Here is a 57053-nt window from a genome sequence, read left to right on the forward strand (position 1 = left end):
ACTTGTTTGACTTCTTCATGGCTCAATCCTCTCAGAGAAAAGAGCCTCCTCAAAACCCGGGGCGATTCATGGCCGGCGCCTGGGTCGAGTTGACCACTGCAGAGGGACAAAGCAGTGATGTGGGCATACAGACCTCGCGCTGGTTGATTGAGCACCTGCTGCAGGCAGAGCACGCACAGCGGGCCTTTGCCTCGGTGCGCCACCAGATGAAGGCGGCCAAGTTCCCGCTACACCGGGACCTGGCAGGCTTTGACTTCGAGGCCTCCAAGATAGACCACAAGTTGGTCAAGCAACTGAGTACGCTGGAGTTCACCGAGACGGCACAGAACGTGGTGCTCATTGGTGGGCCGGGCACGGGCAAGACGCACCTGGCCACAGCCATCGGAGTGGCGGGCATTGCAGCCAAGGGCAAGCGGGTGCGCTTCTATTCCACGGTGGATCTGGTCAACGAACTGGAGAAGGAGAAGCGCGAGGGCAAGGCTGGGCGCATCGCACTGGCGCTGTCGCGCCTGGACCTGGTGATTCTGGATGAGCTGGGGTACCTGCCCTTCAGCCAGGCCGGTGGCGCCCTGCTGTTCCATCTGCTCTCCAAGCTGTACGAGCACACCAGCGTGGTGATCACGACCAACCTGAGCTTCTCGGAATGGTCGGCGGTGTTCGGGGACGCCAAGATGACCACAGCGCTCCTGGACCGTTTGACCCATCACTGCCATATCGTGGAGACCGGAAATGAGTCCCACCGCTTCCGCCACAGCACCCTGGCGGCGAAGTCACGCATCAAGGCCAGAGAGAGTGCACGCAAAGGCAGCATAACTGCACCGGCATCAGCAGAGCCAGACGAACCGTTCTAAACGGGCTACTGGCTACACTTATCCACAGTTGCTGATTCCAAATTCAGCAATCCGCCCTGGGTCAATATTGGATCGGCAGGGTGGGTCAGAATTCAAGTGGCGCCAACACATAACGACTCAAAACGGTCGCTCAAACGAATAAAAATTCAGGGGACTTCTCGGTCAGATTTCCGCAGATTGCCGCCGAAACACCGTTGCACCTGCCAATGGGCTTCGGTTCGAGGCTCGACGGCGTCTAGATCAACCGGGTCGATTCACCATAGAGCGTAGGGCGGCACTTCAATGTCAATATCTTGTTGAGTGCCACGCGACCCCGTTTTCGTCCATCGTGACTTCTATGGTGGCCTGTGCGATGAGAAAGTTTATGCAAGCAACTGCCTCACCTGTTGCCAGGCTCAGTTGCTGCGCATCCTGTTCTCCGATGGAGCGATGAAAGAGTGCAGCGAACGTATCGATGATCCGTTGAGGCCCGGTAGTCAATGTCTGACGTAACCGATTCAGTGCACTATTTTGGCCTGACCTGAGCGAGTCAAGGCGTTCATGCAGTCCATAAAAGGGCTCGTTGTGAGAGGGGAGTACCAACACATCGTTGGGAACATCCCTCATTAGTTTGTCGAGCCCTTCGTACCACTCCTTCAGCGGATTGGCCTGTGGCTCGCTGGCGAACACCGAAACATTCGACGAAATCTTCGGTAGCACCTGGTCGCCGGAGATCAGCAGTTTCAAGTCGGGGCAGTACAGAGAGGCATGTTCTGGTGAGTGGCCGCCGGTGGTGATGATCCGCCAGCCATATTTACCCAACTGGACGTGGTCGCCGTCCTGCAACCGTCGGTAGCTGTCAGGCAGAGCGTGGATATGTTTACCAAAGCTGCCGAAGCGACTGCGGTAGCTTTCAATGGCTGCCTCCGACCAGCCGGCGCATCTATTGAAGAGCACGCCGTCGGGCGGGGCTTCGCGGTTCGTGTCGGCATGCATCACGCGGCAGGTCAGGTACTCCAGCCGGCTCATGTGCAGCGGCACACCAAAGCGACGCGTGAACCAACCAGCCAAGCCGATGTGGTCTGGGTGCATGTGTGTGGCGAAAACGCCTTGGAGTGGCCGTGCCAGCGGCCCGTGCGCCATGAGGGCCAGCCAGTCGGCCACGGTGTCGGGGTTATTCAGGCCGGTATCTACCAGCACCCAGCCATCATGGGTATCTATGGCCCATACATTGATGTGGTCGAGTCGGAATGGCATCGACAGTCGGATCCAGCGTACGCCCGGGGCGATCTCGACCCAGTGTCGTGACGATGGTGGCTTGAATGGATAAATAAGTGGATTGGCTGCGAGTTCAATCATTGCTATCGTTTCATGAGGTAAGCGACGGTATAGCCACTAGGTGCATCAGACCAATGGCTTTTTAGAATTTCACTGCTTGTTGTCAACCAGCAAGGGTGCGTCAATGGGCATATCTTCTTGGATTACCCACTCGACTGAGTCGAGCCTCAGGCGGGTCAATTGCCTGAACACTTCGATCAAATCGCTTTGCGTGGCGTAGTGAGAAGCCCCTGGCGTTAGCACCGCGCGCAAGGTTGCAGTTTCCCGATGCTGCTTTTTTTCAACGATGATCTGGGCACGTTCTATAGCCGGGATCCGGATGATCAGCTCTTCCACGTTGCGTGGATAGATGAAAATTTCGCGTACTTTGACACCTTGGCCCACTCGGCCTTGCAACAAACTGATTCGTTCGACGAGACCATCCGGGGAATGGGCCAGCGCTTGCGCCACATCGCCTGTGCCAAAGCGGACCAGAGGCCAACCGCTGTCCAGCGTGGTGACCACTATCTGGCCGGGTTCGCCCGGCGGAAGGGGTGCGCCGGTGTGCGGGTCGCAGATCTGGACGAGCCGGTCAGGCTGGACCGTGTAGCCCAGTTGTCCTAGTTCCTCGTAAGCAATCAGCCCGAAGTCGCCGGTGGCATAAGCCGAGAACGTGCGGATTGCGTATTTCTGCTCCAATGCGCGGCGCTTGCCCATCCAGTCACCCAGTTCGCCGCCCAGCATTGCGGAGCGGACCTTCCATTGAGAAGGCAGGTCGTAGCCCATGCGCTCAAGCGTTTCGACCAAGGTCACGAAGAAGGAGGTGGAGGAGCAAATGCAGGTGATGCCCAGTTCCATGATGAGCTGCGCTTGTTGCTCGGCGCCGCCGGGCCCGCAGGGAATGAGCGTCGCCCCGGTGGCAGCAATGCCCGCATCTAGCAATAGGCCGGCTGGAACAAGATGGTAGGACCAGGTGTTGAGTACACGGTCACCGGGGCCGATTCCCGCCTGCCTGAACACATGCGAGAAGCCCTTGCCAGTGTCTTCGTCGAAAGAATGGGGTTCATAGACGGGGCCTGGGGAGACATAAATGCGGCGGATAGATGTGTCGTCGGCAGCGAGAAACCCACCGAATGGCGGTGACTGGCGCTGCTTATCAAGCAGTGAATCCTTACTTGTGACGGCGAGCCGTGCAAGGTCGGCAGGGCCTTGGAGATCCTGCGGCGTCATCATTGCAAGCTGATAGACCGCGCGGATGGCCGGGGCGCGGTCGTAGGCGAATTGCTGCGAAGCACGCAGTAGTCTGAATCGATCGGTGGTGGGTAACGTATGCATGGCGTTGCCGTCCTAGTGGCCCGTGAAGCGCGGGGTGCGTTTTTCGTTGAATGCGGCCAGGCCTTCGTGGAGATCGGCGCTGTGGGAATGCACTTCAGAGGCCAGAAGCTCCAATCGCAGGGCGGTGTCTAGAGGCTGTTGCAAACCATCGTCGACCAGCGTTTTCATGCGGCGCAGGCCAAGGGGGCTCTTCGTGGCAATTTTGTCGGCCACGGCTTGTGCAACGCTTTCGAGCTGGTCGTCGTCCACCACTTGGTTGACGAGGCCCGCTTCCACAAGATCTGCCGCGTCCACGAAGTCACCCGTGAAGAGAAGGTACTTGGCGCGTGTGGGGCCAATGACCCGCGGCAGGCGCACCGACCCCCCCCCTCCGGGGATCAGGCCGTAGTTGGCATGTGCGTCGCCAATTTTGGCGCTCCTTGCCGCCAGCACTAGATCACAGCACAGCACCAGTTCGAGCCCGCCCGCCAGAGTTATGCCGTTCAGGGCGGCGATCACGGGTTTTGGAAAGCGGTCAATCCGGTTCATGGTGGACAGTACGCTGTCCAGAAAGCCACTGGTGCCACTTTCGCCCGCTTGCGTCTTGACGTACTTGAGGTCGGCGCCCGCGCAGAAGGCCCGTCCAGTGCCCGTCAATACGACGGATATCACGTCTCCGCGGCTCTGTGCTTCGTTGAGTGCGTGGTCTATTCCCCGAAGCACCGCCGGGGTCAGCGAGTTCATTGCATCAGGTCGGTTCAGGCGAATCCACATGGTGCCTTTTCGTACGTCTGTAATCACAACCGGTGTCGACATCAGGGGTTCCTTGCTGGCTTGCGTGTTCATGGATCGATTCTGCTTTTGCCTCTGTTTTGAGGGACATGGGGTTTTCCATTACCCATAAGTTAAAAATTCTACCCTAAAGTAAAACAATTAAACAAATGGAGTTCTTCATGCGAAGTAAGAGCAGCCCGCTCATGTTCCCGCTATCGGGTATCAAGATCGTCGAGTTCGAGGGGATCGGCCCAGGGCCCTTAGCTGGGTTCATGTTGATGCAGATGGGCGCTGACGTTACTGTGGTCGGGCGGCCAGGTGCGAGCGCATTGCCTGATGAGCTCACTCCGAAGGACGGGGCGCTCTTGTCGCGCGGCAAACGACGCGTCACATTGAATCTCAAGAACGACGAGGACAAGGCGCGGGCGCTGGACATGGTCGCGCAAAGCGACGGGTTGATTGAGGGCAACCGCCCGGGTGTGATGGAGCGCCTGGGTTTGGGTCCCGATGTATGTGGTGAATACAACCCGCGGCTTGTGTATGGGCGCATGACGGGCTGGGGGCAGGATGGGCCGCTGGCTCAGGCCGCCGGGCACGACATGAACTATGTCGCTCTCACTGGGCTCATGTCGATCACCGAGCAACCGGGACACCCTCCCATGCTTCCACCCACAGTGGTTGGGGATGCTGCCGGCGCCCTCGGGTTTGCATTTGGCATGGTGTCGGCGTTGCTAGGCGCGCGGGATAAGGGCCAGGGCTGCGTGGTTGACGGCGCCATCATTGATGTGTTGGCAATGCTGTCGCCGCTCGTGCAACTGATTCGTCAAGGTGGCGGATTGGAAGGCAGCGAACCCAGTGTCTTCCATGACTCACCCTTCTACGACCGCTATCTGTGCAGCGATGGGCGATACATCACGGTCGGTGCAATCGAGCCACAGTTCTATGCATTGCTGTTGACGCAATTGCAGCTGACGGATGTCGACCCCGCACGGCAAATGGACAAGACTTTGTGGCCGTCTCTCAAGGCGCGGATTGCGCAGCGCTTTGCTTCCCAACCTAGTACGTACTGGAATGCACTGATGGAAGGCACTGACAGTTGCTTTGCGCCGGTGCTCACCATGGCCGAAGCCGCCGCTCATCCCCACAACGTGGCTCGTGGTTTGTACAGCGTGACTGAGCAGGGCGATATTGAGACTGCGCGGGGCATGCGATTCCTGCCGCTTTGCTGAGCCGCGAATGTGATACCAAGGGTAATCCCTGGCAAGCAGTTGAGAATTTTACTATACAGTAAAAACATCTTACGCAAAGTAATTTATTTGACTTTCATGGATCAAGAAGATCCGCCACGGAGAAATGCGATGGAAGATATCTATGTGGTTGGTGTGGGGATGACGCCATTCGGACGGCATCTGGACAAAGACATCAAGGCGCTCACACGCGAGGCCACGGCGGCTGCTTTGGCGGACGCGGGATTGGAAAAAGAAGACTTGGAAGCGGCCTTTTTTGGGAACACTTCCCAGGGGCATATGGATGGCCAGCACATGATTCGTGGGCAAATTGCGCTGCGGGCCATGGGGATTGGGCGCATTCCGGTGGCGAACGTCGAAAACGCTTGTGCAAGCGGCTCGTCGGCGTTCGTTCTAGCCTGCAATCACCTCAAGTCGGGTGCTGGCGATGTCGCTTTGGCTGTTGGTGCAGAGAAGATGTTCTCATCCGACAAGCTCAAGATGTTCTCGGTGTTTGACAGTGCCTGGGATCTCTCGCGTGCAGAAGAGATTCGTGGGGAGTTGATGAAGATGGGGCGCGACGTGGCGGTGCCCGAGGGGAGTACCTCACCCAGGCCGTACAGCGTTTTCATGGACGTGTATGCGGCGTTTGCACGATCGCACATGCGCACTTTCGGGACGACGCAGCGCCAGTTAGCCGCCGTTTCATCCAAGAACCACGCGCACTCCATGCACAACCCGCTGTCGCAGTACCGGATGGCTTACAGCATCGAAGAGGTGCTCGCCGCGCCGCCGATCACCTACCCATTGACTCTGCCCATGTGCTCCCCGGTGTCTGATGGCGCAGCAGCAGCCATCATTTGCACACGCTCGGCGCTTATGCGCTTGAACATCGATGAAAAGCGTGCCATCAAGGTGTTGGCGGCAGTAGTGCAAAGCGGTTCCGACCGGAGCGAAGACGACTACACCAACCACTGCACAGCACTGGCTTCGCGCAGGGCATATGAACTGGCAGGTGTTGGCCCAGCAGATATCTCGGTGGCCGAGGTGCACGATGCCACGGCCATGGGTGAAATCATTCAGACAGAAAACCTCGGTTTCTGTGAGTTCGGCATGGGCGGTGTGATTGCCGAGCGGGGTGATACCCGGATTGGTGGCCGCATTCCCGTTAATCCGTCCGGCGGCCTGGAGTCTAAGGGGCACCCTGTTGGGGCCACCGGTATTGCCCAAGTCCATGAGTTGGTAACTCAGCTTCGCGGGGAAGCCGGACTGCGGCAGGTGACTGACGCAAGGATTGCGCTGGCAGAAAACGGTGGCGGTCTTGAGGGCATTGAAGAAGCTGTTGCCTGTATCACCATCTTGGCGCGCTGAGCGCTGCACTCAATAAGAGACAAGAGAAACAGTATGGATGTCAAAAATACCATTGCCTTCGTCACAGGAGCTGCTTCAGGCCTGGGGCTCGCCACTTGCAAGGCATTGCTTGCGGCCGGAGCGAGCGTCATGGCGGTTGATCTGGACGAAGAGCGCCTTGCGAGCGAGGTGCTGCCGATGGGCGAGCGCGTGCGAATCCAGAAGGTTGATGTTTCGGACGAGGCCAGTGTGAAGGCTGGCGTAGACGCGGCAGTGGCGGAATTTGGTGCGCTGCATGTGGCGGTAAATTGCGCGGGAATTCTGGGTCCCTGCAAGACGCTTTCAAAGGGCGAGTTATTCCCGATGGATCTTTGGAACCGGGTGATCGCCATCAACCTGACCGGGACATTCAACGTGGTGCGCTATGCGTCGTTGGCCATGTCGCAGAACGAGCCCAATGTCGACGGTGAACGGGGGGTCATCGTGAACACGTCATCTGGTGCTGCGTGGCAGGGTCAAGTGGGCCAGGCCGCATATAGCGCCAGCAAAGCGGCGGTCATTGGAATGACGCTTCCGGTGGCGCGGGATCTTGCGCAACACGGAATCCGAGTGGTGGCCGTGGCGCCTGGTCTGTTTGAGACCGCCATGTCTGCAGGCATGCCAACGAAGGTGTCGCAAAACATTATTGACAACGTCATCCTCTTTCCTCATCGCATGGGGCAGGCACAAGAGTTCGGTGGACTGGTTCGGCACGTTGTGGAAAACGCCTATTTGAATGCCACCACGATCAGCCTGGATGCGGGTGTCCGTTGTTAGTCGTGGTCCATTGATCGCTGCGAGCATTCCCGCAAATGGATGCGTAGACCCTGCAAAGGTCTTATGAAGGAAATTCGATGGACAAAGCCAAGAATTCAGAGTGGAGGTACCAATGAATGCAGCCATTCAAAGCCAGCGGGAAGGCGTGGTGCTGACAGCCCAGAATCTGCTGCTGCAGTTCGGTGGAGTTGTGGCGCTGAATGATGTTTCGATTGATGTGCGCAAGGACGAGCTGCTGGCAATCATCGGGCCGAACGGAGCGGGAAAGTCTTCTCTGATGAACTGCCTGAGCGGGTTCTACCGCCCCAAGAAAGGCGAGATATCCCTGGCCGGGCACAACGTGCGCGACATGGCGGTTCACGACGTGGCGGCACAGGGCCTAGCGCGCACCTTTCAAGGTACGCACATTTTTTCGGGCATGACCGTTATCGAGAACCTGATGGTGGGGCGCCACATGCACATGCGGGCCAATCTCGTGCAGTCATTTTTCCATTTCGGCCCGGCAAAACGGGAAGAAGTTTTGCATCGGGAGGTGGTGGAAGAAATCATTGAATTTCTTGAAATTGAATCCATCCGGCATGCGCCGGTGGGCAGCCTCGGTTATGGGCTTCGCAAGCGCGTGGACTTGGGGCGCGCACTGGCCCAAGACCCGAAGATTCTGTTGATGGATGAGCCTATGGCCGGTATGAATACTGAAGAGAAAGAAGACTTGGCACGTTTCATTCTGGATGTGCGCGAGGCAAAGCGCATTCCTATTGTTTTGGTGGAGCACGACATGGGTGTGGTGATGGACCTGGCTGACCGCATCGCTGTGCTGGACTTTGGACGCAAGATCGCCGATGGAACGCCCAAGGAGATCCAGGCTAATCCCGCAGTGCTTAAAGCCTATCTTGGGGAGGGCGTCCAATGAAACTCGAAATCGCGACCCTTCCCCAGTTGCTGCGCAAGCATGCGCATGCTAACCCCAACCGTCTTTCCCAGCGCCATAAGCAGCGCGGCATTTGGCGGGAGTACAGCTTTGCGGATGTGCAGCGCAACGTTCGAGAGATTGCGCTGGGCATGCACCAAGCAGGCGTCAAAGCGGGTGAGACCATTGCCATCATTGGTGAGAATGAGCCGCAGCATTACTGGGCCGAGTATGCCGCGCATGCACTGGGATGCAAAGTTGTATCCATGTACCCGGACCTCACTTCGGAGGAGGTGGCCTATCTTTTGGACGACAGCGAAGCAGTCATCTTGTTCGCGCAGGACCAAGAGCAGGTTGACAAGGGCCTGGATGTCCGGAACAAGACGTTGAAGATGCGCCACATTGTGTATTGGGATGAAACGGGTATGTGGTCGTATAACGACCCCATCCTGCAAACCTTCGATGGCATGCAGCGGCAAGGGCGTGAAATCCATCAACGTAACGGAAAGATGTACGACGCGCTAGTGGATGCGGGAGCCCCCGATGACATAGCGGTTCTTTCTTACACTTCCGGCACGACGGGGCAGCCCAAGGGCGTGATCCTCACGCATCGCTTTTTGATCGACAACGCCCAGCGCTTGATCGATTCCATGGATGTGAAGCCGGGTATGGAATACCTGAGTTACATCGCGCCATCCTGGGCCACTGAACAAATATATGGCATCACCATGGGATTGGGATTGCCCATGGTAGTGAACTTCCCCGAGGGCCCGGAGCAGGTGTTGTCCAACATTCGGGAATTGGCGGTGGAAGGTATGACATTTGCTCCGCGCCAGTGGGAAAGCATGGCGTCCTCTGTGCAGGCGCACATGCTCGACGCAGGACCCATTCGACGAGGTGTCTACGAGTGGGGCATGAAGATCGGTCACACCGTTAATGTGGGGCGCTTGGATGGAAAACCCGTTGGCCTGCTGGACCGGTTGCTGTTTCCTATCGCCAATGCACTGGTTCTGCGCCCGTTGCGAGATCTGCTCGGCCTGACCCGGCTGCGCTGTGCCAGCTGCGGTGGTGCCACCATGGCACCGGATGTGTTTCGCATGTTCCATGCCATGGGTATACCTCTGCGCAACATCTATGGCTCCACCGAAACCGGGTTGCTGACATGCCACCAGGGTGACCGATTTGATCTGGAGACCGTAGGGCACTGGATGAAGGCGCATCCAGAGGCGGGCCCACCATTGGAATGGCGCTTGAGTGCGGACGGAGAGCTGCAGATTCGTGGCGGAAGCCCGTTTCTGGGCTACTACCGCAGAGAGGGTTCCGTAGAGTCGAAGGTGAAAGATGGCTGGTTCTACACGGGCGATGCCGTAACGAAAACTGAGCTAGGCGAGCTCGTGTTCCTGGAGCGGTTGTCGGACCTCAAGCGTTTGCGCAGCGGAGAAACCTTCCCGCCGCAGTTCGTCGAGACCCGCCTTCGGTTCAGTCCCTTCATCAAGGACATCATGACGGTGGGAGACGAGACGAGGGACTTCGTGGCCGCTCTCATCAATATCGACATGGCTGTTCTGTCGCGGTGGGCAGAAGACAAGCGGATCGGATTTTCAACCTTTACCGATTTGTCACAGCGGCCAGAGGTCGCAGAGTTGATCAGTCAGGAAATTACCCGTGTGAATCAGTTTTTGCCGGCGCATGCGCGGGTCAAGCGATTCGCCAATTTTCCAAAAGAGCTTGATCCGGACGAGGGCGAACTAACACGTTCGAGAAAGCTGCGGCGCGAATTCCTGGAGGTGCGATACGCCACGCTGATCAACGGTTTATATGACGGCTTGCACGCCGTGCGTATCGATATTCCTGTGACCTACCAGGACGGTCGGCGCGGCAATTTCGAGGCTCTGGTGTCCATCCATGACACGGACGCCGCAGGGTCAGACCACCTGGGCGCAGCCCGAAGCAGAGGACGGAAATGATCGATTTTATTAACTACCTGATAAACGGTGCGCTGTCAGGGCTTCTGTATGCGTTGATCGCCATGGGTTTCGTCGTGATCTATCGCGCGTCAAAGGTGTTCAACTTTGCACAAGGTGAGTTGGTGGTCTTTGGCGGCTACATGGTGTGGTGGACGATTATTCAGATGGGTCTACCGCTGTGGGTCGGATTGCCCGTGGCATTCGTTAGTGCTGCAATTTTTGGTTTCATGATTGAGCGGATATTTTTTGCCCGTCTGGTTGGGGAATCCGTCTTCTCGATGGTCATGGTGACGATCGGTCTCTTGATTCTGATCCGAGGCGTTGTGTTGGTGCTTTTTGGTCCACAGGTGCGTGCTTTTCCGATCATCTTTCCTCTGGATCCGATCATCGTTGGCGATCTCATCGTCTCCCGTTCGATGCTCTACGGTGGAATTATGACCATCTTCATCGGCGTTGGCCTCTCCTGGTTTTTCAACCGGACAAGGGCTGGCTTGACCATGACGGCCGTGGCGGAAGACCACCAGGTGGCCATGTCCATGGGCATCTCGGTGCAGCGTTCCATTGCCTTTGCGTGGGTGCTGGGATCCGTGCTTTCCACACTGGGGGCGATAGTGCATTTGAGTGGCCGCTCCATCAACATGATGAGCTCCGACATCGGCCTGGCTGCCTTGCCGGTGGCCTTGCTGGCTGGGTTGGAGTCCCTCGCAGGTTTGCTGATCGCCGGTGTTTTGGTGGGTGTGATTCAGGGTTTGGCTTCGGCCTATCTCGATCCCCTGGTGGGGGGAGCGCTGGGCTCCGTCTTTCCTTTCATCATCATGCTGGTGGTGTTGTTAATTCGTCCCACCGGCATGTTCGGGTGGAAAACCATTGAGAGGGTATGAGCATGGATCCCGCAGGTGTATTCGCGACTTCTTTCGCCAAAGACCAAGCACTAATTCGCACGCGCAGCCAGGCGGTGGCATTGGGCCTGTTTGTTATAGCGTTGTTTGCGCTGCCCCTGATCAGCGAGGTCCGCTGGGTGGCGATCATGACCTCTATGCTGATTACTGCAGTGGTGGTCATGGGGCTGCAGATCAATACTGGTCTAGCGGGTCAGATCAATTTGGGTCAAGCTGCGTTCATGGGGGTTGGTGCGTATGCAACAGCGCTCCTAGCGACGAAAGGCCACCTGCCTTTCTGGCTGGCTTTGCCCATCGGCGGGCTGTGCGCGGCGCTTTTTGGGCTGGTGTTTGGATTAACCGCAATGCGCATAAAGGGTTTTTACCTTGCCTTGACCACGATTGCTGCGCAGATTTTGTTCCACTTCTTTGTGCTCAACCTGCCTGCCAAGTGGCTGGGGGGATCTAACGGCATCACTCTGGAACCAGCACAGCTCCTTGGTTTCGTTTTCAACACCGATACCCGCATTTACTACCTGTGTCTGGTAGTGGCCTTCATCATGATTGCGGGCGCCTACGGCGTCGCACGCAGCCGCCATGGTCGAATTTTTGCGGCAGTGCGCGATGACGACGTGGCCTCAGGAATGATGGGCATCAATGTCGTGCGCACCAAGGTACTTGCCTTCTTGCTGGGTGCGTTTTACGCGGGCATCGGTGGAGGGCTCTGGGCTTACTACGTCAGGTTCGTGGCGATTGACCAGTTCACCCTGATCCACTCGATATGGTTCATCGCGATGATCATTGTGGGTGGCATGGGGTCGGTGACGGGCGCGCTGATCGGCGTGTTTGTTATCCGTACTGCCCAGGAGACGATCACCATCGTGGGCCCTTCACTGGTCGAGAACTTTTCCTTCCTGAGCGGAGATGTTGTTTTCGCAGTGATGAATATTTTCCTGGGTGGAGTCATCGCGGCCTTTCTGATCTTTGAGCCACGCGGTCTGATGCACCGGTGGAACATCGTCAAGCGGTCTTATCGCATGTGGCCTTACCCATATTGACCGCAATCCTGTTTTCTGCAGCCACCTTAGGCGCTGGGAAGGGCTGCTCCAATGCAAAGCGCTACTACAAAAGGAGACTTTTTTTATGAAAACGAATCGAGCAAAGTTGTCGGCAATGGTCAAACTGGGGCAACGCGGCGCTTTACTGGCGTCAGCCTTGTGCCTTGGCGGCATGGCACAAGCTCAGACTACTTACAACGTGGCTGGCCTGGCTGACTTCACCGGACCTTTCGCAGACATCATGAAAGATATGACGGGATGCCGCCGTGCGGTGCTCGACTGGTGGAGCGAAGAGGTCGGTAAAGCGCAGGGCGTCGCATTGCGAATCAAGGATTTCGACACCCGCTATGACGTCGCCCAAGTGGCCAGCCTCTGGCCAGGCATCAAGTCCGAGCTCAACCCGGTGGCTGTTCTGGGTGTGGGCGGTGCAGATACCAATGCGCTGCAGCAGCGCTTGCCTAGTGACAAGGTGCCTCTTGTCCAGTCGACAGCAGGATATGGATTTGCTTGGAAGGGTGATAACTGGGTGTTCAATGCCCGTGCCACTTACCCGCACGAAGCGGCTGCGTTTTATGTGTGGATGCAGAAGAAGTCGGGTTCGTCTGCTCCTCTCAAGGTGGGGGTGATTTCATCGGAAGTATCGCCGGCCTACGTGGACATCCACAAAGGTGTCGAGAAGTTCGCTAAGGACAATCCGAAGATCATTGAAGTCGTTGAAACGATTTATACCGAAGCACAGCCGACCGACCTTACCCAGCAGGTCAGCCGCCTGGTCCGCAAGGGGGCCACGGTACTGCAGGTGTTCAACAATACAGCATCGGTAGTGGCGACACGGCGCGCCCTGCAAAGCCTTGGAAAAACCAATATTCCGATAGTGGTTAGCGCTCATAACGGGTTGCTTTCGTCGGGGAAAGCGCTGGGTGACCTGAGCCAAATGGATGGAAACTATGAGGTCTATGGCATGGCCATGGCCGCCGAAGGCGCAACACCGGCACGGGACTTCTTCGAGAAACTGCGCAGCCAATACAAGTTGCAAGCCGCCTATAACTCTGCCTGCATTATGGGCATGAGCCAAGCGATGTTGACGGTTCGTGCCGTTGAAAATGTTGTCAAGGTCAAAGGTGCTGGCGGTGTGACGGGCGAAGAGGTTCGCGCTGCACTGCTGTCCACCCCCATGCCTACCGAGCGCAGTTTTGGCTTGTTGCCCAATATCAAGTTCAACAATGATGCGCCGTTCCCGACCTCGGGCACAGCCGTCAACATCGGCACCGTCGAAAAGGGAAAGTACAAACTTCTCGAGCAGAACGTTCCGGTTCCTGTGTTGAACAAGTGGTAATTGCAAATCGGCCTGGGTCTCGGGCCACCGAGACCCAGGCCACATCATCTGGAGCTACCCGTGCTTGAACTGAACAACGTTGAAGTCCTCTACAGCGACGTCATTCTTGCTGTCAAAGGCATTACCGCCAAAGTCCCCGCTGGACAGTGCGTGACCTTGCTGGGCGCCAATGGCGCTGGCAAGAGCACCACGCTCAAGGCCATCTCCAACCTGGTCAGGACAGAGGATGGTCGTGTGACGGCGGGGAGTATTCAATTTGATGGTGCGGACATCACCGGTGCCAACCCCGTCGATGTCGTTCGCAAGGGGTTGGTACATGTCATGGAAGGGCGCAAGGTTCTCCGCCACATGACAGTGGAGCAGAACCTGGTGGTGGGCGGTCATATGGGCAGCGCTGGCGATGCCAAGGAAATGCTTGATGAGGTGTATAGCCGCATCAAGCGTCTGAAAGCCTTGCGTACTCGCACAGCAGGTTACCTGTCGGGCGGCGAGCAGCAATTGCTGGTAATTGGACGGGCCCTGATGGCCAAGCCTAAGTTGGTGATGATCGACGAGCCTTCGCTCGGCTTGGCTCCGCTGATGGTCGATGAGGTCTATGGTTTGCTGAGTGACCTCAAGACCAGCGGTCTGACTCTGCTGATCGTGGAGCAAAACACCCGCGTCGCTCTGGATTTAGCCGACTACGGCTATGTGATGGAGAGCGGACGGATCGTGTTAGAGGGCCCCTCCAACAGCTTAAAGACCAACGAGGACGTTCGAGAGTTCTACCTCGGCCTGACGGTCGATGGGGAGCGCAAGAGTTTCCGCGACATGAAACATTACCGCCGCCGCAAGCGCTGGCTGGGTTGACCGCATTGGGTCAGTCGTTTTCCAAGTTTTCAAGGATGGGTTTATGAGCATCGTTTCCAATGCATTGCTGAGCGAACAAGAAGTCATTATTCGGGAGTCTGCCCGGCGTGTCGCGACTGAAGTGGTGGGTAGCACGGCCGCCGAACGTGATCGCACGGGGGCTTGGCCACACGACGAAATCAAGGCAGTTGCCGACGTAGGCTTCATGGGCATGCTCGCCCCGCCAGCATACGGCGGTTCCGGGCTTTCATTCGTGGAGTATTGCCTGGCTATTGAAGAATTCGCAGCGGCCGATGGTGGCTTCGCCACCATGATGCACGTCCACAACTCAGCTGCGCACGTGTTACGTAGTTTTGGAACCGAACAACAGATGGCCCGCCATCTGCCGGATCTGGCCAGTGGCAAGCGCATTGGTGCCTTTTTATTGTCAGAGCCCCATGCAGGCTCGGATACCGCAGCCATCCGGACCACGGCTAAGCGGGACGGCGACGTTTATGTGATCAATGGCAGCAAACAATGGATTTCCAATGGCAGTGAAGCGGGCTTTGCGCTCGTCGTGGCAGCAACTGCGGAACCAGGTGCCCGTCACCGCTTCAGCCTGTTCATCGCGGACCCCGAAGATCCAGGCTACCAATGCTTGCGTATCGAAAGGAAGCTGGGCCAGCACACGGCCCACACGGCTCAGATTCAGCTGGACAACATGCGTGTTCCAGTTCAGAACATGATCGGTGAGGAAGGGCGCGGGTATGGCAAAGCACTATCGCTGTTGTCCGATGGGCGCATCGCAATCGCCGCCCTGGCCATCGGCATTGCCCGTGCAGCGCTGGAGGCAGCCATCCGCTACGCCAAAGAGCGCGAGGCCTATGGCAAGCCACTCACCGAACTGCAGGCCATTAGCTTTGATTTGGCGGAAATGGCCATGCAGGTTGAGGTGGCGCACCAGTACATGCTGTATGCAGCTCGTCTTACGGATGCGGGCCTGCCAACCAGTAAGGAGGCCTCCGTTGCTAAACTCTATGCCAGCGAAATGGCTGAAAAGGTTTGCTCTGCGGCGCTGCAAGTGCATGGTGGCTACGGGTATGTCAACGACTTCCCGGTCGAGCGCTATTATCGCGATGTGCGCGTTACAAAGATCTACGAAGGCACTAGTCACATTCAAAAGTTGATCATTGCGCGCAGTATCTTGGCTGGCTGATGAGCACGGCCTTTCTCCGCAGGCCTATCGGCGAAAGCAGTTCGATACACTTTGCCTCAGTTAGCGATACGAATGCCCTCAAGGAAAACAACACCAATGAGTACGCCAATTGAGGCAAAGCCCAAGTCACTGACACGCAATGCTGCCAAAAGATCGGGCAAGGGCGCAAAATGGAACAATGCGGTCAGCGGCGCGGATGAGCAGTACCAGCTCAAAAAGCAAGCTGTCATTGCGGAAGCTTCGCGCGCATTTGGCCGCCATGGGTACAAGAATGTGTCCTTGGACGAGATTGCAAAAACGCTCAACGTCACCAAGCCTGCCCTCTACTACTACTTCAAGAACAAGCAGGAACTTGTCTACGAATGCCACGAGCTCGCCATGCATTTGGGAGATCGCGTCTTGCAAGACGCGATCGCTTCGGAAAATACTGGTTTCGGTCGGATCTCGGCCTTCATTAAGAACTACATCTCGTTGCTAACGGATGAAATGGGCGCACCGGCGATCCTCCAGGATTTCTCCGGTATGACTGTGGCGGATCAGAAAAAAATCACTTTGCGTCGGCGAAAGTTTGATCAAGAGCTGCGCAAAGTGCTCGAGGGGGGTGTTCAGGATGGTTCCATTGCCCCGTGCAACGTGAAATTGGCGGTGTTCTGGTTCATGGGCGCTGTTAGCTCGATTACCCAATGGATGCATATCGATGGCAGCCTTGGAAGCGACGAAGTGGCCGATATTTTTATCGGTTTTCTTGCGCATGGTATTCGTCCCAGTCAAGCGTGAATCTGGCGCAACAGGCTTGGGCTTCCGGTTGTGTTCTTCGCAGTGAGGCAATTCTGGCGGACATCGTCGTGCATGGCGGAAACCGGTGCTGGAATCAGGTCTTCAGGCTTGATCAGGATGGCAAGGTGGTCGAGTTCTTCGAGGCAGCCAATGCGAGTCTTTCTGCTTCGACGATGGGATGCTGAGAAGCTGGTCGGCCCACACGGGAATCCAAGGCGGCTTTCAAGGCGTGTGCGATGGCCCAATGAATTAGTGGGCAGTGACGCATTCAATGAATGGAGAGCACCACAATTGCGCTCAGGAATAGGCCCCGGATTGCGCGCGCAGGAGGTGGCTACGCACCAAATCCAGCCCGCCGGGTCCGCTGAGAACATCCAGTGGACGACGATGACCAAATGTCGGTGCCAATTCCAACAGCCATTGGTCAAGCCAAGCCCGCGCGTCAAAACCTACTGGTGTTCCTGATTCATCAACCATACGCTGAACAAGTGCGGAGAGGGTAGCGATATCGTCTTCGAGGGCCATGGCCCATTCTGATCTGCACGCCAGATGAATGCAATGCACACGTCCGGGCAAGGTATCTTGAATTGAAGGGAGTTCCCCGCCCTACCACCGCCTGCATGACGAACATGGAGGCGATGAACTGCAGTGGGCGATTCAGCGAATTGCTCGCTTGCTTTGGGCGGACATATGAAAACTGCCTTGGTCTTCGGCTGGGGTGCAAGAGTGTGGGGGGTATTTTGGACGTGCGAGCACCGCGCGTGCTGCTGCAACTATCGCGGCTGAGATCAGGCTGATCTGCAGCCATGCCACCATGAGCAAGAAGTCGAGTTGCTGTGCTCCTCGCTCCAAGTCATCTGGTGCCACAGGCTGCGCAAGTATCACTGCAACATTGAATGATGGGAGTGTCATCTTCATCAGCAGATTGATTGCCGAGGCAGAGCCCATGGCTGCTGAGCCGTAAGTGGCAATCATCAGGGCGGTACCGATAAGCAGGCCGAGCAGGATGGGTTTGATGATGCGGGGCATGAGCATGCGAATCAAGCCGATCGCCATCAGTATCGAAGGAGCAACCATAGTGCTGCCCGCTTGAAATTGCCCCATGGAATGCGGCTTGATGCCAATCTTGATGAGCGCGTTGGCCAGGGAGGAATGTCAACATGTGGGCTGCTATCAGGCTGCTGAAATATTCCCCGCCGTCACTTCCCAGTTGACGTCTTGCCAGGACAATTGAGGCAACCCAACCGACCAGACAGACGAGCCATCCATGCGCGGAGCCGACACCTTCACCGAGAGCCTGTTCACGATGCGCCATCTCGATGACTTCGTGCCCGCCGACCACCCCCTGCGGGTGATCCGCATCATGGTCAACAAGGCCCTGGAGAACATGGACGAGCTGTTTGCTCAGATGTATGCGGCTGACATCAAAGGCGGGCGCCCCAGCATTGCCCCCGAGAAGCTGCTGCGCGCCATGCTCATCCAGGTGCTCTACAGCGTGCGCTCGGAGCGCCAACTCATGGAGCAGACCCAGTACAACCTTCTGTTTCGCTGGTTCATTGGCCTGGCCATGGACGATGCCGTTTGGGTGCCCACCGTCTTCAGCAAGAACCGCGAACGCCTGATCGAGCACGATGCGGTCATCGAGTTCTTCAATCAGATCGTGCAACAAGCCCAGGAGCAGGAACTGCTCTCGGGCGAGCACTTCAGCGTGGATGGCACCCTGATCCAGGCCTGGGCGGGCCACAAGAGTTTTGTGCGCAAAGACCGCCAGGGCGACGACGATACCGACGCGGGGAACTTCAAAGACCAAAAGCGCAGCAACGACACCCACGAGTCCACAACGGACGCGGATGCAAGGCTGTACCGCAAGGGCAAGACGGCCAGTGAGTTGCGCTTCATGGGCCACACACTCACCGACAACCGCCACGGGCTGGTGGTCAGCGCCGTGGTCACACAGGCCGACGGATATGCAGAGCGCGAAGCGGCCAAGGCCATGATCAACGATGCGCGACAGGCACTGCCCGGCGATGACCCCATCACGATCACGCTGGGCGCAGACAAGGGTTACGACGCCAGGGAGTTCATCGACGCGCTGCAAGAGATGAACGTGCTGCCCCATGTGGCGCAGAACAAATCAGGGCGTCAATCGGCGGTGCCTGACAGGATCGCGGGCAGCGAAGGCTACGCCATCTCCCAGCAAAAGAGAAAGCTGATCGAACAAGGCTTTGGCTGGGCCAAGACGGTGGGGCACATGCGTCAGGTGCTGGTGCGCGGGATCAAGAAGGTGGACCAGATGTTTGTGCTGACGATGGCGTGCTACAACCTCACGCGACTGCGCAGCCTGGGGCAAATCCGTCTGCTGGGGCAGATGTGAAGGCAAAAGGGGCAAAAAACCGTGCTGTACGGCTGAAAACACGCAGGTTTTCGGGCTGACTTCCAGCATACGGAAAGCTGCTGCGAAAAATGCGCTTGCCGCCGCTGAGCAGGTTCGGACGCACGGGAGTATTTCAGCAGCCTGCTATGGCAGTTTTACAGCTTATATTTTTGCTCTCGACCCAATTTGACTGAGGCATATGTTTTTACAGGATAGGAAAAGTCATGCCTCAGGAGAGGAATTTTTACAGGGTATATTTTTATGATCATCTTATTCCGGGTAATTAAAGTCGTAAACACGCAATTAAAGTCGTAAACAAGCCTCCAGCATTCATGCGGGTTTGCGGGGTGGTCATTTGTGACAGTAAAGTCGTAAACTCGAACTTGAGGGGTGAAGACAACCTAGAAATACGAAGCAAGCCGCAGCCCTGTTTGGGCTTGTTGCTATGTAAAAAAGAGCGCTCAGTTTGAGCGCTCTTTTCTTTAGTTTTTGCGAAAGGTTCTTGTGGCTCGAGCAGTAGCTAGATCCTGTGATGACTGCAAGAGGCTGGCTGCGCCCCCCCATCAGCCGGCAGTTTTCAACCCTGTGCGGTCATTGGATTGGCTCTGGCGAACATGCGCCTATCCGCGATTCCAGGCAGCCATCAGCATGGTGCCGACTTCATCGTCGTCCGCATCCTGCTTTACGGCGCCTCGCCGCACGCCAGCCCGCCCAGCCCGCTTGCCACTCCTGGCTGCGTGAGGCGCAGCTGAATCGGTCAGCAATCCACCCAGCAATACCCGGTAGAACTCCTGGAAGGCATCCTCGATGGTCAGGTTGGCCTGGGCAAGGAATGCCGGGCGGCGCAACCTCAGTGCTGCTCCCAGCATCACCTCGGACATGACCAATCCATGGCAAGGGGTGAAAACATCCTGACGCACCCCTTCGTCGATGAGTTGGGACATTCGCAAGGTACGGGCATGCTGGTAGTGGTCGAAGATGCCTCGGGCAACCGCAGAGTCTTCGACATCCTTCAGGAACTGCACACCGATGCGGCTGGCCGCATGGACGCCGACGCTGAGGTAAGCAGCGAGTGCCGTCGGCAAATCCTTTTCACTATGGATCAATGCCTCTCCCTGTTCCAGGAGGTTGTCGAAAAAGCGTTGCACGACAGCGCAAAAGATATCTTCTTTCGTCTGCGCAATGTCATAGAGACGCCTCCGCGAGCAATGCATGCGCGCGGCAATTTCACCCACCGTCAGACCTTTGATGCCCTCCGTTAAGAACAAATGGGTCAACGCATCGAAGAACTCCTCGTCTGCGAGCTTTTTTTTCATGCGGGTTTCTCCCAATAAAACTCGGTACCAAAACAATTGACCCGGTACCAATCCAGATGTCTAATGGTACTAATTTACATCAATTAGTACCAAATGAACAGCCTGCTCAACCTGCCGCTCTGCACACGATTTCTGTTTGCCCGTTGGTGCTGAAGGCATGCGAATTGTCAGCGAAGGCTAGACCACTGAACTTGACCTGAACGAAGAAGCAACGCAATGAATCTGCTCGACTATTTCGATGCTGGCGTCGCCAGCCACCCGGACGCCCCATGCTTTTTGGACTACGGGCGCGACACCCCGCCCATGGCCTATGTTCAGGCGGGCGCGCTCACCTGCCAGGTCGCCCGAGGATTGGATGCGTTGGGATTCGCGCCTGGCTTCCACGGCGCGGTGCTCAGCGGCAACTCCGGAGCCGCATTCGTGGCGTTGCTCGGGGTTGTACGCGCTGGGGGCGTTTGGCTCCCCGTCAATGCGCGCAACAGTGTGGAGAGTAACATCGAGTTCCTGCAGGACATGGACTGCGACGTCTTGTTCTACCAGGCCCGCTATGCCGGCCAAGTCGCCGAGATCCGCGGCAAGGTTCCCCGCATTCGCCATTACATCGCCCTGGACGAGGCTGATGAGCAGGACCTGTCGGTTGCCCAACTGATCCAGGGCCAGTCGCCCGAGATGTTTGCAGCGCCGCTGCAACCACAGGGACTGGCCATGATCATGGGTACCGGTGGCACAACGGGGCGTTCGAAGGGCGTCATGCTCAGCCATCGCAACCTGACGGCTACCTTGGCCAACCATATGTCGGCGATGTATGTCACCGACCGCATGACCGTGCTGGCAGCCGCGCCCATCACCCATACCGCAGGGCTGGTGTCGCTGCCCTTCATGGCGCGTGGTGGCTGCGTCATCCTGATGGATGGGATTGATCCGCAGAAGCTGCTCAAGGTGATCGAGCAGGAGCGGGTCAACATGATGTTCCTTCCTCCTACGGTCATCTATACGCTGTTGGCCCAGCCCAACGTTCGCGATTTCGACTTTTCTGCGCTGCGCTACTTCATGTACGGCGCCGCACCTATGTCACCCGACAAGCTGGCCGAGGCCATCGCGGTTTTCGGGCCTGTCATGTTGCAGATCTATGGTCAGGCGGAAGTGCCTGGCGCCATCTCCGTGCTGCGCGTCGAGGACCATTTCATAGACGGACAGGTGGCACCCCGCGAGCGCCTACTGAGCGCGGGGCGCCGCTTTCCCTTCACGCGGGTGGCCATCATGGATGACGACGGCCACTTGCTCACCCAGCCCGGGGCTGTGGGCGAAATCGTCGCGCAGGGCGATATCGTGACTGCGGGCTACTACAAAAACCCCGAGGGCACCGCCGAAGTGCAGCGCAACGGCTGGCATTGCACCGGTGACGTGGGTTACTTCGACGAGCAGGGTTTCCTGTTCATCGTTGACCGTAAAAAGGACATGATCGTCACCGGCGGCTTCAACGTCTTCTCGTCCGAGGTCGAAGCCGCAGTGATGGCCCATCCTGCCGTGAAGGACTGCGCCGTCATCGGCGTGCCCGATGAAAAATGGGGCGAGGCCGTCAGAGCTGTCATCGAGCTGCGCCCAGACCAGTCCGTGGAGCCGCAGGCGCTCATCCAGTTCATCAAGGACCGCTTGGGCAGCGTGAAGGCGCCCAAGGAGGTCGAGATCGTCGCTCAACTGCCGCGCAGCGCGGTGGGCAAGGTCCTGAAGAAAGAAGTACGCAAGAAGTACTGGAGCGCGCAGGAGCGGATGGTCTCCTGACCGCAGCAAGCTTCGATTCAACGCACGTTTGGCAATTCAACCTGGAGGTATCGCAATGCAAGAACCCGTTCTCGTCGCCGGTGTCGGCATGACCCCTTTCAAGAAACCTGGCGACAACCTGCCGTACCCGGAAATGGCCGCGCTGGCGATCCGCCAGGCGCTACAGGACGCAGGACTGGCGTACTCCGATATTCAGGACGTCTATGCAGGCTATGTATATGGCGACTCGGCCAGCGGCCAGCGCGCGGTCTATGAGGTCGGCATGACCGGCGTGCCGGTGATCAACGTCAACAACAATTGCTCCTCCGGCTCAACCGCCTTGTACCTTGCGCGGAAAGCAGTTGCCAACGGGTCGGCCGACTGCGCACTGGCAGTGGGCTTCGAGCAGATGCCCTCGGGCGCCCTGAAGGCGCACTGGGATGACCGGCCCGACCCGCTCGACCGCTTCAACGGGGTCATGGATGAGGTGTTTGGTCATCCCGAGCTGCCCATGGCGATTCGCTACTTCGCTGCAGCGGGCCGCGAGCACATGGACCGGTACGGCACCTCCCTGGAAACCTTTGCCCGTATCCGCGCCAAGGCGAGCCGCCACGCCGCGCGCAACCCGCTGGCACTGTTCCGCAGGGAGGTAACAGTGGAAGAGGTGCTGGCCAGCGCCGCTCTGGTGCCCGGCACCATGACCCGTCTCATGGCTTGCCCACCGACCTGCGGTGCCGCTGCGGCGGTCTTCGTGAGCAAGAAGTTTGCCCAAAAGATGGGGCTGGACCCCCGTGTGCAAGTGCTGGCCCAGTCGCTGGTGTCTGACCGCCCCGGCGCGTTCAGCGACAAGTCAGGCATTTCCATCGTGGGCTTTGACATGACGCGCGAGGCCGCCCGCCAGGTCTATGAGGCATCGGGCATTGGGCCGCAGGACATCGACGTGTGCGAGCTGCACGACTGCTTCGCACAGAACGAGCTGCTCAGCTACGAGGGCCTGGGCTTTTGCGGCATCGGCGAAGGCCAGGCCTTCGTCGAGTCCGACAGCAATACCTACGGCGGCGCCGTCGTCGTCAACCCCTCGGGTGGGTTGCTGTCGAAAGGCCATCCGCTTGGCGCGACCGGCCTAGCGCAATGCTATGAGCTGGTTCACCAGATCCGCGGCAGCGCCGAAGAGCGCCAAGTGGAAGGCGCGCGGTTTGCCCTGCAACACAACGCCGGACTGGGCGGTGCCACCGTCGTGACCCTCTATGGCCAAGCACAGTAAGGAGTACGGCATGGCGAAACGCTTGGAAGGCAAGGTAGCCCTGGTGACCGGTTGCGGATCGTCGGGCCCCGGTTGGGGCAATGGCAAGGCCATGGCCGTGCTGTTCGCCCGCGAGGGCGCCAAGGTTTATGGCTGCGACATTCATCTGGATGCCGCGCGAGAAACCGAAGCGATCGTGCGCCAGGAGGGCGGAACCATGAGCGTCGCCCAATGCGATGTGACCGATCCTGGCGCGGTGGAGTCGTTGATCCAGGACTGCATCGCTACCTTTGGCGACATCGACATTCTGGTGAACAACGTCGGCACCGCCCGAATGGGCGGGGTCGTCGAACAGAGCCTGGAGGACTGGCGCATGGTTTTCGACGTCAATCTGACTTCCATGTTCCTCACCTGCAAACATGCCATTCCCTCCATGCTCAGGAAAGGCAAGGGGAGCATCGTCAACATCGGTTCGGTGGCCGGCGCGCGTGACAGCGGTGTGGCCTATGTCTCCTACAGCGCCTCGAAAGCTGCGGTGCTCGGCTTTTCACGCAGCGTCGCCTTGCAATATGCCCAACAGGGCATCCGCTCGAACGTGCTGATGCCGGGCCTGATGAATACGCCGATGGTTCGGCAACCGTTGCTGAAACTGGCAGACGGATACCAAGAAGCATCGCTGGAAGAAACGCTGGAAAAGCGGGACAAACAGTGCCCCATGGGCCATATGGGAGAAGCATGGGACGTGGCATACACAGCCCTATGGCTGGCGAGTGACGAATCCAAATACGTTACTTCCGCCGAAATCATGGTCGACGGCGGAATTTCTGCCCGTATCGGCTAATCAGGAAATTTTTTAGATCAACCACAGGAGACAAATCATGGGAAATTTTGCGCAATGGTTCAGGAAAAGCATGGTGGTCGCAGCAGCGGCCACCATCGGAATGGCGTCCACGGGGTACGCACAGTCCAAGCCGGAGAAATTCAAGATCGGCGGTGTGCTGTCCCTCTCCGGACCATATGGCTTGTTGGGCGAGGACATGCGGCGGGGGGTGCAGATCGCCGTGGAGGAACGCGGCGGCAAGGTGCTGGGCGTTCCGATCGAAATCACCTGGGAGGACGATGAGACCAAGCCTCAACCAGCCGTCCAGAAAGCCACCAAGCTGATCTCCGAAGGCTCTCACATGATTTTTGGAGCGCTGAGCTCCTCATCGACGCTGGCAGTCATGAACGTGACCAAACAGCGCAAGATCCCCCATCTTGTCACCATTTCGGCAGACGACAAGATCACCGTGCCCGGCGGCTCCCGCTACACGTTCCGCACCTCCAACAACCTGGACATGGAAAACCGCATGGCACTGGTGTACATGCAGGAAAAGAAACTCAAACGAATCTACGCGGTCACCGCCGACTACCAGGCCACCCGTGACGGCTACGTTTGGATCAAATCCCAACTCGAACCCAACGGCATAGAGGTCGTGGGCGAAGACTTCCCCCCATTTGGCAACCGCGACTACTCGTCGATCGTTGACAAGGTAGCCAAGTCGAACGCTGACGGCGTGTTGCTAATGATGACCGGCTCCGACGTGGTCACCTTCCTCAAGCAAGCCGGCCAAGTCAATCTGGGCAAAACCAAACTGCTTTTCGGTCCCGTGGCTGCCGATGACACGATGGTGGCGGCCGTTGGGCCGGCTGCAGTGGGTGTCAACTCCGGCCAGCGCTACCACTACACCGTCGACAACGCGGCGAACCAGAAGTTCGTTGAGGCCTATCGGAAGAAGTTCGGCATGTTCCCCAGCATGACGGCAGGAGAGGCCTACGACGGCATGGCATGGTGGCTCGACACGGTGGAAAAGACCGGCTCCTGGGACAAGGAAAAGTGGGTGGACGCATTTGCGACCAGCGTTCGCGAAAACTCCGTTGAAGGTAAGAAAACCATGCGTGCCTGCGACCATCAAGCGGCACAGCCTGGATTCTGGAGTGAGGTGGTGCATGGCACCCCGCCAGCCCCGGCTTTGACGATGAAGGTCACCAAGGTCTTCCCCGAAGAGAAGCTTTTCGCACCCTGCAAAAACTGAGGACCGCACCGCGCGCAGGCTCCGCTGGGAGCCTGCGTGCAACCTGGTTACTCCTACCCGGTGAATCGATATGTCAACTATTGTGATTGGCTTGAGCTTGGGTATGCTGCTGTTCCTACTGGCAGCGGGCCTGACGCTCATCTTTGGCATGCTGGGCGTGATCAATTTCGCCCACGGCGCCATTTACATGCTCGGCGCCTATATCTCGTATGAGACAGGAAGGCGCACAGGCTCTTTTCTCATGGGGGCGCTGGTTGCCACACTCTTCACCGCACTGGTGGGGGCGGTGGTTGAAAAACTCACGCTGCGCCCACTCTATGAACGCCCCCATTTCTACCAATTGATCCTGACCTTCGGGCTGATCCTGGTGCTGAGCGACCTGGTGCGCTTCTTCTGGGGACCGGGCTACCAGGAGGTACCGATTCCGCAACTGTGGAGTGGCACGGTGGACATGCTGGGCAGCACAATCCCTATGTACCGGCTTTTCGTGATCGGATTCGGCGCCCTCATTTCGGTGGGGCTCTACCTCGTGCTGGAGAAAAGCACTTTCGGCATGCTTGTGCGGGCCGCAAGCAGCGACGCAGAAATGGTGCGCATCCTGGGACTGCCGGTGGGCACCATCCGCATGGCGGTCTTCGCCATCGGCTGTGGACTGTCCGGCCTTGCCGGTTCCATTGCAGCGCCGTTGTTCCCGATCGAGCTGGGCATGGCGACCAACACCATCATCGACTGCTTCATCGTTGTCATTCTGGGTGGCCTCGGGAATATCCGTGGGGCGATCGCTGCATCAATGCTGATCGGCATGGTCCGCGCCATCGGCTATGTGTATATGCCAGGCTGGGTGGACATCATGACTTTCGTGCTGCTGATTGGCACCCTTTTGACGCGCCCGCAGGGCCTGTTCCACCGGACGGCGAGGACGGCATGAAGCTCACCAAATTTGATATTTACTTTGGCTTGCTGCTGGCTGCGGCGAGCATCGTGCTGCCCTTCCTCAGTCCAGGGGAGGCCATGATCCAGTTGCTCACATTGGCGGCCATTTGGGCAATCTTCGCCATCGGATTCGATTTCGTCTTCGGCTCGCTGGGCATGGTGTCCTTCGGGCATGCCACCTTCCTGGGAGTGGGCGGCTACGCGGTGGCCCTGGCAACCCAGAAATACGGTCTGCCGTTCTATGGCGGAGCAGTCCTTGCTATTGCCGTGGGTGCGGCTTTTGCTCTGCTTTTCAGCTTTTTCGCCCTGCGGGTCTCCGGCATCTTCTTCGCCCTGGTCACCTTGGCGCTATCGCAGTTGATCTTCATCCTGGCCGACAGCAAGCTGCGAAGCTTCACGGGCGGTTCGGATGGCATCTCCGGCGTCGAACGCCCCAATTTTCTGGGCATCGACTTCTTCGATCCTGTGAACTACTACTGGTTTGTTCTGGGCCTATATGCCTTGGTCATGCTGGCGGTGATATCCCTGCGCAGCTCGCCGTTCGGACGCGTGATCGCAGCAATCCGGGACAATGAAACCCGTGCCGATCAGTTGGGCTTCAACGTCAACCGCTACAAGCAAATCACCTTCGTGATTTCTGGAGCCCTGAGCGGCCTGGCGGGTGCCTTGCTGGCTTCGCTGCTGATGTACATGAACCCCCAGATGCTGCATTGGACAACATCTGGGGACGTCATCATCATGACACTGCTGGGCGGCTCCGGCACGCTCTGGGGCGCAACCGTCGGCGTGCTGGTCTTCGAGTTCCTGAAGGAATGGCTGAGCAGTTGGACCGAGTACTGGTATGGCGTTCTGGGCACAGTGTTCATCCTCGCGACCATCTTCTTCCCGCGCGGCATCATCGGTGAACTGGAGAAGGGTTTCGCGACTTACCAGAAAAATCGCCGGGGAGGTGCACGATGAGCCAGGTAGCACTCAAATGCGAGGGTGTGACCGTGAGTTATGGCGCCCTGAGGGCCGTCAACGACGTCAGCCATGATTTTCAAGAAGGACGCATTTACGGCCTGATCGGGCCCAACGGCGCGGGCAAGACGACGCTGCTCAATGTCCTGGCCGGGCGGCAAATGCGCCATGACGGCAAGGTGTTCTGCCGCGGCCAGGAAATCAGCCAGCGTCCCGCTTACGAACGGGCCCGCATGGGCATTGGGCGCAGCTTCCAGATCATCAAGATCTTCGGAGAGATGACGGTTGCTGAGAATCTGCTGATCGCGGCCCAGTCCCGCCGACCGGGATTCCAGCCTTTCTGGGCAAGCAGCAGCTTCGACAAGCAGTTCCAAGAGCAACTCGATGCCATCCTGGAGCTGACAGGGCTTGCCGCCCACCGCGACGACATCGCGGGCACGCTGCCCTATGGCTTGCAACGCTCGTTGGAGCTGGGCGTGACCTTGCTGCCCGACCCCAAGATTCTGCTGTTGGACGAGCCACTGGCCGGCATTGGCCACCATGAAATTCAGGCAGCACTGGAATTGATCCAGAAGGTCGCGGTGGGGCGGACGGTGCTCCTGATCGAGCACAACATGGATGCGGTGATGTCTCTTTCCCACGAAATCGTGGTCATGAGCAACGGTTCTGTCATCGCCTGTGGGTCTCCCGAGGACATTCGCAAAAACGAATCGGTGCGCTCGATTTACCTTGGGGAGGACGCCCTGTGATCGAACTCGAAAAAGCTAGCGTCAAGTATGGACAAGCCCTGGCGCTGGAAGAAATTTCCGTACGTATCGATGCCCATGAAATCGTCGCCATCGTCGGACGCAACGGCGCGGGCAAGACCACTCTGCTCAAAGCCCTGATGGGCTTGATGCCTCTGGTCGCTGGTCGACGTCTGCTGGGTGAGCAAGACATTTCAGGATTCGGCGTGGAAGCCATTGCCAAGCTCGGCGTGGCGCTGGTACCCGACACACGCCGGATCTTCCCTAACTTGACGGTACTGGAAAACCTGAAGATTGGCACTCTGGCACACCAGCCGGGGCACTGGACCATTGAGCGGGTGCTGGAGGTCTTTCCGCGCCTGGCAGAGCGGTTGAACTTCGGTGGCGACCATCTTTCCGGCGGGGAGCAGCAGATGCTTTCCATCGGACGCGCCTTGCTGAGCAATCCCCGCATCCTCCTGCTTGACGAACCCACCGAAGGCTTGGCGCCCGTCATCGTGGACCAACTGGTTCGGGTGTTCAGCGAAGTCCATAGCCAGGGCACCGGCATCGTCCTGGTGGAGCAGAACCTTAAGGTTCCCATGAAGCTGGCCCACCGCCAGTACGTGCTGGACCACGGCCAGGTCGCCTGGTCTGGCACGGCGCAGGAGCTCAATGCCCAGCGCGCCCATGTCGAAGGCCTCATCACGACAGGTTCCGCAACATGACCCGACATGCTCAACGCATGCCCAACACAGACACTTCCATGAACGCCAACACCTGCGCACGCATCGCACCGCTGCATGAAAGCGACCCCCGCTCCCAAGATCCGGTACTCGAGGATCTGGTGAATTTCGTCGGTTACCGTCCCAACGCGCTGCTGACCATGGCACGCAAGCCTGGTGTGGTGCCAGCGCTGCTCAAGCTGCTGGGCGTGACACTGCGTGGCGATGGCCTGCTACCGCAATCCCTGCGCTTTCTGATCGCGGCGGAAGCCGCACGTGGTGCGCGCTGCCGCTATACGACAACGCACCTCGTACATGCTGCCAACCACCTGGGCGTTGACTGGGACAAGCTGGCCGCGTTGCCGTCGTACCAGAACGATCCCCGGTACACGGAACAGGAACGAAAGGCGCTGGCCATCGCCACCGCCGGGGGGCGCCTGCCGGTGCGCGAACCGGCACGGGCTATGGAGCAGGCCAAGCAGGTCTTCTCTGAAGAGGAAATCGTGGAGATCGTGTCCTGCGTGGCCATGGCCGGCTGGTTCAACCGCTGGAATGGCCTCATGGGGTCGGAGCTGGAGCCAGAGCCTGCGGAGGCAATGGCCCATCTCCCCTGGCTCCAGCAATTGGACGTTTGATCATGCTGTGCGTTGACATTTCATGCCACTGAGGATCTGGACCATGTACAGCCGCATCCATGAACCCCACGCCTGCACGCTCACCGATGCATTGAGCGAATGGGCCGCCAGCCAACCCGACACGCCCTGGCTGCACGACAGCCAGGGCAGCGCCCTCACCGTGGGACATGCCTTCACGGACAGTCAGCGTTTTGCCGGCTTCCTGCACCAGTTGGGTGTACAGCCTGAAGAACGTGTGGGCGTTTTCATGTCCAACAGTTGCGCCATGGCGACCACCGTGTTCGGCATTGGTTACCTGCGCTCTACTGCAGTGATGCTCAACACCGAGCTGCGCTCTTCGTTCCTGCGTCACCAGTTGAACGATTGCCAACTGGCAACCATCGTGGTGGACGCAGCACTGGTCGAACATATTGTCAGCCAGGCTGATGAACTGCCCCATCTCAAGACCCTGATCGTATTGGGCGAGGGTCATGCCACCGTGCCCGGCCGCTGGCGCCACGTGGCCTGGTTGGACAACGAGGCCAGCCCCCCCTGGAAGGGCCCTGCGCCGCAGCCACAGGACATCTTTTGCATCATGTACACGTCCGGAACCACCGGGCCAAGCAAAGGCGTGCTGATGCCGCACTGCCACTGCGCCATGTTCGGCCTGGGTGCCATGCGCAGCATGGAGGTCGCTGCGCACGACAAGTACTACATCTGCCTTCCCCTGTTCCACGCCAATGGCCTGTTCATGCAACTGGGAACCACGGTGCTGGCGCGCATCCCGGCTTTCCTGAAGCAGCGCTTCAGCGCCAGCACCTGGCTCGCCGACATCCGTGCAACCGGCGCCACGCTGACCCACCACCTGGGCACAACGGCCATGTTCGTCATCAACCAGCCGCCCACGGCGCAGGACCGGAACCACAACCTGCGCGCCTGCATGAGCGGCCCCAACCCCGCCCAGCACGAAGCCGTGTTCCGCGAACGCTTTGGTGTGAAAGACGTCCTGTCCGGATTTGGCATGACCGAGGTTGGCATTCCCATCTGGGGCCGGCTTGGGCATTCCGCACCGAATGCCGCAGGCTGGGCGCACGAGGACCGTTACGAAATCTGCATTGCCGACCCCGACACCGATGCGCCTGTGCCAGCCGGGCAGACCGGCGAAATCCTGGTGCGGCCCAAGGTGCCTTTCGGCTTCATGGCAGGCTACCTGAACGTTCCGGAAAAGACGGTCGAAGCATGGCGCAACCTCTGGTTCCATACCGGGGACGCGGGCATACGGGACGCGCAAGGACTCATCACCTTCGTGGACCGCATCAAGGACTGCATCCGTCGCCGGGGCGAAAACATCTCGGCCACTGAAGTTGAAGCTGTGGTCGGACAGTTGCCCGGCATCCACGAAGTGGCGGCCTATGCCGTACCGGCGCAGGGTGCGGGCGGCGAAGATGAGGTGATGCTGGCCCTGGTGCCCAGCGAAGGTGCGACGCTGGACATGGCGGACATCGTCCGCCAGGCCAGCGCGCAACTGCCGCGCTTTGCCAAGCCACGCTACCTGCGCCAAATGGATAGCCTGCCAAAAACGGCGACTGGCAAGATCCAGCGCGCCATCCTGCGCCAGCAAGGCAGCGCCGACGCCTACGATGCCGAAGCGGCGCCCCCCCAGTAAACACGAGAGCACACGATGACGGAAAAGTTGCGTGGCAAGGTGGCTGTGGTCACCGGCTCAGGGCGGGGCATCGGCCGTGCGATGGCCATCAAGCTTGCGAGCGAAGGTGCCAGGCTTGTCCTCAACGACCTTGACGATGCGCCCGCCGAAGCCGTGCGCCAGGAAATTCTCGCGCTGGGGGGCGAGGCAGTGGCCTGCTGCGGCAATGTGACTGATGCCGGTTTCGCCGATCGGCTCATCAGCACCGCCACCGAGACGTTCGACGGGCTGGACATCCTCATCAACAACGCTGGCTACACCTGGGACAACGTCATCCAGAAGATGAGCGACGAACAGTGGGAGGCGATGATCGACGTACACCTGACCGCGCCGTTCCGCATTCTGCGGGCGGCTCAGCCGGTGATTCGAGCGCTGAGCCATGCCGATTCAGCGGCAGGCCGCCGCGTAGTGCGCAAGGTGGTCAATATTTCCTCGGTTTCAGGCGTCTTCGGCAATGCCGGCCAGGCCAACTACTCCGCCGCCAAGGCCGGCATCATGGGCTTGACCATGACACTGGCCAAGGAATGGGGCCGCTTGAATACGACGGTCAATTGCGTGGCCTATGGCCTCATCAAGACCCGCGCGACCGAGGCCACCTCGGACGGGAACGCCACCATCGAGGTCGAGGGGCGCGAGATCAAGGTGGGCGTGAACCCGGATCTGATGGCCATGATGGAGCGCAGCATCCCGCTGGGCAGGGCTGGTACGCCGCAGGAGGCTGCCGGTGCGGCCTACCTGTTCTGCATTCCCGAGTCCGACTACGTGAGTGGCCAGACCGTGCTGTGCACGGGTGGACTCACGGGCATTTGAACCTTCACACCAGCTTTTTTCGTATGTCGAAGCCCGAAACCACCGCACTACAGTACCCTTTCGAGCCACCTGCTCCAGGTCATGCGGCGGAAATCGCCCCTGGCGTGCACTGGATCCGGCTGTCCATGCCATTCCGGCTGGACCACATCAACGTCTGGGCCATCGAAACGCACGATGGCTGGGTGCTGGTGGACACCGGTCTGAACGACCCCGGCACCGTGGCAGCATGGCTGGCACTCATGGCCCAGGGGCCGCTGGCGCGCCCGCTGCAGGGTGTGTACGCCACGCACATGCACCCCGACCACATCGGCCTCGCGGGTTGGTTCACGCGCCGCGCCGGTGTACCGCTCTACATGAGCCGCCTTGAATACCTCACCTGCCGCGTCATGCACGCCGACACGAGCCGTGAGGCACCGCCCGACGGCGTGCTGTTCTGTCGGCGCGCCGGCTGGTCCGAGGCTGCTATCGAAAGCTATCGCAGCCGCTTCGGCAGTTTTGGCAAGCACATCCACGCACTGCCAGAGAGCTTCCGACGCCTGCAAGATGGAGAACAGATTTCATTGGGCACGCATACCTGGCAGGCGGTCACCACCAGTGGCCACTCGCCGGAACATATCAGCCTTTACTGCCCGGACCTGAAGCTGCTGATCGCGGGCGATCAGGTGCTGCCGCGGATTTCGTCCAACGTTTCGGTGTTCGCCAGCGAACCCCAGGCCAACCCGCTCAAGGAGTGGTACGAATCGCTGGAAAAGCTGCTGCAGATGGTGCCCGCCGATGTGCTGGTGCTGCCCTCCCACAACGAACCCTTTTACGGACTGCACGAACGCCTGCACGCGCTCAAGGCCAACCAGACCCAGGCGCTGGTGCGGCTGCGCCAGCAGTTGCAGGGTGGACCGCAGCGGATCGTGGACGTATTCCCCGCCCTGTTTCACCGCTCCATCGGCGAGAAGGATGAACAGCAACTGAGTCTCGCCACGGGGGAAGCCGTGGCTTGCATGAACTACCTCATCGCAGAACGTGCCGTGGATTGCACCGTGGATGGAAATGGCGTCGCGTGGTACGCGCTGAAGTGAAGACTGCGCCCTCCTCCGGCTGCACGGAACGCCGGACATGGCAGGGCTGATCATTTCTATTGACCTGGGAGCACCCCGTGGAAGCAATCTACATCGCTGGCGTCGGCATGACGCTGTTCGGCCGACACCCGCAATGGAGCGTCAAAGACCTCACACGCCAGGCCGTCACTGCAGCGCTGCAGGATGCCGGCTGTGACGCCGGGCAACTGCAGGCCGCCTATTTTTCCAACGCCACGCAGGGCCACATGGAGGGCCAGCACATGGTGCGCGGGCAGCTCGCGCTGCGCGCCATGGGGGTGCAGGGCATTCCCGTCGTCAATGTGGAGAACGCTTGCGCCAGTGCCAGCACGGCGCTGCACCTGGCCGTGCAGCACGTGCGCAGCGGCGCGTCCGACATCGTGCTCGCCGTGGGCGCGGAGAAGATGTGCATCGACGACAAGGCCCGCATGTTCGCGGCCTTCGACGGCGCCTGGGACGTGCATGACACCGAAGCCGGCAAAGAGCGCCTGCTGGCCATGGGTGCAGGCATCACGCCCCCACCGGGCAGCCAGTCGCCTCGCCCCTACAGCCTGTTCATGGACATTTACGCCGCCATGGGCCGCATGCACATGCGCGAATTCGGCACCACGCAGCAGCAGTTCGCGGCGGTGGCTGCCAAGAACCATGGGCACTCGGCGCACAACCCGCTGGCACAGTACCGCGACGCGATGAGCGTGACACAGGTGCTGGCTGCGCCGCCCATCAGCTACCCGCTCACATTGCCCATGTGCTCGCCGGTGAGTGATGGTGCGGCGGCGGCCATTGTCTGCAACGCCGCAGGCCTCAAGCGCCTGCAAGGCGATGCACGCCGTGCCGTGCGCGTGCTGGCCTGCGTGCTGCAAACCGGCAGCGAGCGGGCCGCGAGCGATCTGGAAAACCATCTCGTGCGCAAAGGCGTGCAGCGCCTGTACGAGCAGGCCGGCGTATCGCCCAAGGACGTGGGCGTGGCCGAGGTGCATGACGCTACGGCGATTGGCGAAGTCCTTCAGTCCGAGCTGCTGGGCCTGGTGCCCATGGGGCACGGCGGCCCGGCGGCAGAGCGCGGCGAAACGAGCCTCGGCGGACGGATCCCCATCAACCCATCCGGGGGGCTCGAAAGCAAGGGCCACCCGATTGGTGCAACCGGGCTGGGCCAGGTGTTTGAGCTGGTGACGCAACTGCGCGGCGAAGCTGGGGCACGCCAAGCACCGGGCGTGCGCATCGCGCTGGCGGAAAACGGCGGCGGGCTGGCCGGCATCGAAGAGGCCGTGGCCTGCCTCACGCTGCTGGGCCGTTGAACAGGAGGCCATGGCATGAGCCTTTACCCCGACAACGTCTTCGCTGGCATGGTCGCCAACCGCGCGGCCGAGCTACCGGAATTCAACGTGCTGACCATCGAAGGCGGTGACGTGCGCCCCGACGATGTGCGCAGCTACCGCCAGCTCTGGGACAACGGCCGGCGCATGGCACAGGCCATGCTGGACCTGGGCATCGTCCCCGGTGAGCGCGTGGCTCTGCTGATGGCCAACCATGCCGAGTTCGTCGAGGCCATGGTGGCGGCGGGAATCGTGGGCGCCACGGTAGTGCCCATCGATCCGCGCACCAAGGGCGACAAGCTGCACTTCATGCTGACCAACAGCCAGTGCAGCGCTGTCTTTGCTGCCGACTACGCCTTGCCCCACCTGCAACCGCTGCACGCGCGCCTGCCCGCCGTGCGCTGGGCCATGGCCTTTGCCACCGACGAGGGCGAACGGCCGCTTTCCGCCTGGGACGGCGTAGCTGACTGGCAGGCGATGGCACCAGTGCATGTGCCCGACCTGCCCATTCTCACCACCGACCCGGACGCGGCGCTGGAGCTGATATTCACTTCCGGCACCACAGGCGACCCCAAGGGCATCGTGATGACGCACCGACGCTATTGCCAAACCGTGCAGCTTGCCCAGAGCCTTTTCGGTTACCGCGCGGACGACGTGCTCTATTCGGGCCTGTCGCTTACGCACGCCAACGCCCAGCTCGTCACCCTGGGGTCGGCCCTGGCCTGCCGCCTGCGCTGTGTGCTGTCGCGGCGCTTCACCAAATCGCGCCTGTGGGACATCACGCGCCAATACGGCGCCACCAGCTTCACGCTGCTGGGGGGCATGACGACGGCGGTCTACGCAGAACCGCCCAAGGCCAACGATGCCGACAATCCCGTGCGCTTTGTCGTCTCGTCCGGTATGCCTGCGGCCATCTGGCGCGAGTTTTCCCAGCGCTTTGGTGTACAGATCGTGGAGTTCTACGGCGCGGCCGAAGGCGGGATGAGCTTCAACCACTTTGGCCAGGGTCCTGTGGGCAGCATCGGCAAGCCCCCGTCTCTGCTGCAACACCGCATCGTGAACGAGGCCGGCAACGACGTGCCCCCCGGCCAGCAAGGCGAGCTGCTGATGCGCCACGCCAGCGGCGCGCCCTTTGTCGTGGAATATTTCGGCAACTCCGAGGCCTCGCAGCGCAAGTGCGCTGGCGGCTGGCTGCACATGGGCGACGTGGTGCACGCAGACCAGGATGGCTGGCTGTATTTCGACTACCGCCAGGGCAGCGGCATCCGGCGCAACGGCGAGTTCATCGCCACCGCCTTCATCGAGAAGGCGATCGCCGAATCTGGCGTGGTCGATGATGTGTACGTCTACGGCATCGCCAGCACGCAGCTCGCGCCAGGTGAAAAGGAAGTCGTCGCCGCGGTAGTACCCAAGGATGCGGCGACCTTCGACGCGCAGCAGCTCTTCGACGTGTGCCGTGAGCACCTGGAGGCCGGCATGGTGCCTGGCTTCATCCAGGTGCTGACCCAAATCCCCAAGACGGCATCCGAGAAGCCGCAGGACCGCTTCCTGATGGAGGCGTTCGAGCGCGAGCCGCAGAGCGTGCATCGGCGTATGACGGGGGTTTAAGACCCGGGAACCTTTCCGCTCAGCCCATGGGGTCCATGCGGGCACCGGTAACGCATTGTTGGTAAGCACGCTACCCGCATATTTCACGCCCCCCGAGCCGGCAGCCAGACTTGCATGGTTTCGTGATTGCAAAGGTCATCCTGCGGGAGTGCTGAAGATATTGCTGGCCATGAGTTCGGCAACGACGATGTCACAGGCTTAGTGACCCCCCACCCCGAATTGGGTTGCGGGCCTGTTTTGTATCTTCGCGCAGGCCAGGCGTTGGTGGTGAAGTTATCCACGGCATCAGCAAGCGCAGAGGCTTCACTGTCACCACCCGTCGCGACAAACGTTAGACCCCGGCCAATGACCTGGTCAATCGCCGCTTCCACGCCACTGGCCCGAACCAGCTGTGGGTGGCCGACATGACCTATGTGCCGACCTGGATGGGTTTCCTCTATCTGGCTGTGGTCATCGATGTCTGGAGCCGCTGTGTGGTGGGCTGGGCCATGGGTGAGCGCATGACCGCCGACCTGGTGCTGGCGGCCTTGAACATGGCGCTTGAGCAGCGCAAACCCAAGGGCGTCATCCACCATTCGGACCAGGGCAGTCAGGGCGGATTCAACCGGTCGTCGCAACACCTTCAATCGTGAAGGTTTTTATGGGCTGACCTGGGAGTTGGATACGACAGTTGACCTGTCGAGCAGCGATGCGATGGCCGAGAGCTTCTTCGCCAGTCTGGAAGGCGAACTCATCGCACGTGCTCGACCATTTGCTGGCGAAATTGCGCCGGGTACGGCGGTCGTACTTTGGACATTTGCGACTTCTTGAACACAAAGAATGATGTGTCCACGGAACCGGGTCAACTCCAACTCCAAATTGCTCCATGGAATGCGGCTTGATGTCGACCTTGATGGGCGTGCGGGCCGGGGAGGAATGTCAACATCCAGTCTGCTATGGCAGTTTTACAGCTTTTATTTTTTGCTCTCTACCCAATTTGACTGAGGCGCAAGTTTTTACAGAATAGGAAAAGTTAAGCCTCACGAGAGGAATTTTTACAGGGTTAATTTTTACGATCAAACCGGTCGATGCAACACATTCACTGAACATCTCAGCGTGTGTGGGGGTGCGCGTCAGTCATATATTGAGAATGTGCCGAACATCCGTGACATCGAGAGATGGTAGGTTGCAAAGGTTGATGCTGTACTTGATGCTCGTAACGCCCAGAGGTGGTACGTAGTCATCCGGGAGTCGCGAAAATGTCCCGGCTACCTCAAACACGTAGACATCGCGAAAGTTGAATCTGAGAAGAGCGCCAGTCTGCCGAAGTCCTTCGCGCCAGCCGAGCTGGGCCAGACGCGTATCGAAGACGTCGAGCGCGTGTTCATCCGATCTGAGTTTTTCCCGAATTTCATCGATGCGGTCTTCCCAGGAGAATCTGTCGTTCCCGCTGCGGGTTGGCCACGAACACTGTCCAGTTCGTCAGCGCTCCCGCTTCTGCACGTTCCAGTCCGCAATTTTTGCGCCCTGAAACGCGATGCTGTTCGGATGCTCTTCATATCGCCGTAGGAACAGCGCAATGTCGTTTTTTGATTTACGACATGGTGACGCTCAGTGGCTGCGAGAAGCCCACCCCGTCGGCCAGGTCGGTCACGCTCAGGATCAGCGTGTGCGTGCCAGCGGCCAGGGGCTCGGGGCGCAGGGCACTGTCCGGTGCCAGGGTGATGGGCCTGCCGAAGGTGATGGCCAGGCCGCCGCCGGGCTCCTGCACGGGTTCCTGGGTCTGCACGTCGTAGAGGAGGTGGAGCGGCTCCACCGTGTCACCTGCGTAGAGGTGGTGGTCCACGCGATCGGGCTGTTTGTCGGGGTCGTCCAGGTCGATATCGCGCGCGCCAATGATGGTGCACTTCGGCTCTTCCGTGTCCGGGTCGGGCTCACATTGGATCAGCAGCAGTACGATGCGCGCAGCGCTGTTGCCCGTGCGGCTTTGCAGGCGCACGGGTGCGCCGAGCATCGCTGATTCAAGGTCGCCGTCTTCGGCCGTTTGCACGCTCAGGGTGTAGAGCAGCAGGGGCTGGCCGTCGAGCTGCAACCATGCATCCGTACTGAAATAGACCGTGCCGTAGCCCTTGCCGAGCTTGCCCTCGCCGGAGACTGCAAGGGGCGTGGTTCCCGTGACTTTGACCACGTTGGCATTTACGGACTGCACCTGCATCAGATCGGCCAGCTGCACACCATACCGAGAGGCGACTTCGCCTGCGATGAGTTCGCCATCGGCTTGGAGCGGCGCTACATAAATAACCGAAGGCATTTGCTGCGCTTGTTGCGTATGGCGGTCCAGCAAACCTATGTACCCGGCGGGCATGCGGAATGTGTCATATACGACGCGCTGCTGTGCGGTGCGCTGGCCCAGAGGGAAGAAAATGCTCAGGCCTTGAGCGCTGCGGGCCTTGGAGCCGGTGATGTTGAACAGAACAGCGTCTTGCAGCGCCTGCTGCAGGGCGGCTTGCGGGCCGGCGGCAATGCCCTGGTCGAATAGCAGCGCGGCAAACTGCCCCAGGTCCACCAGGTCGAGGGCTTCCTTCATGTTCGGACTTCCCCCGAAGGCAAGGGTGCTCAGACGTGCCATGGCGACCTGCTTCCAGCGTTCGACGGTTTCGTCCTCTGCGACGGCTGCGCTTGCTGTGGCCGTACTGATGCTCTTGGCCATTTGGCGGGGCCGCTTGAACATGGGCGGCCAGAAGATGCCTGCGCTGCCTGCCTTGGCCAGCTTGGGGGCGGTGTCATGGTAGGCGTGTACCGCACGGGCCCATTCGTCTAGCCGCTCCAGCAAGGCAGGAATGCGCGCCAGGTCAATGATGCTAAAGGTGACGTTGTCGGACCCAAAAGGCACCAAGCTGCCGCCGGGGCTGCTGCGCATCTGCTTATCGTAGTAAGCAATGGCTGCCGCCCGGCCGAATTCCGGGATGCTGGGAGCGGGCTGGCGGGATGCAGTCTCGACCACAGTCGTCCAGTCCCAGCCCAAGCCGGGCTCCAGCTCCTGCGATGCACCCAGGTAGCGGGCATAGGGCTGGAGTATCTTGGCAACTTCCAGCGTGGCCATCAGGCATGCGTCGAAGCCGATATAGTCGAGCGTGACCCCTGTGGCGGCCTTTGCACCTTGCAGCGCTGCGGCCATGACGTGCATTCGCATCATCGGCTCGCCGTCGTCAGGGAAGTTTTCGTCGTTGCCAAAGCCGTAGTAACCCCCGCCGTGGTCCCACATCATCAGCATGGTGCGGTCGGCTGGGTAAGTACGCACGCCCCACGTCACAAAGTCTTGCAGCGTGCTGCCTGAATCCATGTTCTGCGCACCGAGGTCTGCCAGCTCCTTGAGTTTGCCTTCCGCCAGTTCGAAGCGCTTGACGGTTTTCCAGCTGGTGACGAGACCCGCCGGGTCGACCTTGTCGGCCCCTCCCGTGGTGATGACGATGCGAGTGTGCGTCGAGCCCTTCGCGGCCAGCATCTCCAGCAGGTTGCTGGTGCCCAAGTCGCCGCCACTCTCCAGGTCGGAGCCCAGCAGGTAAACGAGCAGCGTGGTGCTGAGCGGCGCGCTGGAGTCGGAGCCACTGCCGCCGCAGGCGGCAAGCCCTCCAGCGAGCAGGGCGGCGGCGGTGCCAAGCATGTGGCGGCGTGAGAGGTTGTGCATGGTTTTCCTTGGTGCGATAGGGTGAAAAAGTGATCAGTGCGGTACCAGGCCGCGCTTGAAGCGGTCGATGAGCGCACGCGCCTTCTCGGGGTTCTTGTAAACCGGGGGCGGACTGTCCGCCGCCTCGGCCTTGGGCATGGCGTCTGCGGTGGGCTCTTCGCCCTGCAACGGCTGGCCCTGGCACGTGGTTTCGCGCTGCGCAGGCGTTTCGCCCAGCAGGTGGGCGGTCACCTTGGGGTCCACGCAGGCGTCGCTGTAGGGGTAAACGCCGTGCTGAAAGTCACCCGCCACGTACACGCGGCGGGCACCGGGCAACTGGGCGAAGAAGCGGTTGGCGTCGTCGGTGTTGGTGGCCCCGTCGTACTGCGACTGCACGAACAGCACCGGGAGCTGTTGCATGGCTGCCGGATCGGGCTTGCGCACCGAGGGGCCGCCCCAGAACGCGCAGGCATCCAGCGCCAGCAGCCCGCCGAAGTGCATGGGCGCCTGCCGGGCGATGCGGCGCACCTTGGCGATCCACTCCGACAGGTCCGTCGTGCTGGGCGTGTCGTTGCAGCGGACCGCAACGCCGGTGGCGTCGTCGAGCCGGATGCTTTCCGCCTCAGGCTCCAGCCAGGTGCTACGGTAGTTGTCATAGAGTTTCCATGCCGTCTCGCGCAGTTGCGCGTCGCGCGGCTCATTGCCGGGGGCGAAGGCGTGCAGCGCCAGCGCGTCATGCACCGCATCGGCATCCGCTGCATCCGGCACGCTGAGCAGCGCTGCGTCCAGCCCCTGGGCCGCCGCGATGTGGCTCAGGTATCCGACAGCGCTGCCGCGGCTGTAGCTCAGCCGACTCAAGGGTCCGCCCAAGACAGCCTGCACGCGGGGCGCGAGGCGGGGCATGACTGTGCGCACCTCAGCCTCGGTGGCTCCCAGGCGGAAGGCGTCTGGGTGGCGCGCGGCGTAGGGTGCCAGCACCTCGTCGAACAGGCGCTGGCGCGCGGGCGGCTGCCCGTGCAGCATTTGCTCCATGGAGGCGCTGAAGTCCGTCGCGCTGTCCAGCACCATGCGGCTCACCTTTTGAGGGAACAGGCTGGCGTACCAAGCACCGAGCCAGGTGCCGTAGGAGTAGCCCAGATAGTTGAGCTTCTCGTCGCCCAGCAGGCCACGAAGCAGATCCATGTCGCGTGCGGTGGCGTCGGTGTTGATGTACGGCGTGACGGGGTTGCGCGCGCAGGCTTCGGCCTGCTTGCGGCCGTTGTAGTGCACGTTGGCGATGTTCTCGGGCGTGTCCCACCCCGCCGCGCTGTAGTCCACGAAGCGCGTCAGCTCGTTGGTGGCACAGGACAGCCGTGTGCTGGCCCCCACGCCGCGCGGCGAGAAGCCCACCATGTCGTATTCATCCAGCAGCCGCAACTGCTGTGCGCCCTGGGAACTGGCGGGATTGCTGTCCGCGAACGCAGCCCACAGATGCAACGTCATGGAAAGCCCGTCGCCGCCCGGCCCGCCGGGGTTGAAGAAAAGCACGCCGCGCCGCGCCTCGGGCCGGCCTGCCGCCATGCGCATGACCGCCAGGGAGACATCGCCGCGCTGGGGCTCGCTCCAGTCCATCGGCGCGCGCACCTGGGCGCACTGCAGCCGCCCGGTGGGCTGCTCGCTGTTCATGGGCCTGCCCAGAATGGTGGAGTCGCATTCGGCCCAGTGCACGGTCTGCGTACGGTATTCGTTCAGTGGGTCGGGCGAGCTGCCGCCGCCGCAGGCAGTGAGGGCAGCAGCCAGAGCCGTGGCTGCAAGCCAGCGGGCGGGGTGGGGAGCGATGGGGGAGGGCACCAGGCAGATTCCTTTTTTGATAGCAGCCAGCGCTTTGCAGTAAAGCGCCAGAGGCCAAAAAGCACCTCAAAAGATGGGTGCGCATGGCGAAGAATCGTAGGGACTTGTGACCGGCTGCGGTATCCCTGAGATTGGGTAATTTGGGGGTGTATGCGCAAATTACCCAATCTCAGGGATACGCGGGGGCGGCCCGCTGGCCTACCATCGCGCTTGTTTCTTTTTGGTTGCCCGCACCATGTCTCCCCCCGCCAACGATCCCATCCTGCCCGCACCCGTGCTGGTGGTGGAAGATGAGCCGCTCTTGCAGCAGCGCCTGCGCGGGGTGCTGAGCGCGCTGGGCTACCCGCCAGACGCGCTGTTGTTCGCCGCCACGCTGGCCGAGGCGCGCTCCTGCCTGGCGCAGCAACCCATGGCGCTGGTGCTGGTGGATTTACATTTGCCCGACGGCGATGGGCGCGAGTTGATCGTGCAATTGCGCGCCGATGACCCCGGCGTGGGCATCCTCGTGGTGTCGGCCTGGAGCTCGGAAGAGGCCATTTTGGGCGCGCTGCGCGCGGGGGCCACCGGGTATGTGCTCAAGGAGCGCGACGACATGGAGGTGATGCTGTCGATCCGCAGCGTACTGCGCGGTGGCGCGCCGATCGACCCGTTCATTGCCCGGCGCATCCTGGAGTTGCTGCCCGCGCCGGCAGCGGCGGCGCCAGGCGCTCCGCCACCACCGGAGAACTGCCTGAGCGAGCGCGAGAACGAAATTTTGCGGCTGGTGGCCGATGGCCTGTCCAACCGCGAGATCGCAGAGCAGCTGTTCCTGTCGCGCTACACCGTGGAAAGCCACGTCAAGCGCGTCTATCGCAAATTGGCGGTGTCATCGCGCACGGGCGCGGTGCGTGAGGCACGTTCGCGCGGGTGGCTGGGCTGATGCGGCTGCTGATGTGGCTGGCCGCGCTGGCGCTCTGGCTGCCGGGTGGGGTGCTGGCCGATGCCTGCGCGCCGCGCATTGTGTCGGTGCAGGCGGCGCCAGCGCTGGACGGCGCCCGGCCCCCCACCGGATGGGTGGATGTGACCTTGCCCGATACGTGGTCAACCCGCTGGCCCGCGCACGGCGACTCGGGCTGGTACCGCATCGATTGGGAGCGCGGCTGTGCGAACGGCGAACCCGTTGCTCTGGGCATTGACGGCATCAGCGTGGCGGGCGAGGTGTACAACAACGGCGATCTGCTGTGGCGCGACGCCTCGCTGGTGGAGCCGTTGTCGCGCAGCTGGAACGTGCCGCGGTGGTGGGTGCTGCCCGAATCCGGCCTGCAGCCGGGCGTGAACACGGTGTGGGTGCGCGCCGTGGGGCCGGTGGCGCTGGGGCCGGGCTTGCGCGCTGTGCGGTTGGGCGACGCGTCCACGGTAGCCGCGCAGCACCATCGCACCCAGTGGCGCCAACGCACGCTGTACCTGATCAACGCGGTGCTGTGCGGCATGGCGGGCACACTGTTTTTGGTGGTGTGGGCGCTGCGCCGCAATACACCGGCTGGGGCAGCCTACGGCTGGTTCGGACTGATGGCGTTGGCGTGGCTGGCTTATCTGACCACCTATCTGGCGTACACGCAGTGGCCCTGGCCCGATGCGATCACACGCAGCCGTTTCAGCATGGTGGCGCTGGTGGGCTACGTGCTGTCCGCCTGCGTGTTCACCTTGCGCTTTGGCGGGCAGAAGCTGCCGCTCGCGGAACGTGTGCTGTGGGTGCTGGCGGCACTGGGCGCTGGCACGGCGGTGCTGGTACCGGACGATGTGGCGGGGCCGTGGTTCGGCAGGGTGTGGCAGTGGGCCATGGGGGTCTTCATGGTCAACTGCCTGCAGTTCCAGTGGCACGCGTGGCGCTCCCGGCCTGGGGGGCGCAAGCCCCTGCACATGCTGCTGGCGCTGTGCTGGCTGGCGGTCATGGTGCTCACGGTGATCACGCTCGTTCCGGGGGTGGACCGCTGGAACGTGGCGCGCAACTGGGCCGCGTTGAGCGGATTGCTGGTGATCTCGTTGGTGATGCTGCTGCTGGGCGCGCAGCTCATGCAGCGGGTGCGCAGCGTGGAGCGCTTCAACCGCGCGCTGGAGCAGGGAGTGGCCCGTGCCCGCGCCGATCTGGCCCAGGCACTGGAGCGCGAGCACGCCCAGGCACTGGACCACACCAAACTGCAGGAGCGCATGCAGATTGCGCACGACCTGCACGACGGTCTGGGCGGCAGCCTGATGCGCAGCATGGCGCTGGTGGAGCAGGCGCCCCAACCCTTGCCCAATGAGCGCGTGCTTTCATTGCTGAAGGTGCTGCGCGACGACCTGCGCCAGGTGATCGACCAGGGCTCCAGCGCCGGTGCACAGGTGCCCGATACGCCGGTGCAATGGGCCGCGCCGCTGCGCCACCGGTTTACCGGTATCTTTGATGAAATGGAGGTGACGTCGCACTGGGACATGCCGTTGCAATGGCAGGGCCGCCCCAGCGCGCTGCAGTGCCTGGGCCTGACGCGGCTGGTAGAGGAGGCGTTGTCGAACACCATCAAGCACAGCCGGGCGCGGCAGGTGCGCGTGCGATGCACGCAGCCGCAGCCCGGTGTGTTATGCCTGCGCATTGAGGATGACGGCGTGGGATTTGACGTGCAGGCCGTGCAACAAGCCGGGCTGAGCGTGGGCATGCGCAGCATGGCCGCTCGGGCCGAGCGCATGGGTGGCACGCTGGAGATGGTATCGGGCGCAACGGGGACGGTGGTGAGTCTCACGTTGCTATTGAAAAAATAGCTGCAAACGATTGACTGGAAAGCGCTGGCGGATGATTTCAGGATCTTCTTGTGAATGCCAGTGCGACATCTCGGAAATACGCATCAAACCATTGAACGAGCGACCCGCGCGACAGATACCAGCAGGGTGTCGGCGCCTTTGTGCCACACAAAAGGCTCGGGATCCTGGTTATGACCCCATGCGCGGCAAGCCTCGTTCAAGTCGGTTCGCTGCGCAGCAGCTTGGAGCCACAGGTGCATGATTTGGGCAGGGCAGGCAGTAGGAGCACACCGGCGTGCGTCGTTCGATCACTCAAGGCTCTCATACCCTTCAAAATACCTGAAATCAGGGAATGACAAGTGCCAGGGTTCATTCGATCATCGTTGCCGTACCAATCAAGGATGAACCCGTTCATGAAGAAATCCATTTTGTGTGCAGCCTTGGCGGCTGCCTTCCTCAGCGCCTGTGGCGGCAGCGATGACAGCAAACTGATTCCCGGCGACGAATTCAGCGTCGAGTTGAGCCTGGACGACACGCTGACTGAAATCTCGACCTATCGCGTCTACGGCCTCAGCAACAGCGGCCAGCTGGTCACCACCGCCGACGACCTCGCCAGCGACGGGCTCATCCCCATTGAAGTCAGCCGCATTGACGCCAAGACGCAGGCCGCCGATGCCTTGCCCGAAGTGGCAGCCATCCAAGCCTTCGTGCCTCAACTGTGGGCCGAGCTGGGCAAACGCCACGGTACGCTGGACGCCAGCAAGCTGGCGCAAGAGGTGCACGACCTGGATATTTCGCTGGCAACCATTTATACGGATTACCGCAACTCTGGTCTGAGCCTGCCGGAGTTCGTCGATTTCTACGAAACGCTGGATGCCCATCCGACGCTCGACAAGACCGGCAAGGTCGAGGCCGAACTGAGCCAGTTTCTGAGCAATGCCCAGATCACCCCCAGGCAGCTTCTCGACGTGCTGCATGCGCATGGCAGCAACTGGCAGCAGTTTCTGGCCCTGATGGCCTCGCGCCAGGACGATTTCAGCAGCCTGTATGACCAGTATGGCAAGGCCGCCACGGACATTTCGACCTTTGTGCAGGGCTATCTGCAACCGCAGACCAAGGCGCTCAAGAACGCCGCTACCGCCATCGCGGTAGCAAAATTCGGCTGGGATGTCATCAAGGACAACCGCCCCGAGACCGTCGCCACGGGGGCCTTCACACGCGCACTGGCCTCGAGCGACCCCCAGTGGGACAACTATGCCCAGACCAGGTCCGGCACCTCGCAGGTGGTGACGCTCAAGACCAAAGGGGTTATTCCGGTTACCCAAACCGAGGTCAAGTTCGCTCTCACGGGCTACTACGACGCCAAACACTCCAGCATTGGCGGCCACTGGTTGCCCCTGGTGAACATGGACGTGAAGGAGGTATATGCCATCATCTCCTGGAAGGTCAACGCCAAGGCGAGTGTGACCCTGCCCGTGAATGTGGGAACGGTAGCCGCCCCCATTCCCGAAATTCCGGTATTCATGGAGATCAACACGTCCGGCGTGTTCCAGAACGACACCAAAAAATACGAGTTCCGCGCCAATGGCAAGGACGGCTTTCGCTACATCGGACAGAAGAAGTAACCCGATACCCTGCGCGGCCCGGCTCTGATGGGCCGGGCCGACGGCCTGTTCAAAGGCTTTGGCTGGCGCGGCTGCTGGTGATTGCGCTGTGGAGGTTCTTCGCATGAGCCCCGCAGCACCCACCCCTGAACCCCAATGAGGCGCCCCTGAACAACCCCTGCAGCCCGCATAAACACTGATTTTTGGGTGATTGCTGATGCTCTGAACGCCCAGTTTGATTTCCAATAGTGGTTGTTTTCTGGGAGTTCTGCCGTGCTGTTTGCCTGCCCCGCCACCGAGGATTTCTTCCGTTAACGCATCGACCACATGATCGACCTGCGCCATCTGCTGGCCGTGCTGGCCTCGCGCATGTCCTGGCAGCAAATCGAGGCCTCAGTGGCCCATCTGTTCTTGCGCAAGGCTCGCGCTGGCGTTGCCATGCCCGATCTGGATCTCTTTGGTGAACAGGTGCAGCGCGCTGCTGTACCTCAAGCACGCCTTCAACGGATCCGACGAAGGCGTGGTCGCGCTGACTCCCCCCGCTGGCAGTTCTTCTCGGGCTGCGCCTATTACGAAGACCGCCAGCCCTGCGACGCCACCACCGTGGTCAAGTTCCGCCAGTTGCTGGGCGAGGAAGGCGGGGAAGAACTGCTGTCGCAGACCATCAACGTGGCAGTGGACCTCCAACTGAACGAGCAACTGGAGCAGGCAGCGATCCTGATGCAGGACAGCGGGGCCTAGCTAGCGACGGTATTCGTCGATCTGGGCTATCGGGGCAAGTCCAGGCGGATCAGCGGGCAACAGAGAAAGCTGCTCAAGCGGCGCCAGGCCATTGAGCCGATCATTGGCCACCTCAAGAGTGATCACCGCATGGATCGCGGCCCTCTCAAGGGTCAGCAGGGTGATCGGCTGCATGCACTGCTGTGCGCGGCGGGCTACAACATCCGCTGGCTGCTGCGCCAGATCGCGGGTCTATCGCCAACGTGGTCGCTGGCGCTGCGCAAACGGCTCGACTTCGCGCTCACCAGGTCAGCATCTCACCTGGGCTTGGCTTGAAAACGGATAAATCAGGGACGACTCATTAGACATGCGGTCATTTGTGCACATTGAAGCGTAGGTTTATGCAACAAACCGATAGCCGATCCCTGCCTCGGTGCGCAGATGCCGGGGCATGGCGGGGTTGTCCTCCACCTTCTTGCGCAGGTTGGCCATGTGCACGCGCACGTAGTGCGTGTCGTCCGCATGGCCGGGGCCCCACACGGCCTTGAGCAGTTGCTGGTGGGTGATGACGCGGTCGGGCTGCGACGCCAGGTGGGTGAGCAGCTTGTATTCGATGGGCGTGAGGTGCAGCGGCTGGCCGGCGCGCTCGGCGGTGCGGCGAGCGAGGTCGATGCGGACATCGCCAAAGGCAATCAGCGGGTCGCCGCCGGGCGTCTGCTGGTAGTGGCGCCGCAGTTGCGCGCGCACGCGGGCCATGAGCTCGCCGGCGCCAAAGGGTTTGACCAAGTAGTCGTCGGCACCGGCATCGAGCGCGGCGATCTTGTCCGCCTCCTGGCTGCGCGCCGAGAGCACGATCACCGGCACCGTGGACCAACTGCGCAGGCCGCGGATCACTTCAATGCCATCGCCGTCGGGCAGGCCCAGGTCGAGCACAACGAGGTCGGGGCGGCGCGTGCCGGCTTCAATCAGGCCGCGGGCCACGCTGTCGGCCTCGTGCACGGTGTGCCCCTCGGCGCCCAGCGCCAGGCGGACGAAGCGGCGAATGGCGGCTTCGTCCTCGACGACCAGAATGCTGTGGCCCGCAGGTTTTTCAGGTGTGCTCATGGTGTCGCGCCCTGTCCGGTGCCGTCGTCCTGCGGCGGCTCTCCGCGCGGCAGGACGATGGTGAAGCGGGCGCCTGCAATGCGGCCCTGCGCGCGCCGGTTGCTGCCCTGGATGCGCCCGCCGTGCGCCTGCACGATGGCGCGGCAGATGGCCAGGCCCAGGCCCACGCCCGGCAGCGGGCTTTCGCGGTTGCCGCGCTCGAACTTCTCGAAAATGCGCTCTTCCGCGCCCTCGGGCAAACCCGGGCCTTCGTCGTCCACCCACAGCAGCACCTCCCGCGCGGCGGCCTCGGCGCCCAGGGTGATGGCGCTTCCGCTGGGCGTGTACTTGGCGGCGTTCTCCAACAGGTTGACGAGCACGCGCTCGAACAGCACGGCGTCGAGGTGCAGCAGCGGCAGGTCGGCCGGCAGGTTTACGTGCAGGGCGCGGCCGGCCAGTGCCTTGCTACTTGCCGCCAGCGCGCTGCCCACTACCTCTTCGAGGGGTTGCCAGTCGCGGTGCAGGGGTGCAGCGCCTGCCTCCAGCCGGGCCATGTCGAGCAGGTTGTTGACCTGCGCACTCATGCGCAGCGCCGAGTCGCGGATGGCATCGGAGACTTCGCGCTGGGCGGCGCTCAAGGGCGGATCGGTCAGGCCGAGGGCGTCGGACAGGCCCACCAGCGAGGCCAGCGGCGTGCGCAAGTCGTGCGAGATGGCCGACAGCAGCGCGTTGCGCAGCCGCTCGGACTCGATCTGCACGGTGCTGGTGCGCGCCACTTCGATGTAGTGGATGCGTTCGAGCGAAATCGCCAGCAGCGAGGCGCAGGTATCGAGCAGGCGCATCGGCTCAGGGCCGAGCGGCGCGCTGCCCAAGAGCTCCAGCACCAGCACGCCGCGCACGCGCATGGGCGCCTTGAGCGGCACGACGAGGCACGGGCTGGCCGGAAGCGTACCGGTGCCGCGCCCGGCGGACTCGGCATGGTCGAACGACCACTGCGCAACGCCCAGGTCCACCGGCGCCTCGGCCCCCGCGAGCGGCTCAAGGTGGTTGGCGTCGTCGGCCACCAGCAGGCTGGAGCGGGCGCGGAACTCGGCGCGCAGGAAGCGGGCGGCAATCTCGCCCACCTGCTCGGGCAGCAGCGCGGCCGACAGGTCGCGCGACATGTCGTAGAGGCTGCGCACCCGGCGCTCGCGCTGCATGGCCGCCGCCGCCTGCACCTTGAGCCCAGCGGTAAGCTGCCCCACCACCAGCGCCACCACGAGCATGACGGCAAAAGTGACCAGGTACTGCACGTCGCTGACCGCCAGCGAAAAGCGCGGCGGCACGAAAAACAAGTCGAACAAGGCCACGCCCAGAAAGGCCGCCAGCACCGCCGGGCCGCGCCCAAAGCGCAGCCCTACGCCGACCACCACCAGCAGGAACAGCATGACGATGTTGCTCAGCTCGAGCACACCCGTCATGGGCGTTGCCAGCAGCGCCAGCAGCGCGCAGGCCGTGGCCGCTGCGGCGTACCCGCGCCACGCGCTGCCCGCCGCTTCATCCGGAGTGCGCGGTGCGCGTGCGAGGTCGGGCGCCGGTGCGCCGGGCTTGGTTGGCAGGGCCACCTGCAAGACGTCGAGGTCGTCCGCGCTGCGCACCAGCTGGTCTGCCAGCGCCCGCCGCCAGCGCCAGCGCCCGCGCGTACCCCGCCCCAGCACCAGGCGCACAAGGTTGTGCTCGCGCGCATAGCGCACCAGCGCGGCTGCAGGCTCCGGCGCCGAGAGCGTCGCCGTGGTCGCCCCGAGCTCGCTGGCCAGCTTGAGCACTTTCAGCGCCTGCGCGTTGTCGAGGGCGCCGGTCTCCACATGCACCGCGTGCCAGGGCACATCGAGCTGCGTGGCCATGCGGGCACAGCTGCGCACCACTTTCTCACCGGCAGCGCTCGGGCCCACGCACGCCAGCAGCGCCTCCCGGTTGGCCCACACCGGCTGCACGGACACCGAACGCCGGTAGGCACGCACCTCTCCATCGACCCGGTCGGCCGTGCGGCGCAGGGCCAGCTCGCGCAGGGCCAACAGGTTGCCCTTGCGAAAGAAGTTGGCGGCGGCGCGTTCGGCCTGCTGCGGCACATACACCTTGCCGGCTTTGAGACGCGCCAGCAGTTCGTCGGGCGGCAGGTCGACCACCACCACCTCGTCGGCGTCGTCGAAAACGCGGTCGGGCACGGTTTCCCACACGCGGATGCCGGTGATGCCGCTGACCACGTCGTTCAGGCTCTCGAGGTGCTGGACGTTCATCGTCGTCCAGACATCAATGCCCGCAGCGAGCAATTCTTCCGCGTCCTGCCAGCGCTTGGGGTGGCGCGAACCGGCGGCGTTGCTGTGGGCCAGCTCGTCCAGCAGAACAAGGGCGCGGGGATCGCCGCCGTGCGCAGCGCCAAACTGCAAGGCCCCTTCCAGATCGAATTCGGGCAGCGTACGCCCATGGTTCGCAACCTGGCTGGGCGCAAGCCGCGCCAGCCCCGCGGCCATGGCTTCGGTTTCGCCGCGGCCATGGGTTTCGACCACGCCGACCAGCAAGGGCGTTCCTTGCGCCTTTGCGGCCTGGGCCGCAGACAGCATGGCGTAGGTCTTGCCCACACCGGCATTGGCCCCAAAGAAGATCTTGAGCCGCCCACGCCGCGCCCGCACCTCGTCGCGCTGTACTTGCTCGAGCAGTTGGTCGGGATTGGGGCGGGCGTCGCTCATCGGTAGCTACTGTAGAGCAGGTGGCGCCACACGCACGCAAGCGGTGGCCAGCGCCGCTTCAGGCACGGGGCAAGGCATCGAGCGCCAGGTTGAGCCGCAGCACGTTCACACGCGGCTCGCCCAGAAAGCCCAGCAGCGTGCCTTCGGTGTGCTCTGCCACCAGCGCCTGCACCCGCTGCGGCGGCAGGCCCAAAGCACGGGCCACCCGGTTGACCTGGTAGTCGGCGGCAGCGCGGCTGATGTGCGGGTCAAGCCCGCTGGCAGAGGCGGTCACCAGGTCCACCGGCACAGCGCTGTGGTTGCCAGGATCGGCAGCGCGCAGCGCTGCAATGCGCGCCGCCACGGCCTCGGCCAAGGCCGGATTGCTGGGCCCCAGGTTGGAGCCCGAAGACGCTACCGCGTTGTAGGGATCGGGCGCAGTGGCCGATGGCCGGCTCCAGAAATGGCCAGGCTGCGAAAACGGCTGGCCGATCAGCGCGGAGCCGACCACCACGCCCTTCGCCTTCACCAGACTGCCGTTGGCCTGGTCGGGGAACAGCACTTGCGCCAAACCCGTGACAGCCAGCGGATACGCCAGGCCAGTCACAAGGGAAAGCACGACAAAAAGCACCAGGGCAGGACGAAACAAGGATGTCATAACATCTCCGGAACAAAAATCAGACCACGCCCAGCGCTGCCAGCGCCAGGTCGATGAGCTTGATACCCACGAACGGCACCACCACACCGCCCAGGCCGTAGATGGCGAGGTTGCGGCGCAACAGCGCTGCGGCGCCCACCGGGCGGTAGCGCACCCCTTTGAGCGCCAGCGGAATCAGGAAGACGATGATCAGCGCGTTGAACACCACCGCCGAAAGAATCGCCGAGTTGGGCGTGGCCAGCTGCATCACGTTCAAGGCCGAGAGCTGCGGGTAGGTGCCCACGAACGCGGCCGGCACGATGGCAAAGTATTTAGCCAGATCGTTGGCAATGCTGAAGGTGGTGAGCGAACCCCGCGTCATCAGCATCTGTTTTCCGGTCTCCACGATTTCAATCAGCTTGGTCGGGTCGCTGTCGAGGTCCACCATGTTGCCGGCCTCCTTGGCGGCCTGCGTGCCGGTGTTCATGGCCACGGCCACATCGGCCTGGGCCAGCGCCGGCGCATCGTTGGTGCCGTCGCCCGTCATGGCCACCAGTTGGCCGGCTGCCTGGTACTCGCGGATGCGTTCGAGCTTGGCTTCAGGCGTGGCTTCGGCAAGAAAGTCGTCCACCCCCGCTTCGGCCGCGATGGCCGCCGCCGTGAGGCGGTTGTCGCCAGTGACCATCACCGTCTTGATGCCCATGCGGCGCAGCTCGGCAAAGCGCTCCTTGATGCCGGGCTTGACGATGTCCTTGAGCTCGATGGCACCCAGCACGCGGGCACCCTCGCTCACCACCAGCGGCGTGCTGCCGCGGCGGGCAATGCTGTCCACCACAGCCTGCAGCGCGGCCGGGAAATCGCCGCCCAGCGCCTGCACATGCCGGCGGATCGCATCGGCCGCGCCCTTGCGCAGGCTGCGGCCGCCAGGCAAGTCGACACCGCTCATGCGCGTTTGCGCGGTGAAGGGCACACACTGCGCGTCCAGCGCTGCAGCGCTTCGTTCAGCCAGTTGGAATTTCTGGCGCGCCAGCACCACGATGCTTCGACCTTCCGGTGTTTCATCGGCCACCGACGCAAGCTGGGCCGCTTCGGCCAGCGTGGCCTCGTTCACGCCCGGCGCCGGGGCAAAGGCGCTGGCCTGGCGGTTGCCCAGGGTGATGGTGCCGGTCTTGTCGAGCAGCAGCACGTCCACGTCGCCCGCCGCTTCCACGGCGCGGCCGGAGGTGGCGATCACGTTCGCCTGCATCATGCGGCTCATGCCCGCCACGCCAATGGCGGAGAGGAGGCCCGCAATGGTGGTGGGAATCAGGCACACCAGCAGCGCCACCAGCACCACCAGGCCCACGGGTTCGCCGGCGCCACTGGCGGCCACGCCAAACTGCGAAAACGGCAGCAAGGTGACCACCACGCCCAGGAACACGGTGGTCAGCGCCACCAGCAAAATGGTGAGCGCAATCTCGTTGGGCGTCTTCTGCCGCTTGGCGTTCTCCACCATGCCGATCATGCGGTCGAGAAAGGTCTCGCCGGGGTTCACCGAGATGCGCACCACGATCCAGTCGGACAGCACCCGGGTGCCGCCAGTGACGGAACTGAAGTCTCCGCCGGACTCACGAATCACCGGCGCCGATTCGCCCGTGATGGCGCTCTCGTCCACCGAGGCCACGCCCAGAACGACTTCGCCATCGGCGGGCACGGTGTCACCGGCTTCCACCAGCACCAGGTCGTCGCGCTTGAGCTGGCCGGCCTCCATGGGCAGCCAGCTCATGGCCGCACGCGTGGCGGGCACCGGGGCGCCCTTGGGCAGTTGTTTGGCCCAGGTCTCCTTCTTGAGCCCGCGCAGCGACGCCGCCTGCGCCTTGCTGCGCCCCTCGGCCAGCGCTTCCGCCATGTTGGCAAACAGCACGGTGAACCACAGCCACAGCGCGACCAAGGCGGTGAACAGGCTGGGTTCGGAGAGCGCGAGCGCGGTCGTGAAGGCGCTGCCCACGTACACCACAAACATCACCGGATTGCGCCACTGCACGCGCGGGTCCAGTTTCTTGAGTGCCTCCAGAAGCGCCGGGCGCAAAAGCGCGGGGTCGAACAGGGTCGGGGTGGTGTGGCGTGTCATTTCAGGGGCTCCACCAGCGTCAGGTGCTCCACCACCGGGCCCAGGGCCAGGGCGGGAACGTAGTTCAAAAGACCCACCAGCAGCACGGTGCCAATCAACAGTCCGACAAAGAGCGGCCCGTGCGTGGGCAGCGTCCCGGCGGTGGCGGTTGCACGCTTCTTGCCCGCCAGCGAGCCCGCCATGGCCAGCACCGCCACGATGACGCCAAAGCGCCCGAACCACATGGCTGCGGCGAGCAGCACGTTGTAGAAAGGTGTATTGGCCGAGAGGCCGGCGAACGCACTGCCGTTGTTGTTGGCAGCCGAGGTCAAGGCATACAGGATTTCACTGAAGCCGTGCGGCCCCGGGTTCAAAATGCCCGCCCGCCCCGCCTCGGTGCCTACGGCCAGGGCGGTGCCGAGCAGCACCAGCAAGGGCGTGATGAGAATGGCGAGCGAGACCATCTTCATCTCGTTCGCTTCGATTTTCTTGCCCAGGTATTCTGGGGTTCGGCCAATCATCAGCCCGGCAATGAACACTGCCAGCATGGCGAACACCAGCATGCCGTAGAGGCCCGTGCCGACCCCGCCGAACACCACCTCGCCCAACTGCATCAGCACCATGGGCACGGCGCCGCCCAGCGGCGTGAAGCTGTCGTGCATGCTGTTGACCGCGCCGCAGCTCGCCGCCGTGGTGACCGCGGCAAACAGCGTGCTGGCGTTGATGCCAAAGCGCGCCTCTTTGCCTTCCATGTTGCCGCCGGGCTGGCTGGAGCTGACCGCTTGGTCTACGCCCAGTGCGGTGAGCGCCGGGTTGCCTGCTTGCTCGGCCCAGTTGACGGTGACGGCAAAAACCACGAACAGCACGGTCATGGCGGCCAGTACGGCGAAGCCTTGGCGCCTGTCTCCGACCATGCGCCCGAACACCAGGCACAGCGCGGCGGGGATGATGAAAATCGCCAGCATCTGCAGTGCGTTGGTGATCGCGCTGGGGTTCTCGAACGGGTGCGCAGAATTGGCGTTGAAGAAGCCGCCACCATTGGTGCCCAGCATCTTGATGGCCAGTTGCGAAGCGACCGGGCCCAGGGCCAGCTGCGTGCTGCCACCCTCGACGCCGGTGGTGCTCACATACGCGGAAAGGGTCTGGACCACGCCCAGCCCGGCAAACGCCAGCGCCAGCAGAAACGACAGCGGCAGCAGCACCCACAGCGTGGCGCGGGTGAGGTCCACCCAGACGTTGCCGATGGTGGCCGCGCTGTGGCGCGCAAAGCCGCGCACCAGCGCCACCACCACCACGATGCCGGTGGCGGCCGACAGGAAGTTCTGCACCGCCAGTCCCAGCATTTGCGTCAGGTAGCTCATGGTGGTCTCGCCGCCATAGCCTTGCCAGTTGGTGTTGGTGACGAAGCTCACCGCCGTGTTGAAAGCCGAATCGGCAGACACCGCAGCAAAGCCCTGCGGGTTCAGCGGCAACGGCATCTGCAAGCGCTGCAGGGCATACAGGAACAAGAGGCCCAGGCTGTTGAACAGCAGCAGGCCCAGGGCATAGCGCACCCAGCCCGTCTCTTGCGCGGCATCGACACCCGCGACGCGCCACAGCGGCGACTCGAGCTTGCGGCCCAACGCGAATCGCCCGTCCATGACCGCGTCGATGGCGCGGGACAGCGGCCAGGCCAGTGCAAAAAGCACCAGCAGGAACGCCCCCAGTTGCACGATGGCACCGGTGGTCATGAAAAATCCTCAGGCCGCAGCAGCACGGCGACGAGGTACACAAAGAGCCCGCCCGCAAGCGCGCCAGCCAGCCAGTACCAGGCACTCATGGTCGTGCCTGCGGACGCTGCAGCCGTTCGCAGCCCTTGACGAGCGCCACAGGCAGCAGCCAGAAAAGGCCCGCCAGGGCCAGATAAACCATGTCCATATCCGTAATCCTCACAACTTCATTGGCAATGGTGAGATGCTAGAAACCGCTGCATCAAGTTGGTACCAAGAACCGAAGGTCGGTTATCAAGAAAGCATCAAGACCGCCGCAGCAAGGCAACGCACACAAGGCCGGGCGCACAGCCAGTGAAGCCAGCAGCACCCAGACCGCACCAGGTGCAGGCTCCACCATCCGTGCGAGTACCTACCAATACGACGCCAACGGCAGGGCAGCGGCAGCAACCCGCCAGAACTGCTGGCCAGCTACCGCTACAGCGCAGACAACCTGCGCGCAGAAAAGCAACTCAGTGACCTGGGCCTGGGCAACGCCAGCCAAGCCAGCGCAAGCGCTGCCCCCAGCCCCCAGCACAAGCCCCCTGGCCTACGAACGCACCCAATGGGACGGCCTGCACGCACGGCGCAGCTTTGAAATCACAGGTGCCAACAACACCCAGACCCGGCGCAGCGACACCGACGCCGCAGTGCTGGCAGGCAACACCGCTCCCTGGTTGTTCAGCCGCACCGAATAGACCAAGCGTGAGGGGTGTCGTCTGCCCAGGACCGTATCAGTCACGCCAGGGCGGCGCCTCGATACGGTCGGTCTCGCCCGGAATCGGGGCGAACCGGTGCTGCAACCAGTCATCTGCGGCACGGGCCATGCGCTCGCGCTGCGTGGATACGAAGTTCCACCACATGCGCACGGGTTGCTCCAGCGGCGCGCCACCGATGACGACCAGCCGCACTTCCTTGTTCCCGGCGCTGAGCTGGGCTCCCTGGCCAGGGGCCAGCACCACCATCTCCGCTGCGGCGACTGCCTGGCCGTCCAGTGCGTAGTCTTGGCCGACGCCATAGACTGCCAGCTCCGGCACCAACGGGGGCAAGGTGAAATGGGTGTTCGCTGCCATCGTGATGTCGAGGTACACGGTCTCGGACGCAGTACGCACCGGGCTCGTGCGGTCGAAGGCGCTGCCCACCAGGACGCGGACCTGAACGCCGGGCGCTGCGTCAACGACAGGAATGTCGGCCGCAGCCACATGCTGGAAGGCCGGCTCGCAGTCTTCCAGTGCCGGGGGCAGTGCCACCCAAAGCTGCAGGCCGTGCGTGAGGCGCGATCGTCCGCGGTCTGCTTCGTGGGTGCGTTCACTGTGCACGATGCCGCGCCCCGCCGTCATCCAGTTCACCGCGCCAGGCTCGATGAGCTGCACGCTGCCGATGCTGTCGCGGTGCATCTGTCGGCCCTCGAAGAGATAGGTGACAGTGGCCAGGCCGATGTGCGGGTGGCCGCCGACATCGCTGTCGACCTCCGGCGCGAGCGTCGCGGGGCCGAACTCGTCAAAAAATACAAAAGGTCCGACGGATCTGCGCTCCTGCGCAGGCAGCGTGCGGCGCACACGAAGTCCCGGTGCGAGGTCGGTCATGCGGCCGTGAAGGCGAAGGGTTTCGCTCATGGGGGGCTCCTTCTTCAACTGAGCGGGGTGCTGGTGGACGGTTCTGCACGGCATGGTTGCCACCATCAGGCGAGGCGACCAAAGCCAGGCGTCCACGCTTGGACTCTAGGGGAATGGTCTTCTGCTCATCGCTGGGTGCGATGCCTGTCTGATGGAGCGTAATCCAGATTTGCAGGAAGTGCGCCGTTTTGTCGGGGGTATGGTTGAATTCGCTATGCACGACGCCGGTACCCGCGGACATGCGCTGGTCGTCACCGGGAGGGGTGCCCTTCACGTTGCCCATGCCGTCGAGGGTCAGCTTTCGCATCGGTGATCCTGTCGGTAGGAAGGATAGAGCGGGGTTCGAAAAAATCGAACAAAGAATCCAGAATTATCGGACACGGGACGCGCAGCGGCAGTCGATACTGAAAGCCTCAGCCACCTGGCACACCCCATGTCCACGACTTTCATCTCATTCCATTTCTAAATCATCCGTGTCGTTGTTGCTTCGCCTTGCCGTGCTACAGCACTGTCTGCGGCTTCGCGCCTAGACACGAATGATTTGGAAACAGAATCACCCGCCCAGAACGCCGCCGCGATCGCCGGGCGGTTGTTGCTGGTGGTGGGGCCCCGGCGAATGGAGCTTGGATGCGCGCAGCGCCCGGGCCTGAGATTTCCTTGTTCACAACCACACTGATCGGAGCACACCATGTCCAAAGTCCTTGTCCTGTACTACTCGTCCTACGGCCATCTGGAAACCATGGCCCAGGCCATCGCCGAAGGCGCGCGCGC

Annotated in this window: 49 protein-coding genes and 4 pseudogenes (1 of these 53 running past the window's edge); 36 read left to right on the forward strand and 17 right to left on the reverse strand. The window is 61.6% G+C overall.

Annotation, left to right across the window (positions count from 1 at the left end; translation table 11 throughout):
• Positions 1-17 precede the first annotated feature (17 nt).
• On the forward strand, positions 18-851 hold the full coding sequence (gene istB / locus ACYVOC_RS13510; RefSeq protein ID WP_461162296.1) for an IS21-like element helper ATPase IstB: 834 nt from the start codon (positions 18-20) through the stop codon (positions 849-851).
• A 285-nt stretch (positions 852-1136) separates the two neighbouring features.
• On the opposite strand, the gene ACYVOC_RS13515 is transcribed toward istB, so the two are convergent.
• From ACYVOC_RS13515 to ACYVOC_RS13525, 3 genes are all read right to left on the reverse strand, one after another.
• Positions 1137-2189 (reverse strand): MBL fold metallo-hydrolase, encoded by a 1053-nt coding sequence (locus ACYVOC_RS13515; RefSeq protein ID WP_056642830.1) that lies wholly within the window; start codon positions 2187-2189, stop codon positions 1137-1139.
• Between the two features lie 69 nt (positions 2190-2258).
• On the reverse strand, positions 2259-3482 hold the full coding sequence (locus tag ACYVOC_RS13520; protein ID WP_056642827.1) for a phenylacetate--CoA ligase family protein: 1224 nt from the start codon (positions 3480-3482) through the stop codon (positions 2259-2261).
• 12 nt (positions 3483-3494) lie between these two features.
• Complete coding sequence (locus tag ACYVOC_RS13525) at positions 3495-4307, reverse strand: enoyl-CoA hydratase/isomerase family protein (protein WP_231940633.1); 813 nt, start codon at positions 4305-4307, stop codon at positions 3495-3497.
• Between the two features lie 95 nt (positions 4308-4402).
• Between ACYVOC_RS13525 and ACYVOC_RS13530 the strand changes: the two genes are divergently transcribed.
• The 12 genes from ACYVOC_RS13530 (at position 4403) to ACYVOC_RS13585 (ending at position 16779) form a co-directional block, all read left to right on the forward strand.
• Positions 4403-5464: a CaiB/BaiF CoA transferase family protein gene (locus ACYVOC_RS13530; protein WP_231940634.1), complete on the forward strand. Its 1062-nt coding sequence runs from the start codon at positions 4403-4405 to the stop codon at positions 5462-5464.
• 129 nt (positions 5465-5593) lie between these two features.
• Positions 5594-6832: a thiolase family protein gene (locus ACYVOC_RS13535; RefSeq protein WP_461162161.1), complete on the forward strand. Its 1239-nt coding sequence runs from the start codon at positions 5594-5596 to the stop codon at positions 6830-6832.
• Positions 6833-6865: 33 nt separating this feature from the next.
• Entirely contained in the window at positions 6866-7627 is a 762-nt protein-coding gene (locus ACYVOC_RS13540; protein ID WP_056642823.1) for an SDR family NAD(P)-dependent oxidoreductase, read from the forward strand.
• A gap of 112 nt (positions 7628-7739) precedes the next feature.
• Positions 7740-8537, forward strand: coding sequence for an ABC transporter ATP-binding protein (locus ACYVOC_RS13545; RefSeq protein WP_056642819.1), 798 nt, complete (start codon positions 7740-7742; stop codon positions 8535-8537).
• A complete protein-coding gene (locus tag ACYVOC_RS13550; RefSeq protein WP_056743885.1) occupies positions 8534-10501 on the forward strand; it encodes an AMP-dependent synthetase/ligase in 1968 nt (655 codons plus the stop codon). The genes ACYVOC_RS13545 and ACYVOC_RS13550 overlap by 4 nt, the downstream gene beginning before the upstream one ends.
• Entirely contained in the window at positions 10498-11382 is an 885-nt protein-coding gene (locus ACYVOC_RS13555) for a branched-chain amino acid ABC transporter permease (RefSeq protein WP_056743883.1), read from the forward strand. Before ACYVOC_RS13550 ends, ACYVOC_RS13555 begins: the two co-directional genes overlap by 4 nt.
• Entirely contained in the window at positions 11379-12437 is a 1059-nt protein-coding gene (locus ACYVOC_RS13560; RefSeq protein ID WP_231940635.1) for a branched-chain amino acid ABC transporter permease, read from the forward strand. Before ACYVOC_RS13555 ends, ACYVOC_RS13560 begins: the two co-directional genes overlap by 4 nt.
• 85 nt (positions 12438-12522) lie before the next feature.
• Positions 12523-13773: an ABC transporter substrate-binding protein gene (locus ACYVOC_RS13565; protein ID WP_083235468.1), complete on the forward strand. Its 1251-nt coding sequence runs from the start codon at positions 12523-12525 to the stop codon at positions 13771-13773.
• Positions 13774-13833: 60 nt separating this feature from the next.
• A complete protein-coding gene (locus ACYVOC_RS13570; protein ID WP_056743881.1) occupies positions 13834-14622 on the forward strand; it encodes an ABC transporter ATP-binding protein in 789 nt (262 codons plus the stop codon).
• Between the two features lie 43 nt (positions 14623-14665).
• Positions 14666-15817 carry an acyl-CoA dehydrogenase family protein gene (locus ACYVOC_RS13575; RefSeq protein ID WP_056743879.1) on the forward strand — a complete coding sequence of 384 codons (1152 nt, stop codon included), beginning with the start codon at positions 14666-14668 and terminating at the stop codon, positions 15815-15817.
• Positions 15818-15913: 96 nt separating this feature from the next.
• Positions 15914-16594: a TetR/AcrR family transcriptional regulator gene (locus tag ACYVOC_RS13580; RefSeq protein WP_158550323.1), complete on the forward strand. Its 681-nt coding sequence runs from the start codon at positions 15914-15916 to the stop codon at positions 16592-16594.
• A complete protein-coding gene (locus tag ACYVOC_RS13585) occupies positions 16591-16779 on the forward strand; it encodes a hypothetical protein (protein ID WP_146191287.1) in 189 nt (62 codons plus the stop codon). Before ACYVOC_RS13580 ends, ACYVOC_RS13585 begins: the two co-directional genes overlap by 4 nt.
• A 112-nt stretch (positions 16780-16891) precedes the next feature.
• Here the strand turns inward: ACYVOC_RS13585 and ACYVOC_RS13590 are convergent, their stop codons facing one another.
• The gene (locus ACYVOC_RS13590) at positions 16892-17119 is read right to left on the reverse strand and encodes an antitoxin Xre/MbcA/ParS toxin-binding domain-containing protein (RefSeq protein WP_082564895.1); all 228 of its coding nucleotides are present in this window, start codon (positions 17117-17119) and stop codon (positions 16892-16894) included.
• A 132-nt stretch (positions 17120-17251) separates the two neighbouring features.
• Positions 17252-17671 carry a hypothetical protein gene (locus ACYVOC_RS13595; RefSeq protein ID WP_461162162.1) on the reverse strand — a complete coding sequence of 140 codons (420 nt, stop codon included), beginning with the start codon at positions 17669-17671 and terminating at the stop codon, positions 17252-17254.
• A 190-nt stretch (positions 17672-17861) separates the two neighbouring features.
• Between ACYVOC_RS13595 and ACYVOC_RS13600 the strand changes: the two genes are divergently transcribed.
• A complete protein-coding gene (locus ACYVOC_RS13600) occupies positions 17862-18968 on the forward strand; it encodes an IS5 family transposase (protein ID WP_461162163.1) in 1107 nt (368 codons plus the stop codon).
• 620 nt (positions 18969-19588) lie between these two features.
• On the opposite strand, the gene ACYVOC_RS13605 is transcribed toward ACYVOC_RS13600, so the two are convergent.
• Positions 19589-20284 carry a TetR/AcrR family transcriptional regulator gene (locus ACYVOC_RS13605; protein WP_461162164.1) on the reverse strand — a complete coding sequence of 232 codons (696 nt, stop codon included), beginning with the start codon at positions 20282-20284 and terminating at the stop codon, positions 19589-19591.
• A 216-nt stretch (positions 20285-20500) separates the two neighbouring features.
• Here ACYVOC_RS13605 and ACYVOC_RS13610 point away from each other — a divergent pair, with 216 nt between their 5' ends.
• The 15 genes and pseudogenes from ACYVOC_RS13610 to ACYVOC_RS13680 form a co-directional block, all read left to right on the forward strand.
• Positions 20501-22066: an AMP-binding protein gene (locus ACYVOC_RS13610; protein WP_116002929.1), complete on the forward strand. Its 1566-nt coding sequence runs from the start codon at positions 20501-20503 to the stop codon at positions 22064-22066.
• A gap of 55 nt (positions 22067-22121) precedes the next feature.
• Positions 22122-23309: a lipid-transfer protein gene (locus ACYVOC_RS13615; RefSeq protein ID WP_116002930.1), complete on the forward strand. Its 1188-nt coding sequence runs from the start codon at positions 22122-22124 to the stop codon at positions 23307-23309.
• Positions 23310-23319: 10 nt separating this feature from the next.
• Positions 23320-24129 carry an SDR family NAD(P)-dependent oxidoreductase gene (locus ACYVOC_RS13620; RefSeq protein WP_116002931.1) on the forward strand — a complete coding sequence of 270 codons (810 nt, stop codon included), beginning with the start codon at positions 23320-23322 and terminating at the stop codon, positions 24127-24129.
• A gap of 37 nt (positions 24130-24166) precedes the next feature.
• Complete coding sequence (locus ACYVOC_RS13625; protein ID WP_116002932.1) at positions 24167-25363, forward strand: ABC transporter substrate-binding protein; 1197 nt, start codon at positions 24167-24169, stop codon at positions 25361-25363.
• Positions 25364-25433: 70 nt separating this feature from the next.
• A complete protein-coding gene (locus ACYVOC_RS13630) occupies positions 25434-26291 on the forward strand; it encodes a branched-chain amino acid ABC transporter permease (RefSeq protein WP_116002933.1) in 858 nt (285 codons plus the stop codon).
• Complete coding sequence (locus ACYVOC_RS13635; protein ID WP_116002934.1) at positions 26288-27256, forward strand: branched-chain amino acid ABC transporter permease; 969 nt, start codon at positions 26288-26290, stop codon at positions 27254-27256. The genes ACYVOC_RS13630 and ACYVOC_RS13635 overlap by 4 nt, the downstream gene beginning before the upstream one ends.
• Positions 27253-28005 (forward strand): ABC transporter ATP-binding protein, encoded by a 753-nt coding sequence (locus tag ACYVOC_RS13640; RefSeq protein ID WP_116002935.1) that lies wholly within the window; start codon positions 27253-27255, stop codon positions 28003-28005. Before ACYVOC_RS13635 ends, ACYVOC_RS13640 begins: the two co-directional genes overlap by 4 nt.
• Positions 28002-28709 (forward strand): ABC transporter ATP-binding protein, encoded by a 708-nt coding sequence (locus ACYVOC_RS13645; protein ID WP_116002936.1) that lies wholly within the window; start codon positions 28002-28004, stop codon positions 28707-28709. Before ACYVOC_RS13640 ends, ACYVOC_RS13645 begins: the two co-directional genes overlap by 4 nt.
• Positions 28710-28747: 38 nt before the next feature.
• Positions 28748-29341, forward strand: a complete 594-nt coding sequence (locus tag ACYVOC_RS13650) for a carboxymuconolactone decarboxylase family protein (protein WP_461162165.1) — start codon at positions 28748-28750, stop codon at positions 29339-29341.
• Between the two features lie 43 nt (positions 29342-29384).
• Positions 29385-30986 (forward strand): AMP-binding protein, encoded by a 1602-nt coding sequence (locus ACYVOC_RS13655; protein WP_461162166.1) that lies wholly within the window; start codon positions 29385-29387, stop codon positions 30984-30986.
• A 15-nt stretch (positions 30987-31001) separates the two neighbouring features.
• Complete coding sequence (locus ACYVOC_RS13660) at positions 31002-31835, forward strand: SDR family NAD(P)-dependent oxidoreductase (RefSeq protein ID WP_116002939.1); 834 nt, start codon at positions 31002-31004, stop codon at positions 31833-31835.
• Between the two features lie 23 nt (positions 31836-31858).
• Positions 31859-32908 carry an MBL fold metallo-hydrolase gene (locus ACYVOC_RS13665; protein ID WP_116002940.1) on the forward strand — a complete coding sequence of 350 codons (1050 nt, stop codon included), beginning with the start codon at positions 31859-31861 and terminating at the stop codon, positions 32906-32908.
• A 77-nt stretch (positions 32909-32985) separates the two neighbouring features.
• Complete coding sequence (locus ACYVOC_RS13670; RefSeq protein WP_461162167.1) at positions 32986-34224, forward strand: thiolase family protein; 1239 nt, start codon at positions 32986-32988, stop codon at positions 34222-34224.
• A 15-nt stretch (positions 34225-34239) separates the two neighbouring features.
• A complete protein-coding gene (locus ACYVOC_RS13675; RefSeq protein WP_116002941.1) occupies positions 34240-35850 on the forward strand; it encodes an AMP-binding protein in 1611 nt (536 codons plus the stop codon).
• A 365-nt stretch (positions 35851-36215) separates the two neighbouring features.
• Positions 36216-36443, forward strand: a pseudogene (locus tag ACYVOC_RS13680) (transposase); the annotation flags it as partial.
• 523 nt (positions 36444-36966) lie between these two features.
• On the opposite strand, the gene ACYVOC_RS13685 reads toward ACYVOC_RS13680, so the two are convergent.
• From ACYVOC_RS13685 to ACYVOC_RS13695, 3 genes are all read right to left on the reverse strand, one after another.
• On the reverse strand, positions 36967-37248 hold the full coding sequence (locus tag ACYVOC_RS13685) for a PD-(D/E)XK motif protein (protein WP_461162297.1): 282 nt from the start codon (positions 37246-37248) through the stop codon (positions 36967-36969).
• Between the two features lie 175 nt (positions 37249-37423).
• Positions 37424-39517, reverse strand: a complete 2094-nt coding sequence (locus ACYVOC_RS13690; RefSeq protein WP_461162168.1) for a clostripain-related cysteine peptidase — start codon at positions 39515-39517, stop codon at positions 37424-37426.
• A 33-nt stretch (positions 39518-39550) separates the two neighbouring features.
• Positions 39551-41326: an alpha/beta fold hydrolase gene (locus tag ACYVOC_RS13695; protein WP_461162169.1), complete on the reverse strand. Its 1776-nt coding sequence runs from the start codon at positions 41324-41326 to the stop codon at positions 39551-39553.
• 235 nt (positions 41327-41561) lie between these two features.
• Here ACYVOC_RS13695 and ACYVOC_RS13700 point away from each other — a divergent pair, with 235 nt between their 5' ends.
• The 5 genes and pseudogenes from ACYVOC_RS13700 to ACYVOC_RS13720 form a co-directional block, all read left to right on the forward strand.
• Complete coding sequence (locus ACYVOC_RS13700) at positions 41562-42245, forward strand: LuxR C-terminal-related transcriptional regulator (RefSeq protein WP_116005907.1); 684 nt, start codon at positions 41562-41564, stop codon at positions 42243-42245.
• Complete coding sequence (locus ACYVOC_RS13705; RefSeq protein WP_461162170.1) at positions 42245-44101, forward strand: sensor histidine kinase; 1857 nt, start codon at positions 42245-42247, stop codon at positions 44099-44101. Before ACYVOC_RS13700 ends, ACYVOC_RS13705 begins: the two co-directional genes overlap by 1 nt.
• A 392-nt stretch (positions 44102-44493) precedes the next feature.
• A complete protein-coding gene (locus ACYVOC_RS13710; protein ID WP_461162171.1) occupies positions 44494-45705 on the forward strand; it encodes a hypothetical protein in 1212 nt (403 codons plus the stop codon).
• Between the two features lie 417 nt (positions 45706-46122).
• A pseudogene (locus ACYVOC_RS13715) lies at positions 46123-46332 on the forward strand (transposase); the annotation flags it as partial.
• A 39-nt stretch (positions 46333-46371) separates the two neighbouring features.
• Positions 46372-46644: pseudogene (locus tag ACYVOC_RS13720) on the forward strand (transposase); the annotation flags it as partial.
• Positions 46645-46803: 159 nt separating this feature from the next.
• Here the strand turns inward: ACYVOC_RS13720 and ACYVOC_RS13725 are convergent.
• Genes ACYVOC_RS13725 through kdpF form a run of 6 tightly spaced genes read right to left on the reverse strand, consistent with a single transcriptional unit; the run spans position 46804 to position 54737 of the window.
• Positions 46804-47508 (reverse strand): response regulator, encoded by a 705-nt coding sequence (locus ACYVOC_RS13725; RefSeq protein WP_116002946.1) that lies wholly within the window; start codon positions 47506-47508, stop codon positions 46804-46806.
• Positions 47505-50213: a DUF4118 domain-containing protein gene (locus tag ACYVOC_RS13730; protein ID WP_461162172.1), complete on the reverse strand. Its 2709-nt coding sequence runs from the start codon at positions 50211-50213 to the stop codon at positions 47505-47507. Before ACYVOC_RS13730 ends, ACYVOC_RS13725 begins: the two co-directional genes overlap by 4 nt.
• A 58-nt stretch (positions 50214-50271) precedes the next feature.
• Entirely contained in the window at positions 50272-50850 is a 579-nt protein-coding gene (kdpC, locus tag ACYVOC_RS13735) for a potassium-transporting ATPase subunit KdpC (RefSeq protein ID WP_461162173.1), read from the reverse strand.
• Positions 50851-50869: 19 nt separating this feature from the next.
• On the reverse strand, positions 50870-52939 hold the full coding sequence (gene kdpB / locus ACYVOC_RS13740) for a potassium-transporting ATPase subunit KdpB (protein WP_461162174.1): 2070 nt from the start codon (positions 52937-52939) through the stop codon (positions 50870-50872).
• Positions 52936-54648 carry a potassium-transporting ATPase subunit KdpA gene (gene kdpA, locus ACYVOC_RS13745; RefSeq protein WP_461162175.1) on the reverse strand — a complete coding sequence of 571 codons (1713 nt, stop codon included), beginning with the start codon at positions 54646-54648 and terminating at the stop codon, positions 52936-52938. The genes kdpB and kdpA overlap by 4 nt, the downstream gene beginning before the upstream one ends.
• Entirely contained in the window at positions 54645-54737 is a 93-nt protein-coding gene (gene kdpF / locus ACYVOC_RS13750; protein WP_116002951.1) for a K(+)-transporting ATPase subunit F, read from the reverse strand. Before kdpF ends, kdpA begins: the two co-directional genes overlap by 4 nt.
• A 405-nt stretch (positions 54738-55142) precedes the next feature.
• Here kdpF and ACYVOC_RS13755 point away from each other — a divergent pair, with 405 nt between their 5' ends.
• Positions 55143-55364 (forward strand): hypothetical protein, encoded by a 222-nt coding sequence (locus tag ACYVOC_RS13755; RefSeq protein ID WP_116002952.1) that lies wholly within the window; start codon positions 55143-55145, stop codon positions 55362-55364.
• 36 nt (positions 55365-55400) lie between these two features.
• Here the strand turns inward: ACYVOC_RS13755 and ACYVOC_RS13760 are convergent, their stop codons facing one another.
• Both ACYVOC_RS13760 and ACYVOC_RS13765 read right to left on the reverse strand, forming a co-directional pair.
• Positions 55401-56282 carry a pirin family protein gene (locus ACYVOC_RS13760; protein ID WP_461162176.1) on the reverse strand — a complete coding sequence of 294 codons (882 nt, stop codon included), beginning with the start codon at positions 56280-56282 and terminating at the stop codon, positions 55401-55403.
• 46 nt (positions 56283-56328) lie between these two features.
• Positions 56329-56571: pseudogene (locus ACYVOC_RS13765) on the reverse strand (pirin family protein); the annotation flags it as partial.
• A gap of 399 nt (positions 56572-56970) precedes the next feature.
• On the opposite strand from ACYVOC_RS13765, the gene wrbA reads away from it, so the two are divergent.
• Positions 56971-57053, forward strand: partial view of an NAD(P)H:quinone oxidoreductase gene (gene wrbA / locus ACYVOC_RS13770; protein WP_116002955.1) — the beginning only. Its footprint extends 517 nt past the window's final position; only the first 83 of its 600 coding nucleotides appear in the window; the start codon lies at positions 56971-56973; its stop codon lies beyond the right edge, outside the window.

The sequence above is a fragment of the Simplicispira piscis genome (genome assembly GCF_054783455.1).

Excerpts from the sequence above, each read along its gene's own strand:
- istB (WP_461162296.1), top strand. The coding sequence starts at position 18 with ATGGCTCAATCCTCTCAGAGAAAAGAGCCTCCTCAAAACCCGGGGCGA.
- ACYVOC_RS13515 (WP_056642830.1), bottom strand. The coding sequence starts at position 2,189 with ATGATTGAACTCGCAGCCAATCCACTTATTTATCCATTCAAGCCACCA.
- ACYVOC_RS13520 (WP_056642827.1), bottom strand. The coding sequence starts at position 3,482 with ATGCATACGTTACCCACCACCGATCGATTCAGACTACTGCGTGCTTCG.
- ACYVOC_RS13525 (WP_231940633.1), bottom strand. The coding sequence starts at position 4,307 with ATGAACACGCAAGCCAGCAAGGAACCCCTGATGTCGACACCGGTTGTG.
- ACYVOC_RS13530 (WP_231940634.1), top strand. The coding sequence starts at position 4,403 with ATGGAGTTCTTCATGCGAAGTAAGAGCAGCCCGCTCATGTTCCCGCTA.
- ACYVOC_RS13535 (WP_461162161.1), top strand. The coding sequence starts at position 5,594 with ATGGAAGATATCTATGTGGTTGGTGTGGGGATGACGCCATTCGGACGG.
- ACYVOC_RS13540 (WP_056642823.1), top strand. The coding sequence starts at position 6,866 with ATGGATGTCAAAAATACCATTGCCTTCGTCACAGGAGCTGCTTCAGGC.
- ACYVOC_RS13545 (WP_056642819.1), top strand. The coding sequence starts at position 7,740 with ATGAATGCAGCCATTCAAAGCCAGCGGGAAGGCGTGGTGCTGACAGCC.
- ACYVOC_RS13550 (WP_056743885.1), top strand. The coding sequence starts at position 8,534 with ATGAAACTCGAAATCGCGACCCTTCCCCAGTTGCTGCGCAAGCATGCG.
- ACYVOC_RS13555 (WP_056743883.1), top strand. The coding sequence starts at position 10,498 with ATGATCGATTTTATTAACTACCTGATAAACGGTGCGCTGTCAGGGCTT.
- ACYVOC_RS13560 (WP_231940635.1), top strand. The coding sequence starts at position 11,379 with ATGAGCATGGATCCCGCAGGTGTATTCGCGACTTCTTTCGCCAAAGAC.
- ACYVOC_RS13565 (WP_083235468.1), top strand. The coding sequence starts at position 12,523 with ATGAAAACGAATCGAGCAAAGTTGTCGGCAATGGTCAAACTGGGGCAA.
- ACYVOC_RS13575 (WP_056743879.1), top strand. The coding sequence starts at position 14,666 with ATGAGCATCGTTTCCAATGCATTGCTGAGCGAACAAGAAGTCATTATT.
- ACYVOC_RS13580 (WP_158550323.1), top strand. The coding sequence starts at position 15,914 with ATGAGTACGCCAATTGAGGCAAAGCCCAAGTCACTGACACGCAATGCT.
- ACYVOC_RS13590 (WP_082564895.1), bottom strand. The coding sequence starts at position 17,119 with ATGGCCCTCGAAGACGATATCGCTACCCTCTCCGCACTTGTTCAGCGT.
- ACYVOC_RS13595 (WP_461162162.1), bottom strand. The coding sequence starts at position 17,671 with ATGGTTGCTCCTTCGATACTGATGGCGATCGGCTTGATTCGCATGCTC.
- ACYVOC_RS13600 (WP_461162163.1), top strand. The coding sequence starts at position 17,862 with ATGCGCGGAGCCGACACCTTCACCGAGAGCCTGTTCACGATGCGCCAT.
- ACYVOC_RS13605 (WP_461162164.1), bottom strand. The coding sequence starts at position 20,284 with ATGAAAAAAAAGCTCGCAGACGAGGAGTTCTTCGATGCGTTGACCCAT.
- ACYVOC_RS13610 (WP_116002929.1), top strand. The coding sequence starts at position 20,501 with ATGAATCTGCTCGACTATTTCGATGCTGGCGTCGCCAGCCACCCGGAC.
- ACYVOC_RS13615 (WP_116002930.1), top strand. The coding sequence starts at position 22,122 with ATGCAAGAACCCGTTCTCGTCGCCGGTGTCGGCATGACCCCTTTCAAG.
- ACYVOC_RS13620 (WP_116002931.1), top strand. The coding sequence starts at position 23,320 with ATGGCGAAACGCTTGGAAGGCAAGGTAGCCCTGGTGACCGGTTGCGGA.
- ACYVOC_RS13625 (WP_116002932.1), top strand. The coding sequence starts at position 24,167 with ATGGGAAATTTTGCGCAATGGTTCAGGAAAAGCATGGTGGTCGCAGCA.
- ACYVOC_RS13630 (WP_116002933.1), top strand. The coding sequence starts at position 25,434 with ATGTCAACTATTGTGATTGGCTTGAGCTTGGGTATGCTGCTGTTCCTA.
- ACYVOC_RS13635 (WP_116002934.1), top strand. The coding sequence starts at position 26,288 with ATGAAGCTCACCAAATTTGATATTTACTTTGGCTTGCTGCTGGCTGCG.
- ACYVOC_RS13640 (WP_116002935.1), top strand. The coding sequence starts at position 27,253 with ATGAGCCAGGTAGCACTCAAATGCGAGGGTGTGACCGTGAGTTATGGC.
- ACYVOC_RS13650 (WP_461162165.1), top strand. The coding sequence starts at position 28,748 with ATGAACGCCAACACCTGCGCACGCATCGCACCGCTGCATGAAAGCGAC.
- ACYVOC_RS13655 (WP_461162166.1), top strand. The coding sequence starts at position 29,385 with ATGTACAGCCGCATCCATGAACCCCACGCCTGCACGCTCACCGATGCA.
- ACYVOC_RS13660 (WP_116002939.1), top strand. The coding sequence starts at position 31,002 with ATGACGGAAAAGTTGCGTGGCAAGGTGGCTGTGGTCACCGGCTCAGGG.
- ACYVOC_RS13665 (WP_116002940.1), top strand. The coding sequence starts at position 31,859 with ATGTCGAAGCCCGAAACCACCGCACTACAGTACCCTTTCGAGCCACCT.
- ACYVOC_RS13675 (WP_116002941.1), top strand. The coding sequence starts at position 34,240 with ATGAGCCTTTACCCCGACAACGTCTTCGCTGGCATGGTCGCCAACCGC.
- ACYVOC_RS13690 (WP_461162168.1), bottom strand. The coding sequence starts at position 39,517 with ATGCACAACCTCTCACGCCGCCACATGCTTGGCACCGCCGCCGCCCTG.
- ACYVOC_RS13700 (WP_116005907.1), top strand. The coding sequence starts at position 41,562 with ATGTCTCCCCCCGCCAACGATCCCATCCTGCCCGCACCCGTGCTGGTG.
- ACYVOC_RS13705 (WP_461162170.1), top strand. The coding sequence starts at position 42,245 with ATGCGGCTGCTGATGTGGCTGGCCGCGCTGGCGCTCTGGCTGCCGGGT.
- ACYVOC_RS13710 (WP_461162171.1), top strand. The coding sequence starts at position 44,494 with ATGAAGAAATCCATTTTGTGTGCAGCCTTGGCGGCTGCCTTCCTCAGC.
- ACYVOC_RS13725 (WP_116002946.1), bottom strand. The coding sequence starts at position 47,508 with ATGAGCACACCTGAAAAACCTGCGGGCCACAGCATTCTGGTCGTCGAG.
- ACYVOC_RS13730 (WP_461162172.1), bottom strand. The coding sequence starts at position 50,213 with ATGAGCGACGCCCGCCCCAATCCCGACCAACTGCTCGAGCAAGTACAG.
- kdpC (WP_461162173.1), bottom strand. The coding sequence starts at position 50,850 with ATGACATCCTTGTTTCGTCCTGCCCTGGTGCTTTTTGTCGTGCTTTCC.
- kdpB (WP_461162174.1), bottom strand. The coding sequence starts at position 52,939 with ATGACACGCCACACCACCCCGACCCTGTTCGACCCCGCGCTTTTGCGC.
- kdpA (WP_461162175.1), bottom strand. The coding sequence starts at position 54,648 with ATGACCACCGGTGCCATCGTGCAACTGGGGGCGTTCCTGCTGGTGCTT.
- kdpF (WP_116002951.1), bottom strand. The coding sequence starts at position 54,737 with ATGAGTGCCTGGTACTGGCTGGCTGGCGCGCTTGCGGGCGGGCTCTTT.
- ACYVOC_RS13760 (WP_461162176.1), bottom strand. The coding sequence starts at position 56,282 with ATGAGCGAAACCCTTCGCCTTCACGGCCGCATGACCGACCTCGCACCG.